52 protein-coding genes, 1 pseudogene and 1 riboswitch (1 of these 54 only partly in view) are annotated in these 56,550 nt (G+C 72.9%); of the genes and pseudogenes, 22 read left to right on the forward strand and 31 right to left on the reverse strand.

Translation table 11 applies throughout. The features are described from left to right. Positions 1–951 precede the first annotated feature (951 nt). The 7 genes from ACYVG5_RS06990 to thiE all read right to left on the reverse strand — a co-directional run bounded on the left by ACYVG5_RS06990 (position 952) and on the right by thiE (position 6,783). A complete protein-coding gene (locus ACYVG5_RS06990; RefSeq protein WP_222044369.1) occupies positions 952–2,325 on the reverse strand; it encodes an IS1380 family transposase in 1,374 nt (457 codons plus the stop codon). Between the two features lie 228 nt (positions 2,326–2,553). Beyond that, positions 2,554–3,372: a bifunctional hydroxymethylpyrimidine kinase/phosphomethylpyrimidine kinase gene (gene thiD, locus ACYVG5_RS06995; protein WP_222044372.1), complete on the reverse strand. Its 819-nt coding sequence runs from the start codon at positions 3,370–3,372 to the stop codon at positions 2,554–2,556. Beyond that, positions 3,369–3,956 (reverse strand): thiamine phosphate synthase, encoded by a 588-nt coding sequence (locus tag ACYVG5_RS07000; RefSeq protein ID WP_222044374.1) that lies wholly within the window; start codon positions 3,954–3,956, stop codon positions 3,369–3,371. The genes thiD and ACYVG5_RS07000 overlap by 4 nt, the downstream gene beginning before the upstream one ends. After that, positions 3,953–4,708, reverse strand: a complete 756-nt coding sequence (locus ACYVG5_RS07005; protein ID WP_222045325.1) for a thiazole synthase — start codon at positions 4,706–4,708, stop codon at positions 3,953–3,955. The genes ACYVG5_RS07000 and ACYVG5_RS07005 overlap by 4 nt, the downstream gene beginning before the upstream one ends. A 91-nt stretch (positions 4,709–4,799) precedes the next feature. Beyond that, entirely contained in the window at positions 4,800–5,000 is a 201-nt protein-coding gene (gene thiS / locus ACYVG5_RS07010) for a sulfur carrier protein ThiS (protein ID WP_222044375.1), read from the reverse strand. Then, on the reverse strand, positions 4,991–6,127 hold the full coding sequence (gene thiO, locus ACYVG5_RS07015; RefSeq protein WP_222044377.1) for a glycine oxidase ThiO: 1,137 nt from the start codon (positions 6,125–6,127) through the stop codon (positions 4,991–4,993). Before thiO ends, thiS begins: the two co-directional genes overlap by 10 nt. Beyond that, positions 6,124–6,783, reverse strand: a complete 660-nt coding sequence (thiE, locus tag ACYVG5_RS07020; RefSeq protein ID WP_222044379.1) for a thiamine phosphate synthase — start codon at positions 6,781–6,783, stop codon at positions 6,124–6,126. The genes thiO and thiE overlap by 4 nt, the downstream gene beginning before the upstream one ends. Further along, a riboswitch (TPP riboswitch) is annotated at positions 6,773–6,885 on the reverse strand. It overlaps the preceding gene by 11 nt. Positions 6,886–6,962: 77 nt before the next feature. Here thiE and ACYVG5_RS07025 point away from each other — a divergent pair. Next, a pseudogene (locus tag ACYVG5_RS07025) lies at positions 6,963–7,171 on the forward strand (cobaltochelatase subunit CobN); the annotation flags it as partial. A gap of 82 nt (positions 7,172–7,253) precedes the next feature. After that, positions 7,254–8,663 (forward strand): cobaltochelatase subunit CobN, encoded by a 1,410-nt coding sequence (locus tag ACYVG5_RS07030; RefSeq protein WP_460683057.1) that lies wholly within the window; start codon positions 7,254–7,256, stop codon positions 8,661–8,663. Positions 8,664–8,766: 103 nt separating this feature from the next. On the opposite strand, the gene ACYVG5_RS07035 is transcribed toward ACYVG5_RS07030, so the two are convergent. The 3 genes from ACYVG5_RS07035 to ACYVG5_RS07045 form a co-directional block, all read right to left on the reverse strand. Next, entirely contained in the window at positions 8,767–9,831 is a 1,065-nt protein-coding gene (locus ACYVG5_RS07035) for a response regulator transcription factor (RefSeq protein ID WP_222044380.1), read from the reverse strand. Continuing rightward, positions 9,828–10,139 (reverse strand): hypothetical protein, encoded by a 312-nt coding sequence (locus tag ACYVG5_RS07040; protein WP_222044382.1) that lies wholly within the window; start codon positions 10,137–10,139, stop codon positions 9,828–9,830. Before ACYVG5_RS07040 ends, ACYVG5_RS07035 begins: the two co-directional genes overlap by 4 nt. Before the next feature lie 699 nt (positions 10,140–10,838). Further along, on the reverse strand, positions 10,839–11,831 hold the full coding sequence (locus ACYVG5_RS07045) for a hypothetical protein (protein ID WP_222044383.1): 993 nt from the start codon (positions 11,829–11,831) through the stop codon (positions 10,839–10,841). Positions 11,832–12,112: 281 nt separating this feature from the next. On the opposite strand from ACYVG5_RS07045, the gene ACYVG5_RS07050 reads away from it, so the two are divergent. The 3 genes from ACYVG5_RS07050 (at position 12,113) to ACYVG5_RS07060 (ending at position 17,450) form a co-directional block, all read left to right on the forward strand. Next, a complete protein-coding gene (locus tag ACYVG5_RS07050; RefSeq protein ID WP_222044385.1) occupies positions 12,113–12,742 on the forward strand; it encodes a hypothetical protein in 630 nt (209 codons plus the stop codon). Further along, complete coding sequence (locus ACYVG5_RS07055) at positions 12,739–14,877, forward strand: hypothetical protein (protein ID WP_222044388.1); 2,139 nt, start codon at positions 12,739–12,741, stop codon at positions 14,875–14,877. Before ACYVG5_RS07050 ends, ACYVG5_RS07055 begins: the two co-directional genes overlap by 4 nt. 539 nt (positions 14,878–15,416) lie before the next feature. Next, positions 15,417–17,450: a hypothetical protein gene (locus ACYVG5_RS07060; protein WP_460683058.1), complete on the forward strand. Its 2,034-nt coding sequence runs from the start codon at positions 15,417–15,419 to the stop codon at positions 17,448–17,450. Between the two features lie 449 nt (positions 17,451–17,899). Here ACYVG5_RS07060 and ACYVG5_RS07065 read toward each other — a convergent pair whose 3' ends face one another. After that, entirely contained in the window at positions 17,900–18,529 is a 630-nt protein-coding gene (locus ACYVG5_RS07065) for a response regulator (RefSeq protein ID WP_222044392.1), read from the reverse strand. Then, positions 18,526–19,743, reverse strand: coding sequence for a sensor histidine kinase (locus tag ACYVG5_RS07070; RefSeq protein ID WP_222044395.1), 1,218 nt, complete (start codon positions 19,741–19,743; stop codon positions 18,526–18,528). Before ACYVG5_RS07070 ends, ACYVG5_RS07065 begins: the two co-directional genes overlap by 4 nt. Positions 19,744–19,924: 181 nt before the next feature. Here ACYVG5_RS07070 and ACYVG5_RS07075 point away from each other — a divergent pair, with 181 nt between their 5' ends. After that, positions 19,925–21,007 (forward strand): ABC transporter permease, encoded by a 1,083-nt coding sequence (locus tag ACYVG5_RS07075; RefSeq protein WP_222044397.1) that lies wholly within the window; start codon positions 19,925–19,927, stop codon positions 21,005–21,007. After that, on the forward strand, positions 21,004–21,693 hold the full coding sequence (locus ACYVG5_RS07080) for an ABC transporter ATP-binding protein (protein WP_222044398.1): 690 nt from the start codon (positions 21,004–21,006) through the stop codon (positions 21,691–21,693). The genes ACYVG5_RS07075 and ACYVG5_RS07080 overlap by 4 nt, the downstream gene beginning before the upstream one ends. 112 nt (positions 21,694–21,805) lie before the next feature. Here ACYVG5_RS07080 and ACYVG5_RS07085 read toward each other — a convergent pair whose 3' ends face one another. The 7 genes from ACYVG5_RS07085 to ACYVG5_RS07115 all read right to left on the reverse strand — a co-directional run bounded on the left by ACYVG5_RS07085 (position 21,806) and on the right by ACYVG5_RS07115 (position 27,065). Next, on the reverse strand, positions 21,806–23,083 hold the full coding sequence (locus tag ACYVG5_RS07085) for an NAD(P)/FAD-dependent oxidoreductase (protein WP_222044400.1): 1,278 nt from the start codon (positions 23,081–23,083) through the stop codon (positions 21,806–21,808). Positions 23,084–23,240: 157 nt separating this feature from the next. Continuing rightward, positions 23,241–23,597, reverse strand: a complete 357-nt coding sequence (locus tag ACYVG5_RS07090; RefSeq protein WP_222044402.1) for a TraR/DksA C4-type zinc finger protein — start codon at positions 23,595–23,597, stop codon at positions 23,241–23,243. A 491-nt stretch (positions 23,598–24,088) separates the two neighbouring features. Next, a complete protein-coding gene (locus ACYVG5_RS07095) occupies positions 24,089–24,358 on the reverse strand; it encodes a hypothetical protein (protein ID WP_222044403.1) in 270 nt (89 codons plus the stop codon). Between the two features lie 46 nt (positions 24,359–24,404). Further along, positions 24,405–24,821 (reverse strand): hypothetical protein, encoded by a 417-nt coding sequence (locus tag ACYVG5_RS07100; protein WP_222044405.1) that lies wholly within the window; start codon positions 24,819–24,821, stop codon positions 24,405–24,407. Between the two features lie 566 nt (positions 24,822–25,387). Further along, on the reverse strand, positions 25,388–26,512 hold the full coding sequence (locus ACYVG5_RS07105; protein ID WP_222044409.1) for a baeRF3 domain-containing protein: 1,125 nt from the start codon (positions 26,510–26,512) through the stop codon (positions 25,388–25,390). A gap of 113 nt (positions 26,513–26,625) precedes the next feature. Then, positions 26,626–26,811, reverse strand: coding sequence for an RGCVC family protein (locus ACYVG5_RS07110; protein WP_222044411.1), 186 nt, complete (start codon positions 26,809–26,811; stop codon positions 26,626–26,628). A 35-nt stretch (positions 26,812–26,846) separates the two neighbouring features. After that, complete coding sequence (locus ACYVG5_RS07115; RefSeq protein ID WP_222044412.1) at positions 26,847–27,065, reverse strand: hypothetical protein; 219 nt, start codon at positions 27,063–27,065, stop codon at positions 26,847–26,849. A gap of 325 nt (positions 27,066–27,390) precedes the next feature. Here ACYVG5_RS07115 and ACYVG5_RS07120 point away from each other — a divergent pair, with 325 nt between their 5' ends. Beyond that, entirely contained in the window at positions 27,391–27,921 is a 531-nt protein-coding gene (locus ACYVG5_RS07120; protein WP_222044413.1) for a CBS domain-containing protein, read from the forward strand. 150 nt (positions 27,922–28,071) lie between these two features. On the opposite strand, the gene ACYVG5_RS07125 is transcribed toward ACYVG5_RS07120, so the two are convergent. Next, positions 28,072–29,295: a PucR family transcriptional regulator gene (locus ACYVG5_RS07125; RefSeq protein ID WP_460683059.1), complete on the reverse strand. Its 1,224-nt coding sequence runs from the start codon at positions 29,293–29,295 to the stop codon at positions 28,072–28,074. A 278-nt stretch (positions 29,296–29,573) separates the two neighbouring features. On the opposite strand from ACYVG5_RS07125, the gene ACYVG5_RS07130 reads away from it, so the two are divergent. The 3 genes from ACYVG5_RS07130 (at position 29,574) to ACYVG5_RS07140 (ending at position 30,871) form a co-directional block, all read left to right on the forward strand. Further along, positions 29,574–29,903 carry a DUF2510 domain-containing protein gene (locus ACYVG5_RS07130; protein ID WP_460683060.1) on the forward strand — a complete coding sequence of 110 codons (330 nt, stop codon included), beginning with the start codon at positions 29,574–29,576 and terminating at the stop codon, positions 29,901–29,903. Between the two features lie 60 nt (positions 29,904–29,963). After that, positions 29,964–30,188 (forward strand): hypothetical protein, encoded by a 225-nt coding sequence (locus tag ACYVG5_RS07135; RefSeq protein WP_222044415.1) that lies wholly within the window; start codon positions 29,964–29,966, stop codon positions 30,186–30,188. A gap of 167 nt (positions 30,189–30,355) precedes the next feature. Then, positions 30,356–30,871, forward strand: coding sequence for a DUF1440 domain-containing protein (locus ACYVG5_RS07140; RefSeq protein WP_222044416.1), 516 nt, complete (start codon positions 30,356–30,358; stop codon positions 30,869–30,871). 39 nt (positions 30,872–30,910) lie between these two features. Here the strand turns inward: ACYVG5_RS07140 and ACYVG5_RS07145 are convergent, their stop codons facing one another. Further along, positions 30,911–32,611, reverse strand: coding sequence for a PP2C family protein-serine/threonine phosphatase (locus ACYVG5_RS07145; RefSeq protein ID WP_460683061.1), 1,701 nt, complete (start codon positions 32,609–32,611; stop codon positions 30,911–30,913). Between the two features lie 297 nt (positions 32,612–32,908). On the opposite strand from ACYVG5_RS07145, the gene ACYVG5_RS07150 reads away from it, so the two are divergent. From ACYVG5_RS07150 to ACYVG5_RS07160, 3 genes are read left to right on the forward strand one after another with little or no spacing between them, the layout of a single operon-like run. Continuing rightward, positions 32,909–34,462: a PP2C family protein-serine/threonine phosphatase gene (locus ACYVG5_RS07150; protein WP_222044417.1), complete on the forward strand. Its 1,554-nt coding sequence runs from the start codon at positions 32,909–32,911 to the stop codon at positions 34,460–34,462. Beyond that, positions 34,453–34,776 carry an STAS domain-containing protein gene (locus ACYVG5_RS07155; protein WP_222044418.1) on the forward strand — a complete coding sequence of 108 codons (324 nt, stop codon included), beginning with the start codon at positions 34,453–34,455 and terminating at the stop codon, positions 34,774–34,776. Before ACYVG5_RS07150 ends, ACYVG5_RS07155 begins: the two co-directional genes overlap by 10 nt. Position 34,777: 1 nt before the next feature. After that, complete coding sequence (locus ACYVG5_RS07160; RefSeq protein WP_222044419.1) at positions 34,778–35,173, forward strand: ATP-binding protein; 396 nt, start codon at positions 34,778–34,780, stop codon at positions 35,171–35,173. 16 nt (positions 35,174–35,189) lie between these two features. On the opposite strand, the gene ACYVG5_RS07165 is transcribed toward ACYVG5_RS07160, so the two are convergent. Continuing rightward, complete coding sequence (locus tag ACYVG5_RS07165) at positions 35,190–35,996, reverse strand: PaaX family transcriptional regulator (protein WP_222044421.1); 807 nt, start codon at positions 35,994–35,996, stop codon at positions 35,190–35,192. A 96-nt stretch (positions 35,997–36,092) separates the two neighbouring features. On the opposite strand from ACYVG5_RS07165, the gene ACYVG5_RS07170 reads away from it, so the two are divergent. From ACYVG5_RS07170 to ACYVG5_RS07180, 3 genes are read left to right on the forward strand one after another with little or no spacing between them, the layout of a single operon-like run. Next, complete coding sequence (locus ACYVG5_RS07170) at positions 36,093–37,670, forward strand: FAD-dependent monooxygenase (protein WP_222044422.1); 1,578 nt, start codon at positions 36,093–36,095, stop codon at positions 37,668–37,670. Next, positions 37,667–39,754, forward strand: coding sequence for an acetate--CoA ligase family protein (locus ACYVG5_RS07175; RefSeq protein WP_222044423.1), 2,088 nt, complete (start codon positions 37,667–37,669; stop codon positions 39,752–39,754). Before ACYVG5_RS07170 ends, ACYVG5_RS07175 begins: the two co-directional genes overlap by 4 nt. Before the next feature lies 1 nt (position 39,755). After that, positions 39,756–41,456, forward strand: a complete 1,701-nt coding sequence (locus ACYVG5_RS07180) for a (2,3-dihydroxybenzoyl)adenylate synthase (protein ID WP_222044424.1) — start codon at positions 39,756–39,758, stop codon at positions 41,454–41,456. Positions 41,457–41,474: 18 nt separating this feature from the next. Here the strand turns inward: ACYVG5_RS07180 and ACYVG5_RS07185 are convergent, their stop codons facing one another. Beyond that, on the reverse strand, positions 41,475–42,008 hold the full coding sequence (locus ACYVG5_RS07185; protein ID WP_222044425.1) for an Lrp/AsnC family transcriptional regulator: 534 nt from the start codon (positions 42,006–42,008) through the stop codon (positions 41,475–41,477). Between the two features lie 185 nt (positions 42,009–42,193). Here ACYVG5_RS07185 and hppD point away from each other — a divergent pair, with 185 nt between their 5' ends. From hppD to ACYVG5_RS07210, 5 genes are all read left to right on the forward strand, one after another. Further along, positions 42,194–43,399, forward strand: a complete 1,206-nt coding sequence (gene hppD, locus ACYVG5_RS07190; protein ID WP_222044426.1) for a 4-hydroxyphenylpyruvate dioxygenase — start codon at positions 42,194–42,196, stop codon at positions 43,397–43,399. 97 nt (positions 43,400–43,496) lie between these two features. Next, positions 43,497–44,693 carry an ABC transporter substrate-binding protein gene (locus ACYVG5_RS07195; RefSeq protein ID WP_222044427.1) on the forward strand — a complete coding sequence of 399 codons (1,197 nt, stop codon included), beginning with the start codon at positions 43,497–43,499 and terminating at the stop codon, positions 44,691–44,693. Between the two features lie 7 nt (positions 44,694–44,700). Then, positions 44,701–45,570 (forward strand): branched-chain amino acid ABC transporter permease, encoded by an 870-nt coding sequence (locus tag ACYVG5_RS07200; protein WP_222044428.1) that lies wholly within the window; start codon positions 44,701–44,703, stop codon positions 45,568–45,570. Between the two features lie 3 nt (positions 45,571–45,573). Beyond that, entirely contained in the window at positions 45,574–47,499 is a 1,926-nt protein-coding gene (locus ACYVG5_RS07205) for a branched-chain amino acid ABC transporter ATP-binding protein/permease (RefSeq protein ID WP_222044429.1), read from the forward strand. Next, on the forward strand, positions 47,496–48,278 hold the full coding sequence (locus ACYVG5_RS07210; protein WP_222044430.1) for an ABC transporter ATP-binding protein: 783 nt from the start codon (positions 47,496–47,498) through the stop codon (positions 48,276–48,278). The genes ACYVG5_RS07205 and ACYVG5_RS07210 overlap by 4 nt, the downstream gene beginning before the upstream one ends. A gap of 5 nt (positions 48,279–48,283) precedes the next feature. Here the strand turns inward: ACYVG5_RS07210 and ACYVG5_RS07215 are convergent, their stop codons facing one another. From ACYVG5_RS07215 to paaC, 8 genes are all read right to left on the reverse strand, one after another. Further along, on the reverse strand, positions 48,284–49,006 hold the full coding sequence (locus ACYVG5_RS07215) for an IclR family transcriptional regulator (RefSeq protein WP_460683062.1): 723 nt from the start codon (positions 49,004–49,006) through the stop codon (positions 48,284–48,286). Continuing rightward, positions 49,003–50,229 carry a homogentisate 1,2-dioxygenase gene (locus ACYVG5_RS07220; protein ID WP_222044431.1) on the reverse strand — a complete coding sequence of 409 codons (1,227 nt, stop codon included), beginning with the start codon at positions 50,227–50,229 and terminating at the stop codon, positions 49,003–49,005. The genes ACYVG5_RS07215 and ACYVG5_RS07220 overlap by 4 nt, the downstream gene beginning before the upstream one ends. 73 nt (positions 50,230–50,302) lie before the next feature. Further along, positions 50,303–51,907, reverse strand: a complete 1,605-nt coding sequence (locus ACYVG5_RS07225) for an FAD-dependent monooxygenase (RefSeq protein ID WP_222044432.1) — start codon at positions 51,905–51,907, stop codon at positions 50,303–50,305. Between the two features lie 7 nt (positions 51,908–51,914). After that, a complete protein-coding gene (locus ACYVG5_RS07230; RefSeq protein ID WP_222044434.1) occupies positions 51,915–52,877 on the reverse strand; it encodes an MBL fold metallo-hydrolase in 963 nt (320 codons plus the stop codon). A gap of 144 nt (positions 52,878–53,021) precedes the next feature. Then, on the reverse strand, positions 53,022–54,245 hold the full coding sequence (locus tag ACYVG5_RS07235; protein ID WP_460683063.1) for a thioesterase, FlK family: 1,224 nt from the start codon (positions 54,243–54,245) through the stop codon (positions 53,022–53,024). Between the two features lie 16 nt (positions 54,246–54,261). Continuing rightward, entirely contained in the window at positions 54,262–55,356 is a 1,095-nt protein-coding gene (paaE, locus tag ACYVG5_RS07240) for a 1,2-phenylacetyl-CoA epoxidase subunit PaaE (RefSeq protein ID WP_460683064.1), read from the reverse strand. 4 nt (positions 55,357–55,360) lie between these two features. After that, a complete protein-coding gene (gene paaD / locus ACYVG5_RS07245; protein ID WP_222044436.1) occupies positions 55,361–55,837 on the reverse strand; it encodes a 1,2-phenylacetyl-CoA epoxidase subunit PaaD in 477 nt (158 codons plus the stop codon). A gap of 50 nt (positions 55,838–55,887) precedes the next feature. Continuing rightward, on the reverse strand, positions 55,888–56,550 hold the 3' portion of the coding sequence (gene paaC / locus ACYVG5_RS07250; RefSeq protein ID WP_222044438.1) for a 1,2-phenylacetyl-CoA epoxidase subunit PaaC. 249 nt of this gene lie beyond the right edge of the window; the window shows 663 of its 912 coding nt (coding positions 250–912); its start codon lies off the right edge, out of view; its stop codon occupies positions 55,888–55,890.

Below are 56,550 nucleotides of genomic sequence, written 5' to 3' on the forward strand. Positions count from 1 at the left end.
ACGATCGTGACCCCGAGAGCCCGCGCCTACATCCGGAACACCCGCGACGACCAGCGACGACGTCCTTCAGGCCGCCGAACCTGGTGAGAAAACCTCAGTATGAGCGTCGTCTTATTGGTCAACGCACCAAGGATGCCCTAGCCGCGAAGAAGGCTGCCGGTGCGAGACTGGGCGTCCGCGCCAGCTCTCGGAGGAAGTTCTAGACCGGATCGTGGCCGCGAAAGTGGCCGGGGGCAGCTTGGCCGGTATCGCCAGGGAGTTGATTCAAGATCGGGATCATGATGCGTGTCGAGTTGCCATGACATTTCGCACCGAGGACCGGCATGCCTCCTGCGTCTCTGTAGGCGCAATTCGGGTCGCCACCCGGCTTACGTCAGTGGAGTCACGTTCCAATCGCTTCTGCGTCGCTCATTCGCTGGGGCGGTAGCTCAGCTGGTCAGGGGTGCGTCAGCGACCGGGCGAAGCCCACATGGGACTTCGCTAGACTCGCTACCCTCAGTCGCTTCTAGGTGGGGCGGGTGGGGCTCGAACCCACGACCCAGGGATTATGAGATCTCAGGGCCCCTCGCTGATCTGCATGATCATCGGCGATTTGCCTTCTGACCTGCGCCTTCATGGTTGAGGGTCGATGGCCGTCGATGATCCGAAACGGCCCTTTTGTGGGCACCGTGTGGGCACCGTGTGGGCACGGCGGGTACGCATACCAGGCAGGGGTACCCTGGCTCACGGATCCCGGGAGGAGCGGTCGGGTCGCTCCGGCGGTGTGCTGCCTGCGGGGCTTGGCGCCCGTGTGGGGGACGCCTACACTGAGCCTCGATCCGCCATGTCGATATTTCGGTGCCGCCGATCCGGTTAATGATCTTGCTGGCCGGTGATGGGCGTGCGGAGATTGCCGGTCTGCCCGGCTCTTCCACTGTTGGTCTCCGGTCGGGCCCTGTGGGGCGGTGGTCGTCAGGCCGCGGTCGGGGGTCCGCAGGTCGCGTCGAACAGCCGAGTCCAAGCGACCTCCCAGGGCCAGTCGCGGGGCATGTGCATGCGAAGCCGCCGGGCTGAGCGGGCCAGCCGGGTGGGGACGTTGATCAGTTGGGCGCGGATGGTGGCGGTTCTGGCCTTGGCGTGGAACGTCGAGGCCAGGAGGCCGGCGGCGCGGGTGAGGTTGAAGGCGATCGCGGCCAGCACGGTCCAGGCGCCGTTGGCCGAGAAGAATCCCGAGGGCATGTGCGCCAACGGGCCGCTCTTCACGTCGGCGATGACCTGCTCGACGATCGCGTGGTCGCGGTGGCCGGCCTCGGCGGCGAGCATCGGCAGCGGCGAGTCGGTGAAGATCGCGTGGTGGCGGTAGGCGGCGAACAGCTCACTCTGCCCGGCTGGCACCGACTTCGGGTTCAGCCGCTTGACCCGTCGCACGATCAGGCGGGCGCTGATGTGCTCGGCCTTGCGGCGGGAGGTGAACGCCGTGAACGGGACCTCGGCGACCTCGGCGTCGGAGATCCAGCGCTGCTCGTCGTCATCCCAGATGGCGTTCGGGTACTTGATCGCCACCCAGTCGGCTTCGCCGATCGAGGCGATCGCCTTGCGCACCGCCGGGTCCATCCGGGCGGTGACGGAGAAGTGCGCCCCGCCCCGGCGGGCCGCCGCGACGACGTCGTGGTTGTAGAAGGCGCTGTCGCAGCGCACGGTCACCTGCCCGGATACCCCGGCCTTGGCGGCGGTGGCCAGCGCGTCGGTGATCAGCCGGGATGCGCCCCGGGCGGAGTTGGTCGCTCCCTTGCGCAGCCGGGTGCCGGCGATCACCGGCGCGGCGATCGGGGTGGAGATGATCGCCAGCAGCGCGTTGAGGCCCTTGACCTTGGAGTAGCCGTAGCCCACGCCCTGCTTGGCGTAGCCGTGGGTCTCCCGCATGGTGTCGTCGATGTCGAGATAGGCGACCTGGTCGGCGCCGGCCAACAGCGGCCTCTGCTTGCTCAGCGCGATCAGCAGCCGGGAGGCGATCGCGTCCAGCTGGCGGACGTGGCCGAAGGTGAACCCGCGCAGGCACGTGCCCAACGTCGTCGGTGCCCGGACCTCGGTGAACAACCGGCCCATGCCGCCGTGGCGCAGCAGGTCCATGTCGGTGACGCTGTCCGCGCCGGCGACCATCCCGGCCACCAGCGACGGAATTTTCACCGTGCTGTTCGCTCCTGCCGATCCCGGCACCGTCAGGTGCTCGGCGACCAGATCGTGCAGCCCGGCCCGCTCGGCCAACGCCAGCACCGGCGCCAGACCCGCCGCGGACACGAGATTGGGATCATCGAAAACCGCCGAGACGCTGTGCGAGACTCGCATTTACCGGATGCCCCTGCCGATCAGTGATGTGGAACCTTCGCAAGTCCCATCATCGCTGGTCACAGGGGCATTCGTCTGTCACCGCCCACCGGCGATCCCCACCCCGACGGCGGATCGAGGCTCAGCAGATCGCCGATTCAAGCTGCGCGCGCTGGCATTCCACGCTGTTGGACTCAGCTCAGGCAGGTGCTCGGCTCGGCTGCGCCTTGTGAAGCACTTCGCTGCTGGTCAGACGGATCTGTCAGTCATCGAGGCGAAGTGGTCGAGTGGTCCGTGTCCGTGGCCGAGTCGCCAGGCGGCGCCGGCGGTGATCGCGCCGGCAACGAACCTCTTGGCGGTCGTGAGCGCGTCACGGACGGTGCTGCCTGTTGCCAGTGCCGCTGCTGCGGCGGAGGCGAAGGTGCAGCCGGTGCCGTGGTTGTTGCGGGTGTCGATTCTCGGGCCGCGGAGCTCGTGCACGGTGCTGCCGTCCCAGACGAGGTCGATCGCCTCCCCAGCGGCGTCGTTCACCGCGTGGCCGCCCTTGACCACGACGGTGGAGGGGCCCAGGGCGCCGAGGGCGCGAGCGGCCTCCCGTTGCTCGGCGAGGGTGCGGATCGAGGCGTCGAGCAGGACCTCGGCCTCCCGCAGGTTGGGGGTGAGCACGGCCGCGTGGGGCAGCAGTGCCTCGACGTAGAGCCGCTCGGCCTGCGGTTCGAGCAGCCGGTCCCCGCTGGAGGCGACCATGACCGGGTCAACGACGAGTCGGGGGAGCCGGCCGGCTGCGGCCAGGTCGACGACGGCGCGCACGACGTCGGCCGTGCCGAGCATGCCCGTCTTCACCGCCGCCACCCGGAAGTCGTCGAGCACGGCCTCGACCTGGGCGACGACGAACTCAGCGGGCACCGGATGGATGCCGCGCACGCCTTCGGTGTTCTGCGCGGTGAGTGCGGTGATCGCCGAGGTGCCGAAGACGCCGAGCGCGGCGAAGGTCTTGAGATCGGCCTGGATGCCGGCCCCGCCGCCGGAATCCGAGCCGGCAATGGTGAGGGCCACGGGTGGAGTCATGCCGCCGTCTCCGCCAGGGCGCCGAGGTAGGCGAAAACCGTCGTCGGGTCGCGCATGATCGTTCCCATCACGGCAACACCTCCGGCGCCGGCGCCGAGGCACGCACCGACGTCGGCCGGGCCGACGCCGCCGAGCGCGTAGACCGGTGGCGCATCGGCGACCAGCGAGGCGAGCCCGGTCGGCCCCAGGGCAGGTCCGTATCCGGGCTTGGAGGCGGTGGGGAAGACGGGGGAGACCGTCACGTAGTCACAGCCCTCGGCCCGCGCCGCCGCCACCTCCTCCCGCGAGTGACAGGACCGCCCGACCAGTGCCGGGCGCGGCTCCGGGAACGGGTCGTCCGCCGCCAGATGAACGGCGGCGGCGCCGGCGCTGCCCGCCGCGCCGGCCCATACGAGCACGCCGCCCACGGGGGCGAGGACGGCGTCGAGCTCGGCGGCCAGAGCCGCGCGGTCCCGCAGCCGAAGGTCCTTCTCCCGGAGCACGACCGCCCGGGCGCCGGCCTCCACGGCGGCGGCCACCGTCGCGGGAAGGGGGCCGGCGCACTGGGTCCGGTCGGTGAGCACCAGCAGCCGGGGCAGGGTCACAGTTCGGGCAACCCGTGCATGGGGGTGGAGGCCTCGGCGTGCCAGCGGCGGGGGATGCGGCCGGCACCGCGGGCGAGCCTGCCGCCCTCTACGGCCTGACGCATGGCCAGCGCCATCCGTTCGGGATCCCGCGCCCGGGTCACCGCCGAGGCGAGCAGGACCGCGTCACAGCCCAGTTCCATGGCCAGCGCCGCGTCTGAGGCGGTGCCGATCCCGGCGTCCAGCACGACGGGCACCTCCACTGCCTCCCGCAGCAGGGCGATGTTGTGCGGATTGCGGATGCCCAGTCCGCTGCCGATGGGCGAGCCCAGCGGCATCACGGCCGCGCAGCCGGCGTCCGCGAGGCGCCGGCCCAGGACCGGGTCGTCGGTGGTGTAGGCGAGCACGGTGAAGTCCTCGGCGACCAGCTGCTCGGCAGCATCGAGCAGTTCCACCACGTCGGGGAGCAGGGTGCGCTCGTCCCCGATCACCTCCAGCTTGACCCAGCTGGTGCCGAACGCCTCGCGGGCCAGCCGCGAGGTGAGCACGGCCTCACGGGCGGTGCGGCAACCGGCGGTGTTGGGCAGTAACCGCACGCCGTTGCGGTCGAGCACCTCCAGCATGGAGCCGCTGGCGGAGGCCTCGACCCGGCGCAGCGCGACGGTGACCAGCTGGGTGCCCGAGGCACGGACGGCCCGCTCGAGCACCTCCAGGCTGGGAACGCCACCGGTGCCCAGCAGCAGCCGGGAGGTGAACGTCTCCCCACCGAGCACGAACGGGTCGGCGGCCTCCTCCTGGCGAGGGCGGGTGCGAGCGCGGGCATCGCCGCGCCCGCGCCGGTGGGGGTGCCGTTGATGGCCATGGTCATCCTCCTGCCGTGGGGGCGAGCACCTCGACGCTGTCACCGGCCGTCAGTGGGGTCTGCGCCCAGCCGGTACGCGGTACGACGTCGCCGTTGAGTGCCACCGCGACGCGGTCGTGCCCGGTGCTGTGGGCGGCGACCAGCTCGGCCACGGTGGCGTCGTCGGCCACTTCGGCCGCCGCGCCGTTGACGGTCACCTGCATGGCATCTCCTGCTCGAATCGGTCGGACGTGAAGGGCGCGGCGAGCTCGGGCAGTCGACCCGTGGCCAGGAGCTCGGCGAGGACCTCGCTGGTCACGGGGGTGAGCAGGACGCCGTTGCGGTGGTGGCCGGTGGCCAGCACCAGACCGGGCAGTCGCGAGGGGCCCAACAGCGGGGCGTTGTCCGCCGTGCCCGGGCGCCACCGGGCCAGGGCCTCGACCAGTTCCAGCTCGGTTACGCCGGGGACGACGTCGATTGCATCGTGCAGCAGGTCGTGCACGCCTCCGGCCGTGACCGTGGCGTCGAAGCCGCGGTCCTCGGTGGTGGCGCCGACGATCAAGCGGTTCCCGGCGTAGGGCACGAGGTAGACCCGCCGGCCGCGGACCAGGGCGCGCACCGTGCCATCGAGCAGCCCGGCCGCGCCGGCGAGCCGGAGGATCTGGCCCTTCACCGGCCGGACCGGCAGCGGCGGGACACCGGGCAGGGCCGCACTGTGTGCGCCGAGCGCGAGGACGACGGTGCCGGCGGGGACCGTGCCGCCGCCGGCCAGCTGCAATCCGGTCGCCCGGCCGCCGTCGACCAGGACGGCGTCGACCCGGCCGCTCACCAGCTGCACGCCTGCGGACGCCGCGGCGGCCAAAAGCGCCGTGTGCACCGCCCGTCCGTCCACCGAGTGGTCGCCGGTCACCAGCAGCCCGCCGCGCACCCGGGGGGTCAGCGACGGTTCGTGGCGGCGCGCGGCCCGTGGTGTCAGCCGCTCGGCGTTGAGCCCGAGTTCCTGCTGGAAGGCGTGCAGCGCGTCGAGCTCGCGCATGTCGTCGTCGTCGAAGCCCACTACGAGCGTGCCTGCGGTTCGTAGCCCCACCGGCAGGCCGCTGGCCTGCTCCAGTTCGGCGGCGAACGTCGGCCAGCGCGCGAGCGACGCCAGCCCCAGACGCAGCAGGGCGTCCTCGCCGTATCCGGCTTCGGTCACCGGTGCGAGCATGCCTGCGGCGGCCGCCGAGGCGCCGTTCCCGGGTGCGTCGTCGACCACGGTCACCGACAGGCCCCGCTGGGCGGCCCGCCAGGCCAGCGATAGCCCGATCAGCCCACCGCCGGCGACCACCACATCGGGAGTCGGGCCGGTCACCGGTTGCCTCCGGATGCGCCGGCCAGGGCCCGGAGGAGCTTCCGCGTGGCAGCTCCGGGGTCGGCCGCCGCGGCGATCGCCCCGACCACCGCCACCCCCGCGGCGCCGGCGGCGAGCAGCTCCGGCACCCGTTCGGCGGTGACCCCGCCGATGGCGACGACCGGCACGTCCACCGCCTCGGCCACCGCCCGGAGCCCGGCCGGGCCGAGTGCGGCCGGCAGGCCGGTCTTGGTGGTCGTCGGCCAGGCCGGTCCGACACCGAGGTAGTCCGCGCCCTCGGCCACGAGCTGCCGCGCACGCTCCGGCTCGCGTGCCGTGCCGCCGATGAGGTGGTCCGGCCCGGCGACCCGGCGGGCCGCCGCGACGGGCAGGTCGGTGGCGCCCAGGTGCGTGCCGGCGGCACCGACCGCAAGGGCGACGTCGACCCGGTCGTTCACCAGGCAGGTCACGCGTGCGGGCAGGCAGATCGCGACCACCGCCGCGGCGAAGTCGTAGAGCTCGCGGTCGGTGCACTCCTTCGCCCGCACCTGGACCACCGGCGCGCCGGCGGCCACGGCGGCGGCGACTGCCTCGAGCGCGCGCTGCCCGCCGCGGGCGTCGGTGAGCACGTGCAGTCCACCCAGTCGTCGGGCGGGGACGGTGCCGAACGTCGTCATGATCGCTCCCTACGCCGGCATTACCCGGTCAGGTTCCAGCGGTCGGCGGCACGTCAGCAGCCCTCTCAGCCCGGTGAGTCCCGAGCTCCCGCACATGGCCTCGGCCATGTGCCGCCACCATAACCACTCGCCGGGGGAATCAGGTTGCGATCCCCGAGTTCGACGGCCGTCTGATCAGCGTGCCGTTCTCCTTCAAGGAGACCGACGACGACGGGCTGACGCACTACGTCGCTGATCCCGAACGGGCCGCCCGCGTGGCCGGCACCGCGGTGGCGCACGCCCGGCTGCGGCACACGCCGCCCCCGAGCGGCGAATCGTCGTGATGCTGTCGGCCTATCCCACCAAGCACGCCCGCATCGGCAACGCCGTCGGTCTCGACACCCCCGCATCGGTCGTCCGGCTGCTCGCCGCGATGGCCGGCCAGGGCTACGACATCGGTCCTTTCGACGGCCCCGACGCCCTGCCCGGGTGTGGCCGACCTCGACGGCGACGCGCTGGTGCACGCCCTCATCGCCGCCGGCGGGCAGGACGCCGACTGGCTCACCCAGGAGCAGCTATCCGGCAACCCGGTGCGCATCCCGGCTGCCGCGTACCGCGCCTTTTTCGACACACTGCCCGCCGACCTGCGGGAGGCGATGGAGGAGCACTGGGGCCCCGCACCCGGCTCGCTGTTCGTGGACGGTGACGACATCGTCTTCGCCGCACTCCGGGCAGGCAACGTGGTGGTCATGGTGCAGCCGCCGCGCGGCTTCGGGGAGAACCCGATCGCGATCTACCACGACCCGGATCTGCCGCCGTCGCACCACTACCTGGCCGCGTACCGGTGGCTGCGGTCAGAGTTCGGGGCGCACGCCCTGGTGCACGTGGGCAAGCACGGCAACCTCGAGTGGCTGCCCGGGAAGAACGTGGGCATGTCCGCCTCCTGCGGGCCGGACGCCGCGCTGGGCGACCTGCCGTTGATCTACCCCTTCCTGGTCAACGACCCCGGCGAGGGGTCGCAGGCCAAACGCCGGGCGCACGCCACGCTGATTGACCACATGGTGCCGCCGATGGCCCGCGCCGAGACCTACGGCGACATCGCCCGGCTGGAGCAGCTGCTCGACGAGCACGCCAACGTCGCAGCCATGGATCCGGCCAAGCTGCCCGCCGTCCGAGCGCAGATCTGGACGCTGCTGCAGGCCGCGAAGCTCGATCACGACCTCGGCCTGAACGAGCGGCCCGAGGACGATCACTTCGACGAGATGATCCTGCACGTCGACGGCTGGCTCTGCGAGATCAAGGACTCGCAGATCCGCGACGGTCTGCACGTGCTCGGGTCCCCGCCGGCCGGGCAGAACCGCGTCGACCTGGTGCTCGCGATGCTCTGTGCCCGCCAGATCTGGGGCGGCGCGGTCGCGCTGCCCGGCCTGCGCGAGGCACTGGGACTGACCGAGGACGGCGCCGCCGGCCTGCACGCCACGGACGCCGTCGAGGCGCAGGCGGAGGCTCTCGTCGGGGCCATGGAGGCGCGCGGCTGGACGGCCGAGGCGGTCTATGAGGTCGTGCGCGAGGTGCTCGACCGGGACGACGACCAGGTTGCCGCCGTCCTCCGCTTCGCCGCCGACGAGGTGGTGCCGCGGCTGGCGCGCACCACCGACGAGCTCGACGCGACCCTGCATGCCCTCGAGGGCGGCTACGTGCCCGCCGGGCCGTCGGGCTCGCCGCTGCGCGGACTGATCAACGTGCTGCCGACGAGCGGTACTGGGACGCCGCCGTTGAGATGGTCACCACCCTGGCCGGCCGGCCTGTTACGGGCATCCGCCCGTAGCACCGGACGGCGTCGTCGAGCTGCCGGCAGCCGCTCGCTGAGATGGCCCCCAGGGGCGGGACGGATGGGTTGAGGGCAGGGCCGCTGCAAGGTCGTCGGACGGGACAGGGCGCGGACAGCCGTCGGCCCGGCGCCGATGAATCCATAGCCCGGCCCCCTCCCCGGACCGTGCTTGGTCACGCGGCGCTGATGGACGCACGCCGTCGGGAAATCGTGCGTTTGGTCGTGGCGAGCTGTTGGGCGATGTCGCGGATGGACTTGCCGCGTTCGGTGAGGCGCCGGACGACTTCGTCCTGCTCAGCGGGGGTCAGGTGCTCGAGGCGGACGCCGTCGCCGGCGAGGGCACGCTCGATGGCGATCTCGTCGAGGTCGTCGTCCGTCTCTGCGCGATCATCGTGGTGTCGAGGGTCTGGGTCGGTGTCGACGTCGTCCCAGGCCAGAGGTGGCAGCCAGCCGTATTCCGCGGCGAGGGCCCGGGCGGCGTCAGCCGCGGCGCGCTGGTCGTTGGTGGACTGCGGTGGGCTCAAGTTCCACAGCTGCTCGTAGAGGTCGCGGACGTCCTGCGCGGTCTGCGCGGTGACGGAGTCGCTGAGCATGCTGCGTCGGAGGCCGGCGGAGCTTCGGCCGAGCCGGGCGGCCAGCTCGTCGTGGGGCCATCCGACGGCGATCAGGGCCTGCAGGCGGCGACGAGTGCCCGTGGCGCCGACGTGACTGCGCGGCGCCCGGTTGGCCTGGTCGATCCGAATGCGCAAAACCTGGTGGGCGGTCTCTGGCCGGACCCGCCGGATGCTTGGGTTGCCGTCCCGTCCGGGGTCGGCCAGGTCGCGGACGTGGCTGGTGGAAATGCCGGCGAGCATGGCGATCTGCTCGACGCCGATGCCGGCGGCGCGTAGGGCTCGGATGTGCTCGTGCACCGGGGCCGAGTCCACGAACGGTCGCCATCGGCCGAAGGCCTGCGCGCGGTGCACGGCACGGCCGGCCGCGGTGTTGGCGGCAGTGCAGTCGGTGCATCGGCAGCGGTCCTTCACATAGGCGACGCGGGTTCCGTGCACGTGCCGAGCACGCGGATGAGTGCAGTCCCGCCTCACCCGACCCTGAGCGCGCTGGACACGGCGACGTGCTCGCTCGATGGCCTGCCGGTGCTTCGCGCAGGAATGGCGCGCGTGGTGGACGTCAGCGAGGGCGTCGCTGGCGTACGTGCCGCTGTAGCCGCAGGCCGGGCAGGTCCGGGTGGCGCTCATGCCCCGCCCAGTGGAGATGCGGCGACCGGCTGACCGGTGTGGCCACGACCGGGTACGCCGGCCCTGGCAAGGACGTCTTCGATCCAGTCGGTGCGGAGGCTGCCGGCGTCTCCGACGTGGTCGTCGAAGGCCATGGCCGTGAACTGCTGGGTGGTGGCGGCCCACTCCCGGTCGGACAGGGGCCGCTCGAGGTGGGCTTCGACGGTGGGCCGGTCGACGTAGGCGATACTGGCGCCGATGACGTCGGCCAGGTCGGTGAGCAGCTGGTGGGTTGTGCCGCCGTAGCTGTCGACGAAGGCTTGCAGCACGGCGCGGCCAGCAGCGGATGCGTGGGACGGTGCCGGCGCAGGCGCTGCCGTTCTCCGTCGTCCCGGCTGACCGCACATCCCTGCTCCGCTGGTGAGTAGTCGCTCTCACCGGGAGAAGGCGCTTTTCGGAGCCGTTTGGTGACACCTCGCCGAAAATTGGGATGCTCCGGCGCTCGACCAGATGTGTCGCGAAGCGGCGGCCGAGGTGAGTTGTGGTGTCAGCCCCCTGTTGTCCGTGGGTGGAGCACCAACGAGGGCTCCGGTCTGTCTCGATCGCGACGACGGGACATGAGTCGCTGATGTCACGTTGCGGGCGGCGGAAGCCCGTCGAGAACACACCTTCGCTGCCCCGGCGTACCCGCCGGATACCGCCTGTACGGCGACGCAGCACTCGAGCGCGGCCTTCACTCACAGGGGCCGACGCATCGCTGATCCTGCGATCGTCTACGGCGACGCGTGGGTCGCCATCGAGATGACGACGAGCATGCTGACTCGCGAGTCAGGCGCTGTCTCTCCACGTATAGCAACGCGTCTGTAGCTACCTGAGACGCAACTGGGGCGGCATCGCCGTCCGTCGCGGCCCACGCTCTTCGTGCGCCGCAGGTCAGCTACGGCAGGCGGGGTGGCACGCCGCCACGGCGAACAATAGCGCTGCGGGCCGGCCATGATGCCGGCCGTCACTGCTGAACGGCATCGGCCTCAGCGATCACCGTCGATGACCCAACGCGGTGGCCGCGCCGCCATCTGGAAGTTCATCGACTCCACGAGCTCCACCCAGTCGGGGTTGATCGCGGCCAGCTCGTGCAGTTCGACGCCGCACTCCCACCGCACCAGCCCCATCTGGTGTCGGGCGTAGATCGGGTCGAGGCACAGGGCGACGGCCATGCACATGGCGATCCTGCGCAGGCGCGGGTCCTGTGGCAGGTGCTGCGCCGCCTCCAGCCGCTGGACGTCGCGAGGTGAACAACGCTCGACACGCGAGATCAGCTGGGCCAGATGTTCCCTGCTCATGCGCCCGCGGGTTCCCGCGCCGGCGCGCTGGCGCAGGCTCAGCAGCCGATCCCCCCAGGTCCACTGCGGGATGAATCCGGGGCTGATTCGCGCCTGGGTGGCGAACCGCTCCTCGATCTCGCGGTGCATCGCCAGGATGTCGCGCTCGGCGAGGAGGCTGTCTTCCACCGCGGCCCGGTACTCCTCGAAGGAGAGCACCGGAACGTCGAAGTGGTGGTACGCCAGGCGCAGTTCGTCGTGGTGGGTGACCGTCCCGAACTGACCGACGAGCTCGGCCAGCGCGGCGGCGAACCCGTCGCCATGCGAGGCGCGCTCGGTGTGGTTGGTCAGCTCACCGTCCCTGCGGCGGCCCCCGGAGTACTGCCAGCGTGGAGCGATGCAGTGCGCCAGCTCGTGGAACACGATCAGGTCGTTGAGCATCATTGGGTGCAGGCTGATGGTCCACGACGTGGACTGGCCCAGACCGGCCGACTGCGCATACGAGCTGATCCACCCAGCTGCTTCGCGTCCCCGGATGTGCGTCCTCACCCGGACGTCGTAGGCGATGTTGTCGCGCCACCACGCCGACCGCTTCACCCGTCGCACGAGAGCCCGTGCGGCGTCGACGTCTGTCAGCGGTTGCCCGAGCGGAATGCTCTGCTCGGCGGAGTAGAGCCGCCAGGTCGTGACGCTGTCGTACACCGCGCCAATCTACGCAGCGCACGCGGTGCCGACGGCACGGCGAACGTCGCGGTGGCCGTGTCTCGCGACCACCATGACCGACGCCGGTGGCGCGCACCGCACGACAGACGCCGGGTGTCAGGGCGCCGAGCGGAACGCGAGACCGGTTTTGTTCACCACCCCAGCGTCCGCCCGTTACCTGCGGCGCGACGGTCGGCGAGGACAGCATCGCGGTGGCGCGGTACGCGAAGGCGAACTCTGCGGTGCCGGTACGGTGCAGGTCGAGCCGCCAAGGGGGTCGGGTGCCGTCTGCCAGCCGCGTACAGCACGCGATCCGTCTGCTGGCGTTGCTCCGACAGGCCGGGACGCCCGCCGATGCGCCCGGTGACCCGGACGGTGCCGTCCTCGCCGTCCGCAGTGAGCGGAGGTTGCAGGCGCTGGACTTCTGGCTGCGCAACCCCGACTACTTGGCCGACGAGCTGGTCAGCGAGGTCGAGTCCGGCTCACTGGGCGGTGACTACCTCGATGTCGCGGCAGCGCTGCTGGAGGACCCCGAGCCCTCGCTGCGGCACTACCCGATGCCCCGGTGGCTGTTCGGCGCCTACGAGCGCCTCGATGACGCCTTCGCCCACCTGGAGGCATACGGCCTGGCGATCATGCGGCGAACGCCAGGCGGACACCGCAACCAGTTCTTCCTGCTGCCCGACGGCGTCGCCGCCGGTGACAGCCTGGCCACCACGGACGGCCCACTGTCCTGGTACCCGCGCCAGGTGCGGCTGGTGCTGCAGGTCGCCGGGACGGCCAACGGCAGCCAGCTGAAGCAGCGCCAGTACCAGCAGGCGTCCTACGCCGACACCGAGCTGGGCAGCCACATCGGACCCATCGCCGACCGCGTCCGTGAGCGGTTGGCCGAGGCAAGGAGCGCGACATGAGCAAGCTGGCTGCCGCAGTGACCGCGCGCCTACGCGACGCCGTCGATGAGGAGACCGTCGAGGCGATCCTCACCGAGGCGCGGATCCCCACATCCGCGGCCATCCCCACCCCGGTCGGGCTCCAGGTGCTGCGGGTCGAGTTCTCCGGCATCAAGCTCCTCACCGGGCCCACCGGCGACGCCACCGACGACGACGCCACTGCCGTCGACGACGCCACCGACGACGACCGGACAGGCGCCGGCGGCAGCGGCGCGGCGGTCACCACTGAGCCCTTCACCTTCAGCTGGACGCTCGGACCGGGCCTGCACGTGGTGGGCAGCCACGAGAACCTTCGCGGCAAGAGCACCGTGCTGGAGGTGATCCGCTGGGGGCTGCGTGGTCGGTGCCGGCTGCAAGCCGACGTTCGATCGTGGCTACGGCACGTCCAGGTCGTCTTCGCCGTCGGTGCGGAGCGGCTGCGCATCTCCTTCGACGTGACCGACGGGCGACCCGACGGCGCGGTGCACCGCGAGTCCGACGCCGGCACCGCGGTGGAGCTGGTCCGCTTCGCCGACGAGGATGCCTTCATCGCGGCGATGGACGCGGTGATGATGCCCCGGCTGCACCTGCAGCGGATCGCCGCCTGGCAGGAGGGACAGGCCATCGAGCACGCGTGGGTCGCCTATGCCGGGGCGCTGTCGATCTCCTCCGGCGGGCTGGACGTGCTGCTCGGCGACACCAAGTTCTCCGGGATGCCCAGCCGGCTGCTGTCGATGTTCCTGGGTGCCGCATGGGCCGCGCCCCGAGCAGAGGCGGCGACCGCGGTCAAGGCGGCCGACGCCGCGGTGGCCGCGCTGCAGTCGCGCTCCGATGAACGCGAAGCCGCCTCAGCCGGCCGGCGCGAGCGGGCAGTCGCCGACGTACAGGCCGCGAAGGCACTGCTGGCGGAGTTGCCCGACGGGGAAGCGCGGCTGGCCGAGATCGATGCGGCGGTGCGCCGGGTGGGCAGCCTCGGGGCCGAGATCGCCGCGCTCAGCGTGCAGCTGGAGGACCTGCGCGCGACCGAGAGGGAGGTGGGGCGGCAGCTGCAGGACGAGCGGGCCCGCAAGCACGCCCAGCTGGAGGACGCGCTGGGACGCCGGTTCTTCAACGCGTTGCGACCCACCGCGTGCCCGCGCTGCGCGGCACCGGTCACCGAGGCCCGGCTGGCGCAGGAGCAGCGGGGGCACGAGTGCTCGGTGTGCACCACGGACCTGGACATCGATGCCTTCACCCACGAGGTGCTGGTCTCGACCGCAGCGCCGACGGAGGAACGCGAAGCCGCACTCCGCAGCGCGTCGCTGAAGACCAGCTTCCCGGCCGGCGCCGACGCCGATGTCGGCGAGGACGTCGCCGAGGACGATGACGACGCCGCCGAGGCCGCGTTGCAGGCGGCACTGAACGTGGCCGCGTTGCGCGCCGGCCGGGTGGCCGAGGACCTGCGGGAGGCGACCCGCGAGCGCGGCCGGGTCGCTGCGCTGGCCCGGTCGGGCCAGGAGATCGCCGGGCTGCTGCAGCGCCGGCGCGACGCCGAGCTCGCCCTGGCCCGCGCCCAAGGCGCCCGGGACGCCCTGGCGGTCGACCCGACTCCCGGCGAGCTCGCCGAACGGGAGGCGCTCGAGCGCCGTCGCACCGTGCTCGCGGCGGCGGAGAAGGTGACGGCGGACTGGGTACGCGAGGCCCAGCGCGAGGCGCTCATCGGACTGTCGAACCACATCACCGCGCTGGCGCGAGCCTTCGGCGTTGCGCAGCTGACCTCGGTGGAGCTCGCCGGCAACGCCAGCATGAAGGTGCGCAAGGGCGGCGCGGACACCAGCTACACCGGGTGCTCACCCGGGGAGAAGCTGCGGCTGAAAGTGGCCACCGCCGTGGCACTGGTGCACGCCGGATTCGACACCCAGATCGGGCGGCACCCCGGTCTGCTGACCGTCGACTCCCCGGGCTCCGAGGAGGCGACGACCGAGAGTCTGGACACCATGCTGCACGCCCTGGATGCCGCCGCCGCGGCCTCCCCGGACATGCAGATCATCATCGCGACGACCCGCACCGACCTGCTGGAGGAACTCGTGCCGGCCGAGCGCCGCCGCATCGCCCCGCCCGGCGGCTACCTGTGGTGAATCCACTCCTGGCTGCACTGGTCGGCGGCACACACCCGGCCACCGGGTTGCCGCCGGCGCAGCGCCACGAACCGTAGGGCTTGCGACGAAGGAGGCCGCATATGACCGGCGATGCCACCCCCGGCGACTTCGCGCGCGGGCCACTGCCCACCCCCGAACCCGACGGCTCCGTCCCGGTCCGCTCCGGGCCGGGAGACGCGGCGACGGCACCTGTGAGCCCTGACCGCGACCGCGGCCTTGACGGAGATGCCTCGCCCGACAACGGTATCGACTGGGCGGCCATCTCGGCCCGCGCCGGTGAGCTGGCCGACGACCCCGAGCTGCTGACCCTCACCCAGACCATCGTCGAGAACGGTCCGCCGGCTTCGGTGGCGGCCGCCGTGCACACCGCTCTGGTGGAGGCACTGGGCTGCTCGACCAGCCCCGGCCTGGTCGGTGAGTGCCTGAGCCTGCTGCTGGACAGCCGACCGGCTCTGGACAACGTCGGCAGCCAGCTCTACGACCTGTGCGTCAGGCGCGCCCGCCCACACGCCGAACCGGTGACGCCGAAGGACTGGTTGCTGGCTGCCGATGCCCTGGAGGCCGCCACCCGGCTGGCACTCGGTGACTGGGCTCCCCGCTACGGAGTGCTCGCCGAACTGGTACGAGTACCCATCCCGGCCCCACCCAGCTACGCCCGCGCCGCGCTGCGCTGCCTAGCGGCCAGCTACGAGCAGTGGCGCGACCCCGACCTGCTCTCGGCTCTCGAGCGGTTCGCCGGACTCGCCCCCGGCCCTTCGGTGGCAGGTCCGGCGCAGGAGTGGGCCCACGAGGTAGCCCCCGACGCGGCCTACGAGCTGGGCTGCGCCTCGCTGCTGCAGGCGCTGGCCGGGGAGACGGTCAGTGCGGCCGAAGAGCACCTGACGACCGCGGCGATCCGCCTGCAGGTCGCGGCCACCGATCGGGAAGACGCCGCGATCCTCGGCACGGTGGTCGCCTTACTGGCCGCGCACCTGCCCAGCGACGCCGGTCGTGCGGCGTACGCCGACACGGACCTGAGCGTGCTGGCCGACACCCTCGAGCGCGGTGTCCGCGAACACATCTTGGGGTCCGCCGGACTCGAGCACTGGCGAGCGCCGCGCCTGGACGCCGAGGTTGCGTGGGCGCGCCTGGCGCGCGATGTCGCCCGAACCCAGTCGGCGCTGGCCGAGGCCAGCTGGTACCAGGCCGAATCCACGCTCGCCGACGTCCTCGCCGTGTGGACCGCCTCGCGGTGCAGCCGGGTCCTGCGCCGCAGCGACCAGGCCGGCGTCCGGGCGATCCTCGGACCGAACATCTCCTCCGGCATCGCCGTGCAGGCCGGCCTCATGAAACACCTGGAAGACCACATCGAGGCGCTGGAGGCCACCGGCCCCACGGCGGACACGGCTGCTGACGGTCAGACCGGTCACACCGGCGTCGGCACGGCCCTCGCCGCGAGCAGCGAGGGAGGCCGGACCGGGCAACTGGAGGCCGCCCGATCGCTGCTCGCCGAGGCCCGCGCCCAGCTGGCCAGCGGAGACTCCCGCCCAAAACGGTCAGGCAGCGCCGGCGTCGATTCGCCTGACGGCGGACTGCCGGTGCTGCCCCGGCTCACCCAACTTCTCGGCGGTGACGGCGACGCCCTCGGTGCAGTGCCGACGGAGGTGGCGCGCCAGATCGAGGACGCCCTCACCATCCGCGCCCAGAGGCCCGGCCTTCTCACCGTCGACCCCGTGACCGTGACCGCGACGGGCGCGTTCACCCCACAGGACAACCTCGTCGTCGCCGAGACCTTCCACACGCTGCGGCGCCAGCTGGCCGGCAGCCGCTGGTACACCGGCGAGGTCGCCGAGGTGGTCGACCAGCTGCTGCTGCATCTGCTCAGGTTCTGGCGTTCCCGGGACGGCATGGGGCCGGCGCAGATGCCGTACCTGTTCAAGGTCGACGCTGTCGAGGAGGACCTCGCCCGAGACCTGAAGGCGTACTTCGACGCCAGCGCGATGGCATCCCTGTTGTCCACCGAGGTCCGCCACATCGGCGGTGGCCGGGTCGACGTGGCGTGCAGCTTCCCGCGGTACCGGTTGGTTATCGAGCTGAAGAAGGACCACCGCCAGATCGACATGAGCGCCCGGCAGCGGTTCCTCGCCCAGGCCGCTGGCTACCAGTCAGCGGACGTGCCGCTGGGCTTCCTGGCCGTGCTGGACCTGCGCCCCTGGGCGGGCGCGACGCCGTTCCTGACCTCGTGCTTCGGGGTCGAAGTCCTCGACGACGCAGACCTCGGCGAGCCCCGCTATGTGGTCACGATGGCGCTGCCGGGCAACCGCACCACGCCTTCCGCGATGCGCTTAGCACCCTTTGCTTGCGGACGACGTGTCTCCGCCGCGCTGCGGGAGGGTAGGTGCCCGGGGCGGTACACGAGAGGAGGACCGATGCCGCTGCTGAGCCCAACGCGATTCGGCGACCAGGGGACGATTGTGGGCACTCTTTACGCACCCAATACTCCCGTTCTCAGCCGTCTCGAACCATCGCAGCCAACGCCCCATACCATGTCTGACCAGTATGTTCCGCGTTAGCCAGCCCGAGCCAACGGCCCAAGATCAAATCGCAGGGTTATAGGTTCAAGTCCTATCGGGGGAGCATCGCCGCAGGTCAGCGGTTTGTGATTCGGTAGCCGACGTAACGGCCCCCATGAAACACCCAGAGTTTCACACGTCTGGTGTTTCAGGGTCGGCGGTCCGCCGACTGCGGTCATGCTCCACGGCGCGCGGGTGCTCAAGGCTCGAAGCCGCGCTGGGGGTGGGCCGGTCAGCGCCTGAACCGCTGTGCGGCTGACTCGCTCCAGCCGGTCGGGCAAGACCCGTGGTGGTCCACGATCTCGAGGCAGCCCAGGCGCCTCCAGTGGTCCCGGCCGCAGCCGTAGAAGCTCGAAAGTTTCCACGCGAAGGCATGGAGCAACCAGTCGGGGCGTCAGCGAGGCCGAGGAACTCGGCGCTCTCGCGCCTGGTCCGCGCCGTGCGTCGTCTCAGCGGCGGATGAGCCCCCGAGCGGTGGCGGTGGCCACGGCAGCGGTCCGTGAGTCGACGCCGAGCTTGGCGTAGACGTGCACCAGGTGAGACTTCACGGTCGCCTGGCTGAGGAACAGCCGCTCGCTGATCTGCTGGTTCGACAGCCCCTCGGCCACCAGCTGCAGAACCTCGATCTCGCGAAGGCTGAGCGCCTCTGTCGGCCTGCGCACGCGGTCCATCAGCCGCTGCGCGATCTCCGGGCCGAGAGCTGACCTCCCGGCGGCTGCCGTCCGCACCGCGTCGGCGAGCTCGTCGGGGGGAGTGTCCTTGAGCAGGTAGCCGGTGGCGCCGGCCTCGATAGCGGCGAGGATGTCCACGTCGGTGTCATAGGTGGTCAAGACCAGCACCCGGGGCGCACCGGAGCGGGCGGTGATGGTGGCGGTGGCCTGCGTGCCGCCCATGCCGCTGCCGAACTGCAGGTCCATGAGCACGACGTCGACGTCGAGCTCGCCGGCGAGTGCGACGGCCCGCTCGGCGGTGGGTGCCTCGGCCACGACCTCGAAGTCGGGTTCGCCCTCCAGGACCGCTCGCAGGCCGGCACGGACGATGGGGTGGTCATCGGCGAGCAGCAGCCGGACGGTGCTCATGCCGGCACGTCCGTCTCGCTGCCCGCGTGGACCGGGAGGGTGGCCGCGACCGCGGTGCCTCTGCCGGGGGCGGACTCGACGACCAGCGTGCCCTGCAGGGCGTGGGCGCGGGTCCGCATGGCCGCCAGGCCATACCCGGTCCCGTCCGGTCCCTGGCCAGGCGGCGCGACCAGACCTGGGTCGAACCCGGCGCCGTCATCGACGACGTCAAGGGCCACGTCGCTGCCCATGTAGCTCAGCGTCAGCGCGATGCGCGAGGGCCGCCCGTGCTGGACGGCGTTGGCACACGCCGCCTGGGCGATGCGCAGCAGCGCGGTCTCCTGGGTGGTCGGCAACTGGATCGGCGTGCCCGAGATGGTGGCGTGTACCGCCAGCCCGGAGGCTTCGGCGGTGCTCGCGCACAGAGCCTCGAGAGCGGCGGGCAGCGAGCCGGCCACCTCCAGGCCCGGTGGAGTCCAGTTCCGGACGAACCGCCGCGCCTCGGCGAGGTTGTCTGCAGCGGCCTGACCGGCCTGCTGCACATGAGCGAGGGCGCTGTCCGGCCGCCCGGGGAGCGCACGTTCGGCGGCGCGGAGCAGCAGCTGGATGCTGGACAGACCCTGGGCCAGGGTGTCGTGGATCTCCCGGGCGACCCGCTCCCGCTCGGCCAGCACCCCGCCGGCGTGCTCGGCGGCGGCCAGGTCGGCGCGGGCGGCGGTCAGCTCACCGATAAGCGCACGGCGCGCCTCGCTCTCCCGGTACAGCGTCTGGTAACCGAGCACGGTGGCCACCGCAACGGCCGCACCCAGGACCGGGCCGACGACCATCGGCGCGGTGAGACCGTCCTGGTGCCAGGCGAACCCGGCGATCGCCGCGACCGTGGTGGTCACGACGGCGGTCAGCCCCCAGCGAGTGGGCAGCAGGTGGAGCTGGAGGAAGAACAGCGGGAAGGCCAGCCAGATGCCATCCGGCGTCCAGTACAAGAGCACCAGCCACCCGGCACCCAGGACTGTCAGCCAGCCGGCCGCTGCCGCCGACGAGCGCCGCACCGGTGGCAGCGCCGTCCCCGTCACGTAGATCAGGGCGACGGCGACCGCGGTGGTGACGGCTGCACCGGCATGCGCGGGGCTCCCGCTGATGGCCCGTACCGCGGTCAGTGCGAGCAGCGCGAGCACCAGCAGATGCAGACAGGCGCGCAGCACCGGCTGCACCGGCACGGGGGAGGCGGGAGGCATGACACCTCCAGGCTAGGTCGCCGCGCCGAGGCCGCATCCATCGAAAGGTTGAGGTGGCCGTGCACCTACGGGCCTGTGCGGAGCAGCCTCCCGCGCGATGCCTGAGCGGCCCCCTTCGAGCGACGCTGAATCCAGTCGCCGGGCACGTTGCCCGGCACATTCAGCAAGGAGGCTCCAACACGTGTTCGTCGCCTGGAGAGACCTCCGGTTCGCCAAGGGACGCTTCGTCCTCATGGGGGCCGTGGTCGTGCTCATCACGGTGCTGGTCGGGCTGGTGTCCGGCCTGACCGCCGGCCTGGCGCGGGCCAACACCTCCGCCATCACCGACCTGCCCGCCGACCACCTCGCCTTCGCCCGTCCTGTCGACGGAGAGGACGTCTCGTTCACCGTCTCCAGCGTGGACGCGGACACGTGGGCCGCGTGGGAGCGGGTGCCCGGGGTCACCACCGCCGAGCCGCTGGGCATCGTCACCACCCGCGCGCAGGCCGACGGGCGGACGGCCAGCGTGTCTGCTTTCGGGGTGCAGCCCGGGTCGGGGCTGGCACCGTCGCCTGCGCAGGTCCGGGACGGCGCGGTCGTGTTGTCCACCGCCGCCGCGGACGAGCTCGACGCCCGGACCGGGGACACCGTCACGGTCGCCGGCCGCGACCTGCGGGTGACCGACGTCGCCAGAGATGCCTCCTACAGCCACACCCCGGTGGTGTGGACAAGCCTGGACGACTTCCAGCAGCTCAGCCGCGGCGACGGCGACGGCGGGCCCCGAGCCACCGTCGTCGCGCTGACCACCACCCCGGCCGCCGATCTCGTCGCCGCCGACACCGAGCTGGGCACGACGACGGTCAGCCGTGACGACGCCCTGTCCGCGATCGGCTCGTTCACCTCTGAGAACGGCTCCCTGCAGCTGATGCGCGGATTCCTGTTCGCGATCTCCGCGCTGGTGATCGGGGCGTTCTTCACCGTCTGGACGATCCAGCGCAGCGGCGACATCGCCGTCCTCAAGGCACTGGGCGCGTCCACCGGCTACCTGCTGCGCGACGCGCTCGGCCAGGCCGTGGTGCTGCTCGGGCTCGGCACCGTCGCCGGGACCGCGGTCGCGGTCGCCGCCGGTGCGGCCCTCGGTTCCGCGGTGCCGTTCGTTCTCGACTTCGCCACCGTCGCCGGCCCGGCGCTGATCATGATCGCGCTCGGCGTCGCCGGCGCAGCCCTGTCCATCCGCCGGATCACCTCCGTCGACCCGCTGACTGCCCTGGGAAGTGCCCGATGAGCCTGCACCTGACCGATGTGACCCTCACCTACCCCGACGGTGGAGCCCGTCTGATCGCCCTGGACGACGTCACCCTGCACGTGCCGGCCGGCACCATCACCGCCCTCGTCGGCCCGTCCGGCTCCGGCAAGTCCAGCCTGTTGGCCGTCGCGGCCACGCTCATCAGCCCGGACAGCGGGCAGGTGGTCATCGCGGGCACCGACACCACCGGGATGAGCCGCAACCGGCTGACCGAGCTGCGCCGCACCCGGATCGGCATGGTCTTCCAGCAGCCCAACCTGCTGCCGTCGCTGACCGCCATCGAACAACTCCAGGTCATGGCACATCTCGACGGCCGCGCCCCGCGGGGTGCACGAGGCCGCGCGCTGGAACTCCTGGAGGCGGTGGGTCTCACCGGGCAGGCCGACCGTCGGCCGCATGAGCTCTCCGGCGGGCAGCGGCAGCGCATCAACATCGCCCGGGCGCTGATGAACGAGCCGGCCGTCCTGCTGGTCGATGAGCCCACCAGCGCGCTGGACCAGGAGCGTGGAGCTGCGATTCTGGACCTCATCACCACCCTCACCCATCGGCAGGGGGCTGCCACCGTCCTCGTCACCCACGACCGTTCACACCTGACCGCTGTCGACCAGGTCGTCGAGATCCACGATGGGCGGCTACGCACCCCCGTCGCGAGCGGCGCACCCTGACGCCGTTCCTCGCGTGACGCGACGACGGACAGGGCGGCGGTCTGGCCCCATGGAGAGCCGGCCACCGTGGTGTCAGGTGTGTCCCGCCCTGCCCTCCGCGTGTACCGCGTGGCTAGCGCAGCGGGTCGAACGGCGCGAGCTCGGCCGGTGCTTCACCCTTGAGCACGGTGTGGGCGAGCAGCTGGCCGGTGATCGGGCCCAGCGCGATGCCCCACATGCCGTGCCCGCCGCCGACGAAGACGCGCGGTGAGGCGGTAGCACCGATCAAGGGCAGCCCGTCGGCGGTGCACGGCCGGGAGCCGACCCACTCGTTGCGCCGGTCCTCCAGGTCCACGCCGTTGAGGAACGGGCGGACGGCGTCGACGATCGCCGCGATGCGGCGGGGGTCCAGCGGGTCGCCGTGACGGCGGAACTCCATCATTCCGGCTACCCGCAGCCGCCCGCCCAGCGGCGTGCACGCCACCCGCTGCTGCGGGAAATACAGCGGTCCGCCGGGGAGCTGCTCGGCCGGCACGCTGAAGGAGTAGCCGCGGCCGGCCTGCACCGGCTGTCGCACGCCGTAGCGACCGGCCAGCTGGGGCAGCTCCGCTCCGTTGGCGAGGACGACGGCGTCGTGCCGCCGACTTTCGCCGGTCGTGCACACCACGTTCACTCCGCCGGACTGGTGCTGCAGGTCGGCCACGCCGGCCCCTTCGACGATCTGGCCTCCGCGGGCGCGTACCGCCTGGGCCAGCGACCGCACGTACTCCGGCGGGTGCAGGTAGCGCTGCCCGTAGATGGCGACCGCAGCCCCCACCTGGTCGGTGAGCGCCGGCTCCATCGCCCGCGCCTTCCAGCCGGTCATCGGGGCGAAGGTGGCGTTCTGCCCGGCGTCGCGGATGGCGTCCAGTTCGGTGAGCAGGCCCTGCGCGTCGCGCTCGCGGCGGAAGCAGGCCAGGAAGGTGCCCGCCGAGTGCGTCTGTCCGCTCACCCCACCGGCGGCCAGGACGTCGAAGGCCTCCAGGGCGCGGTCGTTGAGTGGCACGTAGGCGGCCATGCCGCGCCGCCAGCGCCGCGGGGTGCTGTGCGCGACGAAGCCAGTGAGGAACCGCAGCAGCTGCCGGTCGGCGCGCAGCGGCAGGTACACCGGGGAGCGGGGGCTGAGGACTGCGCGCAGCCCGTACCGCAGCACCGCCGGTTCGGGCAGCGGGGCGGTCAGGTCCGGCGTCAGCCAGCCCGCGTTCCCCCAGGAAGCGCCGGCGGCGACGTGGTCCCGCTCGTACACGGTGACCTGCACGCCGGCTTCCTGCAGGAACCAGGCGGTGGACAGGCCGACCATGCCGGCGCCGACGACGGCCACGCTGCGGGGGGAGCCGGCGCCCAGCGCCGGAAGGGGCTTCGAGACAGACATGGTTGCTCCTTGTCGCGGACGGTGCCGCGAGGTCAGAGGGGCTGCGGCACCCACCCGTGGTGGCGTGCTGGTCACTGGTCGCGGCGCGCACCCGCCATTGAGGCCGGCCGCCGCCGGCGGGAATTGGGCCGGGCGGGGGTGGCCCGCCGTGGCGGGATCAGCGGACCGGTCGAGGGCAGGCGACGCAGTTGTCCGCGTACGGGCGCAGCTGCAGCCGTTCGATCGGGATGGCCCGCCCGCACTGCCCGCAGCTGCCGTAGGTGCCCTCGGAGATGCGGTCCAGCGCCGCGTCGATCTCCTCCAGGCGGCTCAGCAGAACGCCGGCGCGGGTGACCGCCACCAGGTCGGGCTGGGAGCTGACGGTCTCGGCCAGAGCCACCTCACGCTGGTGGAGGCAGTCGTCACGCTGGGTCAGGAGCAGCACGCGGAACGGCTCCCACGTCGTCTGCGCGGCCGTGGGTGTGGTGGTCGTGGGCGTGGGGGGCGGGGGGATGGTGGTCGTGGGGGTGGACATGGTGGAACTCCTCCGGAATGTGACGAGAACGCGTCCCGCAGCGGCGGGACGCGTGATGACGTGGGGCTGGACCGGCCTGGGTCAGGGCGACGCCGGCGGCGCCCGGTCCCGGTCGCGTCGCAGCAGGTTCAGGCCGTGGACGGCGCGCGCCCGCAAGCTCAGTGTCAGGACTGGCGGCACTGCGCTGGCCAGCGGAGGCGCGGTGCGGCCAGCGCTCGTTGGCTTCGACGGCAGGAGGCCCGGGGCGGTGTCGGCTGCGGTCACCGGGTCACCTCCTGTTCGCGGAGCGAAGTGGTCGCGTCCGGCAGTGCGATCCTGAAGCCAGCATGCCCGCGGGCCGGGGACCGGGTAAGGGTCGTCGTCGGCCAGCTCCAAGGCCGTCTACTTGCCGGTCGCCGGAAGATCCTGGCTAGGGGCACTCGAGGCGACCCGGCCGTGAGGCTCTCGCCGCCGCTGGACTACCCGACAGCCGGGCTTCGGGACAGGCGAGGTCAGCGCGTCATGTACGTGATGAAGTCGCCGTAGGAGGAGACGACGTCCTCGAGCTCGACGATGTCCGGAAAGTCCGCCACGCCCTGTCGCACGACGAGATACTCGGCGGTGCGCTGGACGACCCGTTCCTCCTCCTCGTCACCCACACGTACCTGGTTCAGGACGGACGGGGTGAGGTGGAACCAGCTTTCGCAGCTCTCCTCACCATCTCGCAGGCGGACCACGAACTGATGTTCGCCCTGCGTCTCGATGTCGATGGTGGTGCTCATGGCGCCGTTCCTTTCCGAGAGGGCGTGCGGGCTGATGGAGTGCGTGTCACCGGAGAGCCCGACCCCAGGCGTGTTGTGGCCGACGACGGTGACGCCGGCCGCCATGACGGCCGAGACGGCCCGGCGCAGCCGATGGCGGCACCACCGTGCGGCGCGGTTGGGTGCGGCCACCGTGCACGCCGGCGGACCACCTGATGAGCAGGTGACCATCGAGGCCGGTGAGCCACTCGGCGACCTCGATGAGGACCTCGTTGGCGAAGGCGTCGATGGTGTCGGGGTGCTCGAAGGTCACCGTGATGTTCTGGTGACCGCGGCGGCGAAGTTCTTCGATCGTGCCGCGGAGGAGGTCTACTCCCAGCCGGTCCACCCGGCCGCTGACCGTTATGGCGGAGTGGTCCTCATCGATCGTCTCGCTGTAGGTCCAGTCGCCGTGTGCGCCGAGACCGGCGCTCGTGCCACGCATCGGATGCTCCTCACTGTTCAGCGTTCAGCGCCCAGGAAGGACGCCAGGTGCGCTGCCGACCGGTGTCTGCTCACCGGGCCCCGTCTGCGGGCGGTGACTCGTCTGCGGCGTAGTCGTGCCGTTGTTCCCCGGCCGTCGAGGTGGAAAGGCCGTGCCAGGCCTGGGCGTGCCACCGGGGGAGAGTGAGCACGTCGTCCATCCGACGCAGCTCGTCCCGGTGCAGGGCGCTGAGTCGGGCGAGCAGCAGCTCACCGTGGTCGGGTTCGCCGACGTGCCGGTAGGCACCCTGCTGGTGGCCGGTGACCCGGCGGCGGTGCTGGTCCGCGAGTCGCAGGGAGCCTCCCTCGTCGTAATCGGTTTCCGTGCAGTGCCCGGTCGTGGTCGTCCGCGCTGCGCACGTGGGGAACCGTGCCTCTGCCGCACCTGCCGGGCGCACTGCTGAGGCCGGCGCGGAACCCACCGGGATGGAGCAGGCACGGCGGTGGGACACGCCATGGCGGTAATCCATCCGGATTCGCTGTACGGCTGATCCGCTCCACGCCGGACGGCGCGCACCCGGGGCGTTGCTACCTCCGGATCGCCAGCACGGGCGCGCTGTCGCAGATCTCGCCGGGGGACACGACGAACACGTCCCCGCCGCCGTCGAGGGTGCCGGCGACGCCGGCCTCCAACAGTGCTGAGAAGTCCGTCGGGGAGCCGACGCGGACCACCGGGGGATCCTCACCGGCTGGCCACGTGCACGCCGTCTCGTGGACGAGCAGTGCTGTCACCTTGCCCTCCGCTGCGGCGTGCACGGCTGCGCCGGGGGCGTCGATGACGCGGTCTGTGCCACGCAGGCGGTGGTAGGCCCCGACCGCGGCTGCCCGGTCGCTGCTGAGCTGCGGTGCGGCCAGTGCCCACGCCTGCCGGTGCAGGTCATCGACGTCGACCTGCCCACCGGACGCACCAAGGCCGGGCTCGAGCAGGTGGGGGTAGGTGTTCGCGGTGCGGTACAGCGCTTGCAAATCCTGCTCGCCGGAGAGGATCAGCGGCGCCGTAGCTGTGGTGAGGATCTGACGCAGCGCTAGGTCGACGCCGCGGTAGTGGCGCTGTACCCGGGCCTCGCGTTCGACGGCTGCGCGGCGGAGCCCCCCGCGCTGGCCCGATGGAGCCGGCCCGCTCAGGTCGACGAGGGTGGTGGCTCGCGGAGCCGGGCGCAGCGGCGGCATGGTCGACCACGCCGCCAGCTCGAACCCGTCCAGGCCCAACCGCCGAACCGCCACCGCCGTACCCACGAACAGCTCGATGCGGTGCTGGGTCAACGCGAGCACATAGAAGGTTCCTCGCGCGTTGAGCGCCGGGAGCAGCGGCGTGAGCGCGAATCGGTTACCGACCACGGCGAGCGTGGGCAGCGTGAAGTCCACGTTGTGCCGCTGCACGGCGGAGGAGTCGGCGAACAGCGCGCAGCCACGATGCCGCTCACCGAGGGGACGCACCTGGTCCAGGGCGTGCTGCACGCGGTCCATGAGGCCTGCCACCTCGGCGGAGGGAACGTCCGAGGCGCACAACTCCTGCTCGGCTCGGGTGAGCAGCGTCTGGATGCCGCGGCCCGTCCGCGCCGAAGGCCACGGCCGGGAGGTCATCGGAAGGAACAGCGACAGCCGGAGACCCCCGACCGCCTGCTGCAACCGAATCAGGTCCTCGCCCAGCATTCTGCACACCTTCTGTCGGAGACTCTCCCGCCGGCTGGAACGCACGGACCCGGGCTCCTGCTCGCCACCCGGCACGACGGCAGCAACCCAGGTCGTGGCCTGCTGCGGACCGGTCAGCCGGCGCGGCAGACGCAGCCGCGCGTCAGGGCCGAGGTGACGGTGGCCTGGCAGTACCGCAGGCCGATGGCGTCGTGGTCGGCCCTCAGATGAGGGCAGGCAACGCAGCTGGGCGCAGGGGCGGCGGCGGCCGAGGCGGGCACGGTTGCGGGGCGGTCGGCGGTCATTGGTGAGGTCGGCATAGGGGCTCCTTCAAGCTGGTCTACGGCGAAACCGGTCACCAGTTCGACGGCGGGTCGCTGGCCGGGAACGACCCCAGCCCCCACTCCTCGACGACGTCGACCACCGCGGCCCGGGAACGGCGGGGCGCGGACTCCGCGGGCGCAGGCGTGGCCGAATCGTTGGCGAGTGCGGCCACAGAGCTGGTCAGCAGCACCTCGGTCGTGGTGTCGCAGGCGGCCAGTCCGATCGCGGGGGGCGAGAGGGTCAGGGACATCGGGGCTCTCCTTCGGCTCGGCGGGTTCGTTGCCATCAGCCTGGGCCGTGGCGCCGACCGTCTCCAGGGCCGCCGTCGGCCATCCCGACCCCCGATGCGTTGCCGCCGCCCGGCAAAGGCTGCCCACCGGTCGAACGGACCGGTCGACCGTCGTCAGGACGGCCCGGCGTCTGTGCGGCACGGGCACACGAGCCCGGTTGCTGATGCCCGGCAAGGCAGCGGTGGCCGAGGTGTCCGGCGACGGCAGGCGACCCGGCCGCCCCTCCCGCCCAGACTGAGACCGACAGGCGCCAGCTGAACAGCCGGCGCGGACTGGGAGGGCACCGTGAGCGTCACCATCGATCGGGAACGCACCACCGTTGCTGGAACCGACCTCGCCCTGCGGCCGCGGCACGCCACCGTGCGCCCCGTCGCCGTCCCGGCCGGGCCGCAGCGCCGTCGGGTGCCGCGCACGGCCGCCGACGTCATGATCCGCTACCCGCTGACCATCGGCCAGAGCGACACGCTGTGGACGGCGTGGGGACGGCTGCGCGGCACGCGCCACCAGCACCTGGTGGTTGTCGACGACCACCGCCGCCCCGTCGGGGTCCTCGACGAGCGAGCGATCGCGGTGGAGTGGCCGCCGGGGCCGGCGGGTCCTGATCGGGTGCCGGTACACACCCTGCTCCGCGGACATGCCCGACCCCGAGTCCGCGCCAGTGAGGATCTGGCGAAGGTCGCGCAGGTCATGCTCGGCGCCGGGGCCGACGCGGTGCCCGTCGTCGACCGGCAGGGGCGCCTGTTCGGGCTGGTGACCCTGTGGCACTACGCCCAGCTCGCCGCCGGCGATCCGAACGTACCTACCGTCGAAACCTGACCGTGCCGCACCAGAACGCTGCCCGCGGCTGCCGGTTTCGTCGGCCGCCGCACTCGACGAAACCCTGGCGCCAGGGCCTGCATGGCTTCACTCCGCTGGCCGTCCTCCACGACCGGTGCGCCGACGGCTGAACCAGCTCCTCGCGGCGTGTCAGGTGTCGTTCGGCAGCGGGTCGGCCGGCCAGCCGAACAGGCGCGCGCCGAGTACGGCGGTGTGCAGCGTGAACCGCTGCTCGGGCTGCGCCACGCTGTACCCGGTCAGCTCGGCCACTCTGGTCAGCCGGTAGGTGACGGTGCGAACCGACACGTGCAACCGTCGAGCTGCCTCGGTGGCCACGTCGCCGGCGGTGAAGTACTCGAACAACGTCTCGAGCAGAACCGCCGGCCCACCGCGCACCTGCTCCAGGGGGCCGAGGACGTCGCGGATCAGGTCCACGATCGCCGCCTGGTCACGGCCCAGCACGCGGTACAGCAGCAGGTCGCTGGCCTGTACCACGTCAGCATCGAGGTCGAGCCGGTCGGCGAAGACCAACGCTTCACGGGCCTCCTCATACGACCGCGCCACCCCGTACGCGCCGGGGAACGCGCGGCCGGCGGTGACCCGCCAGCGTTTGCTGCTGGAGAGCTGCCGGAGTGCCCGCTCGATGAACGGGCCGATGTCTGCCGCGCCACCGGACCCCGAAGACGTCGCCGGCTGGGCGGGGAGGACGGCGACCAGCCGACCGTCCTTGATGGCCACCAGCACGTCGCGGTCGCCGAAGTGGGCGACGACGGCCCGCTCCAGGTCGATGGCCGCGCGGTCCATGCCGTGGGTGTCCTCGCGGAGCGCGGCCAGCGCGACATGGTGTGACTTCCCCAGGTCGATGCCGAACGGTTCGGCCCGCTCGACCAGGCGCGCGACGTCGGCATCGCCGCGCAGCAGATCATCGACGAACTCCGCTCGCAGGGCCTCCTCGTGCCGGATCATGTCGCGCCGCTCGGAGGTGTGGCCGTCGACGAGCGCCCCGATCGCGTCGTCCAGGACCCGCAGCACCGCCTCCGCCGCCGACCGGACCGCTTCCGGGTCCTGGGAGCGGGCGATGACAGGCAACTGTCGCCACATCCGCCAGGCCGCGGACAGGTACAGGTCCACCGCGGCTGATGCGCCGACGCCGCGTCGGGCCGCCTGACGCCCGGACTCCTGCACGGCCTCCAGCTCCCAGGACTGCGGGCGTCGCCCGTTCCGGGCGGCGTGCGCGAGCATCGGCAGGTATCCCCCGAGCAGCTCCGCGGGAGCCCCCGAGGCCGACGCCGCGGACGCCGCGACGGTGTCCAGCCACGCGTCGCTGTCTGGCGAGGGCTGCCCACCGCCGCCACGTCCGCCTACAGCAGCCACCGTGACCTCCTCCTACCCGGACAGGCCAGTGTCGACCGCGCCGTCAACGGGCACCGTACGAGCATCACGGGCTGGCCGTGCCGGGCTGCCGGGCCAACCGGCGATGTTCTGCGCGACGCCCACGGGTCCGGTTCCGCGGAGCGGGTCGAACGGCGCCAGGTCCTCGGGGCTTCGCCTTCGGCCGGGAGCGCCCCCCTCGATCGGGTCGTCACTCCTGGGCGGGCAGGACACAGGCAACTAGCCTCCCGAGCCAACAGCCACGACCACGGGGGAATACCATGGGACTGACCCGCAAGCTGCTGTCCGTGTCCACGTTGGGCGCCGTCGACATGCGCTCCGACAAGGAGAGAACGGCCAGGTACACCCAGGCCACGAAGAAGGAAGCCAAGAAGCAGACCGAACTCCTGCGCCAGCAGACGCGGGCGGCCCAGCAGGCGGCAGCGGCGGCTCAGCGACAGCCTGTGGCGCAGCCCGTGCCGCCGCAGTCGGCACCGCCGCCTGGCTTCTTCCACGACCCGCAGGGCGGCCAGTTCCTGCGGTGGTGGGACGGCATCCAGTGGACTGACATGACCCAGCCGCTCGCCCCCCGGCCAGGCGACGGCAGCTGAGTTCAGACCCGAATGAGCGCCCCACTCCTCCGAACGCGACGGGGATGGGGCGCTCTTCCGTTGAGGGCCTACGACAGTTGGATCGCCCACGGCCTGCCCGTCGGCAGCCCGCAACGCGTCATCGACGCCATCATGCGCCGCGTCGAACTCCTCGGTATCGACCGCTTCACCGGCCAGATCGACGTCGGCAACCCACCGTGGACGATGACCCTCGACTCGCTCGAGCTCTACATGAGTGAGGTCGCCCCCGTGCTCGGGCGCGGGACCGCAGCGGTGCCCTCATGACCACGGTCGGCATGTTCGTGCGGCGGGTCCGGTGACTCCTCGGATCGGCTGCGGGTCGTTCGATCGGGCCGACTGCGTTACGGCACGGGTCGCCGGCGGGTAGTGGCCGCGGAGGTGGACACGGACAGCGGCTGCTCGAGCGCTGCGGGCGGAGGGCGGAACGGACGATGCGGACGACAGCGGCGCGGGGAGCGGCGGCCGGCGCGGTGGGTGTGCTCGCGATGGACGTGGTCACCTGGGCGATGTACCGGCGCGAGAGCAGGCTGGACCTGCTCCGGGAGAAACGCGCCCGCCGGTACGGCAAGGACACCGCGCACGCGATGGTCCGGCGCCTCACCAGGGCGGCCGGCAGCCGAGCGGGAGCCACCGAACCCAACGCTGCCGGCATCGCCGTCCACTACGGGCTCGGGATGGGCCCGGGGCTGCTGTACGCCCACCAGCGACACCAGCACCCCTGGCTGCGCGCGGGGAGCGGCGCGCTGTACGGGCTGCTGCTGTCCATCGTCAACGACGAGATCGCCGCACCGCTGCTGCGTGTCGCCGGCCCGCCGGGCGCCTACCCCGTGAAGGCCCACGTTCGTGGCCTGGTCGGGCACCTCGTGCTGGGCATGGCGACCGAGGCCGCCCTGAACGCGATCGACGACCGGAAGGCTGCGCAACCAGCTGGTGACACCGCGGAGTGACGTGCTGCTCGGCGATCAGCTCCCTGGCGCAGCCGCGGGTCAGCGGGTCGAGGCGTCGGCGGGAACGGTCGGTGGCACGCGCTGCGGACCGGCTTCGGCCGGCCGGGGACGGTCCTGACGGTGCAGCCGGATGGCGACGAGAGCGACGTCGTCATCGGGCGTTCCTTCGACCAGCCGATCGATGAGCTGGTCGCACAGGTCGTCGAGGGGAAGGCCGGCGAGCTCGTGGGCGGCAGCGCGCAGCCGGCTCATGCCCTCGTCCAGGTCGCGGTCCCGGCGTTCGAAGAGGCCGTCGGTGTAGAGCAGCACGGTGGTGCCCCGGTCGAGACTGACGACGGACTCACTGCGCTCGGTGTGGTGATCCACCCCCAGCATCAGTTCCCCGCGCCAGCTGGCCAGCTCGGCGAGGGTGCCATCGGGCTGGATGACCAGCGGTGGAGGGTGGCCGGCGTTCGCCCACCGCATGCGGGTGATGCCACGGTCCAGTTCTGAGTCGCACTGCTCGAACCGGGCGATCGCGACCGTGGCGTAGGTGTGCAGCTCGAGCTGGGTCATCGCGGCGTCGAGCTGGGTGAGCAGCTCGGCGGGCCCGGCGTCGCCGGTGACGGCGATGCCGCGCAGCATGCTGCGCAGCTGGCCCATGGCGGCGGCGGCCGCGGTGTCGTGACCGACGACGTCGCCGATGACCAGATTGGTGGCCCCACCGGGCTGGAGGAACGCGTCATACCAGTCGCCGCCTACCCGGGCGGCCTCGGCGGCCGGCAGGTACCGGACGGCGACCTGGGCGTGGTCGGGCTCGGGCGGAGCCGTGAGCATGCTGCGCTGCAGCTCCTGGGCGAGTCGGCGCTGCTGGTGGTACAGCCGGGCGCTGTCCAGCGCCAGGCCGGCCCGGGCGGCGATCTCGGTCGCAGTGGCCAGGTCCGCGGCGTCGACCGCGCGGTGCCGGTCCCGAACCAGGGTGAGGGCCCCCAGCACGTTCCCGCGGCCACGCAGCGGCAGCACGGTGATGCTTCCGGGGCCCAGCAGCTCCAGCAGCTCGCGGGCGGCCCCGGTCGCGACGGCGTCCAGCCGTGCACCGGTGAGCTCGTCGGCCGAGAGGGTGACCGGGGCGGCGGTGCTCACCGCCCGCAGCAGGGGGGCCGTCGCCGGGAAGGCCTCCAGGGCCGCTTCCGCGTAGTGCCGCACCAGCGGGCTCCGAGCCGGGTCGGCGTGCCAACCGCCGGCATGGCGCCAGCTGCCGTCCTCGGCCACCAGGGTGATCGTGCACCAACTGGCCAGCGTGGGAACCAGCAAGCGGGGGATGCGCCCGACCGTCATCGGCGCATCCAGCGTGGCGGCCAGCTCGTCACCGACGCGAGCCAGCAGCGCCAGCCGCTCCTGGGCCTGCCGCCGGGTGGTGGTCTCGGTGAAGTAGAGCCAGAGGCCCTGGGGCGTGGGGACGGCGTGCACCTCGAACCACTGGTTGAGCGGCTCCGGCGAGAACGCTTCCACCGTCTGCGGCTGCCTGGTGGCGACCACCTCCTGGTAGGCGCGGCCGAACTCGTTGTCGACGTTCCCGGGGAACGCCTCCCAGTACGACCGCCCGACGAGCTCGTCCCGGGAGTGGCCGACCATCGCCTCACCCGCGGCGTTGATGTACCGCACCACCCAGTCGGTGTCGAGCTCGATGAGCCCGACCGGCATCGACTCGAGGGTCTGCTCGCCCTCGTCGGTGTCACCGGTTCGCCACCAGCGCGCCACAGCACCTCTTCGCGGTCAAGGTCCGCCGCTGTAGGGACGGTCCGTCGTCGGTGGGGATCATGCCAGCGTCGGCGCCGGCGACGCCGCCGAGCAGGATCCCTCGGATGCCGGACGAGCAGCGCGGCGCAGGTCATGCCTGCGCCCGAGCAGTCCGGTGCTCGAGCTCGCGCCCCGGGGGCGGCTCGCGGGCGATCTCGGGCGATCTCGGGCGGGCGCCGGCGGCGTCGTGTCGACGCGCACCTGACCGACGGCGAGGTCCCCGGGCTGCCTGCGCGCGGGGGATAGGGTCGCCCCGACATGCTCAAGCCCGCGCCTCGCCCGCTCAGCGTCGTCGTCGCGCTGCTGCTGCTGGTGACCACGGTGGCACTGAGCTTCCTCACCTGGCAGGCCAACGCCAACAGCGAGCAGAGCCTGCTCCGCCGTCAGCTCGCCCAGGTCGGCACGCTGCTCGGCAACGAGGCGACGGTCCTCCAGGTCCAGCTGGCCGACATGGGGCTGGTGGCCACCGCCACCGAGGCGGACCCAGGAGCGTTCGCCCGGTTCGCCGACCGGCAGCTGGACGAGACCGGCCAGTCGCTCTCGTTGTGGCGGGTCGCCGACGGGCAGGCCGAACAACTGGCTCAGCAGGGGGTCCCGCCGCTGCTACCGGAGGACGGAGCGGACTCCCTCGCCGGGCTGCAGCCGACCGGGGAGCTGGTGATGCTGGGCATCCTTCCGGGACAGCCGGACCGGCTGGCGTACGCGCTGATGCCGGCCGAGCCCAACACCGACCTGGTGGTCTACGCCGAGGCACCGCTGCCGCCGGACCGCCGGCTGACCGTGCCGGAGGGCTCGCCGCTGTCCGCGCTCGACCTCGCGATCTACCTCGGTGAGGATGGCGAGCCCGAGAATCTGCTGCAGTCGACCGTGCCCATCCCCATCCGCGGGACCACCGAGACGACGACGGTGCCGTTCGGGAACACCTCGCTCACCGTCGTCGGCGCCTCCCGGACCCACCTGACCGGTGCCCTGTCCGCCGCCCTGCCCTGGATCGTGCTCGGCGTCGGCGGCGTGCTCGCCGTCGGCGGGGGGATGACGCTCGAGTACGTGTCCCGGCGCCGGGCCGTCGCCGAGCGGCTGGCCGCCGAGAACGAGCGGCTGTACCGCCAGCAGCGCGGCATCGCCGGAACGCTCCAGCACGCGCTGCTGCCGGTCGTCCCGGAGATCCGCGGCGTCGAGGTCGCTGCCCGCTACGTCGCGGGCGTGGACGAGCTCGAGGTCGGCGGCGACTGGTACGACGTCATCGCCCGTGGCCCCGGCTGCTGCGTGTTCGTCGTCGGCGACGTCTCCGGTCGGGGGCTGCCCGCGGCGACGACGATGGCCGCGTTGCGCTTCGCCGTCCGCGCCTACGTCGCCGAGGGGCATGACATCGAGGAGGTGCTGTCCCGGCTGCGCGGCCTGCTCGACATCGGGACCGACCACCAGTTCGCCACCGTGCTCCTCGGCGAGCTCGATGCGACCGTCGGTCGGTTGCGCCTGGTCTCTGCCGGGCACTTCGCTCCGGTGCTGGTCACCGACGGTCGGGCGACGATGCTGGACTGCCCGGTCGCTCCGCCGGTCGGCGTGTCGGCTGCCAGACCGGCGCCGGCCACGGTGGTGCCCGTGACCACGGCGGCCACGCTCGTGGCCTTCACCGACGGTGCGGTGGAGCGCCGGGGAGAGACCATCGACACCGGCCTGGAGAGGTTGCGGGCCGCCGCGGCCGATGCCGGGTCGAGGCCCCTGGAGGGGATGCTGGACGATCTGCTCGGCGAGCTCGTCACCGAGGGGAACAAGGACGACACCGTGCTGCTGGGGTTGCGATGGAGTTGACCGGTGGGTCGCGGGCGCGGCTCGACGTCTCCACGGGCACCGGGGGCAGCCTGATGGTCGAGCTGGCCGGCGAGCTCGACCTCGCCAGCCTGCCGGACGTGGCCGCGCCGCTGGACGGGCTGCTGGCCCGCCGGCCGCAGCCAGTGGTGCTGGAGCTCACCGACCTGACCTTCCTCGATTCCTCCGGGGTCGCGGTGCTCGTCCGGATCGCCAACCACTTCCAGCAGGTGCGGACCCGTTCGGCCACCGAGCCGGTGCGCCGGGTCATCGAGGTCCTGGGCCTGGCCGGCCGCTTCGGCCTGGACGGGGCCTGAGATGCCCGCCCAGACGTTCCCCGCGTGGCCGGGCTCGGTACCGGCCGCACGCCGCTACGTCACCGAGGCGCTGGACCAGGTACCCGTGGCCCTGTGCCAGACCGCGGCGCTGCTGGTCTCCGAGCTCGCGACCAATGCCGTGCGTCATGCCGGCGGGGGCGGGTTCGTCGTGGAGTTCCAGCTGTTCCCGGACGAGGGGCGGCTGTGGATCGGCGTCACGGACACCGACCCCGGGCTCCCCGTGCTGCGGACGCCCGCGGTCACCTCCGAGCACGGGCGCGGGCTGCAGCTGGTCAGCGCGCTGACCGAACGCTGGGGCACCCGCCGGCGTCGGTCCACCACCGAGAAGACCGTCTGGTTCGAACTGCGCTACGCGCCCCTCGCCCCGCCGGAGTGACCGCGGGCGCCCGGCGTCAGCCCGAGTGCCGCTCCAGCACCGTGCGGACGTAGCCGTCCGCCGGTGCGGCGAGCGCGTCGTGCGCCCGGACGAACAGGTCGTGCGCGGTGCGCCCCGGCCAACCCTCGGGCAGCAGCTCCGCGGGGAGGTCGGGGTCGCGGAAGGGGAAGGTGCGGTAGGAGGAGACCAGCTGCACCCGCAGCCGCAACGCGTCCCGGCCCGCCATGCCGGCCAGGGCGTCGACCGGCGGGAGCGCCCGGAGCGACTCCACCAGTTCTGCGTAGTCCCGGCCCAGCCCGTCGAGGTCCCAGCAGCGGGCGGCCATCTCGCGGTCGCCGTCCCGCCCCCGGGTGCGGCAGGTGAGCAGGTCCAGGCGGAGGGCCGAGGTCTCGCCGAGTGCCCGGTCGACGTCGTCCAGCCGGGGGTGGGGGCTGACCCAGGTGGCGGCCGCCAGCGGACCGAACCCGAGCCAGGTGAGGGTGCGGCGTAGGCGTTCCCGTTCGGGGCGATCGGGCTCCGCGACGCCGTAGATCACCATGCGCCACTCGCCGTCCCAGGGTTCGCGCCGCCGGTCGAAGATGCGGGTGCGCCCCTCGTCGAGCAGCCGCCAGCTCTGCTGCGTCAGGGAGTAGATGGTGGGCCGGCCGTCCCGGCGGGTGTCGAACCAGCCCTCCCGGCGCATCCGGGCCAGCACCACGCGGGTGGTGCTCTCGCCGACGCCGAAGACCTCGAGCAGTTCGCTCAGCGCCTGCAGCCGGGCTTCACCACCGGTGTAGCGCAGGTGGTCGCCGAAGAGGTCGAAGACGATGGTGCGGGGCTTCACGCTGGCCGGCCTCTCGGGGGGCGGGTGTGCTGGGATGGGCTTTGTGCCAGTATGACGTCACACGTCAATCGAATGACACACATCCCAGGGGGAACGATGCGGATCGCGGTGCTCGGTGCCGGGCCCGGTGGCCTGTTCGCCGCCACGCTGGCCAAGACCTCGGACCCGTCCCGGGACGTCACCGTCTACGAGCGGAACCGGGCGGAGGACACCTTCGGCTTCGGCGTCGTCTTCTCCGACGCCACGCTGGCCGGCATCCACGCCGCCGACCCCGTGCTCCGCACGGCCCTCACCGAGCACGGCGTGCACTGGGACCCGATCGAGGTACGGCTGCGCGGCGAGCGGCTGAGCTGCGCCGGCAACGGGATGGCGGCGGTGGAACGCAAGACGCTGCTGTCCCTCATGCAGCAGCGGGCCATCGACGCCGGGGTCGACGTGCGGTTCTCCACCGAGGTGCGCGCCGACGACCTGCTCGCCGAGGGCCACGACCTCGTCGTCGCGGCCGACGGCGCCAACTCCCGGTTCCGCGAGCGCTTCGCCGACGTCTTCGGGCCCTCGTCCGAGACGGCGACCGCCAAGTTCATCTGGTTCGGCACCACCTACCCGTTCGAGGGGCTCACGTTCGTGCACGAGCGCGGCCCGCACGGGGTGTTCGCCGTCCACGGCTACCCGATCGGCAACGGAATCTCGACGTTCATCGTGGAGACCGACGAGGAGTCCTGGCGCGCCGCCGGGCTGGACGAGTTCGACACCAGCCGGCCGCCGGGTCCCAGCGACGAGAAGACCAGGGCCTACCTCGAGCAGCTCTTCGCCGGGCAGATCGACGGGCATCCGCTGCTGGTGAACAACTCCCGGTGGGGCAACTTCCGCACCCTGCGGGCCGCACGCTGGCGGCACCGCGTCGGCGGGACCGCGGTGGCGCTGCTCGGCGACGCCGCCCACACCGCCCACTTCTCGGTCGGCTCCGGAACCAAGATGGCGATGGAGGACGGCGTGGCGCTGGTGGCCGCCCTCGACGCGCACCCCGGCGACCTCGACGCGGCCCTCGCGGAGTACGAGGCCGCCCGGCAGCCGCAGGTGGCCAAGATCCAGGACTCCGCCCGCCCGAGCCTGTCGTGGTGGGAGCACTTCGGCCGCTCCTACGACACGCTCCCGCCGTGGCAGTTCGCCTACCACTTCTTCACCCGTGCGCTGACCGACGGCAGGCTGCGCCGGCGTGACGCGTCGTTCGTCGCCGACGTGCACCGGCGCTGGCGTGCCGAGCACGGCGGCGAGCCGCTGACCAGCGAGCTCACCGTGGGCGCCCACCGGCTGCCCGGCCGGGTCGTGCCGGTCGGGGACGGGGTGATCCGGACGCCCACCGGAACCCTGCCCCTCCGTGCCGAGCCTGCCGGGGACGGGGAGTGGGCGCTCGCCGTGGACGCGCCCGATGCCGAGGCCGGCCTTCCGGCCGCGCTGGACGCCGTCGCCGCGGGTATCGCGGCCGGCGCCGCGCTGGTGGCCGTCCGCGGCGGGACGGCGCTGACCCGCCGCCTGCTGTGCGAGGAGGCCCGACTGGGCCTCGGCGCGGTCACCCTCGCCATCGAGGACGGGCCCCTGGACGACGACGGAGCGACCACCGCCGTCCTCTCCGGCCGCACCGACCTGGTCGGCACCGCGGCGGTGCCGTCATGACGGCCGGCAGCGGGCGGCTGCAGCCGCTCTTCGCGCCCCGGGGCATCGCGGTGATCGGGGCCTCCCGCGACGCCACGAAGCTGGGCGCGGTGATGGCGCGCTCGCTCGCCGGTTTCCCCGGCCCGGTGGTCGGGGTCAACCAGCGGGACGTCGACCCGGCCGCCGCCCGCTACGCCGGCGTGGCCGACGCGGTAGCGGCCACGGGGCAGGCGATCGACCTCGCCGTGCTGTGCGTTCCGGCGGCCGTCTCGGCCGCGGCGCTGACCGACGCCGCCGCGGCCGGTGTCCGCGCGGCGCTGGTCTGCTCCGGCGGGTACGCCGAGGCCGGGGGGCCGGGGATCGGCCACCAGCAGGACCTGGTGACGGCGGCGGCGGAGGCCGGCGTGGCGCTGCTCGGCCCGAACACATCCGGGTTCCTCGCCCCGGCCCGCGGGCTGATCGCCTCCTTCGTCCCCGGGGCGGCCGCCGTCCCGGCCGGGCAGGTGGCCGTGGTGGCCGCCAGCGGCGGGGTGAACCACGCGCTGGCCTTCCACCTCGCGGCGGCCGGCGCCGGGGTGTCCCTGGCCGTGGGCCTGGGGAATGCGGTCGACGTCACCGCCGCCGACGTCCTGACCCACCTCGCGGACGACCCCGGCACGCGGGCGGTCGCGCTGCACGTCGAGTCCGTCTCCGACGGGCCGGCCCTGATGGCCGCGGTCCGCGCGGTGAGCGCCCGCATACCGGTCGTCGCGCTGGTGGTCGGCCGCAACGACGTCGCCGACTTCGCGCGGTCGCACACCGGTGCGCTGGCGACGTCCTGGCGGACGACGCGCTCCGCGCTCCGCCAGGCCGGCGCCGTGCTCGTCGACGACGAACGGCAGCTGGTCGACGCCGTCACCGCGCTCTCGGTGCTCCGGCTGCCGCCCGCCGCGGCACCGGGCGTCGGGGTGGTGACGGCGCAGGCGGGCCCGGGCCTGCTGCACGTCGACGGACTGCACGGCCGCGGTGTCGCGATCCCCGAGCTCGCCCCGCCGACCCGGGACCGGCTCGCCGAGCTGCTGCCGCCACTGACCTACCAGGCCAACCCGGTCGACACCGGACGCCCCGGCAAGGAGTTCGGCGAGGTGCTCGCCGCCGTGGCCGCGGACCCGGCCGTCGACCTGGTGAGCGTCTACGCCCTCGCCGAGCCCGACGCGCTGGACCTGCCGGCCGCGGTCGCCGCCGCCGGGTCCGGCCCGCTGGTCGTCGGCATCGGCGGGCCCCCGCACCAGGTGGAGCCGCAGCGGGCGGCGCTGCGCCGGCTCGGCATCCCCTCGCTGACCAGCCCGGCCGGCCTGACGGCCGCCGTGGCCGCGCTGGTCGAGGACGCCCGCGCGCAGGACCGGGCCGGTCGCCGCGCGCAGGTGGGGCCGACCGGGCCGGGGCTCACCGTGGACCTGACCGGGAACCTGGACGAGGACCTGGACGAGGACCAGGCCAAGGAGCTGATCGGCCGGCTCGGTGTCCCGACGCCGCCGCGGCGGGCGTGCGCCGACCGGGCCGCCGCGCACCGTGCCCTGGCCGAGCTGCCACGGCCGCTGGCGGTGAAGCTGCTCGACGCCGCGGTCACCCACAAGTCGGACGTGGGGGGAGTCCATCTGGGCATCCGCGACGCCACCGACCTGGACACCGCGCTGGACGCACTGGAGGCGGGAGGTGCCCGCCGCTTCCTGGTCGAGTCGATGGCGCCGGCCGGCGTCGACCTCCTGGTCGGCGCCTCCCGTGATCCGGTGTTCGGCCCGATCGTGCTGCTGGGGCTGGGCGGGGTCGTGGCCGAGGCGCTCGCCGACGTCGCCGTGGCCCCCGCGCCGCTGTCCGCGGCCGACGCCGCCGGCCTGGCCGACGAGCTGGCCGGCCGCGCGCTGCTCGACGGCTTCCGCGGCGGCCCGGTCGCCGATCGCGCGGCGCTCGGGGCGGTGCTGGCCGCGCTCGGCGACCTGCTCGTGCAGCACGACCGCATCGAGGCGGTCGAGATCAACCCGCTGCGGGTCACCGCGGACGGGCTGCTCGCGCTGGACGCCGTCCTGACGCTGGATGATCCCACCTCACGCACGGAGGGGCACTGACATGGCCGAGCACCGCACGCCCGCACCGATCGCCGCCGGCGTCGTCCCGTGGCCCGAGGACCTGGCCCGGGAGTACGTCGAGGCGGGCTGGTGGCGCGGGCTGTCCCTCGGCGCCGAGCTGTGGGCCGCGGCCGACGCCCGGGCCGACGCCGTCGCCCTGGTCGACGGGGACGTCCGGCTGAGCCACCGTTCGCTGACCGCCCGCGCCGATGCCCTGGCCGGTCGGCTGGTCGACGAGCTCGGCCTCGTCCGGGGCGACCGGGTGGTCGTCCAGCTCCCGAACTGCTGGGAGTTCGTCGTCCTGACGCTGGCCTGCCTGCGCGCCGGGATCGTCCCGGTGATGGCGTTGCCGGCGCACCGCCGGCACGAGCTGGCCTACCTGGTCGACCACAGCGAGGCGGCGGCACTCGCGGTGCCCGGCGTGCTCCGCGGCTTCGACCACCAGCAGCTGGGCACCGAGCTGGCCGCGGGCGCCGCGACGCTGCGGCACGTGCTCGTGGTGGGCGACGACGTGCTCCCCGGGTCCACCGGCCTGACGGAGCTGTGCGGGGAGCCGGCCGACCCGGCCGCCGCGCGCGCCCGGTGGGACGACGACCCGCCCGGCAGCCGCGACGTCGCGGTCTTCCTCCTCTCCGGCGGCACCACCGGCCTGCCCAAGCTGATCGCCCGCACGCACGACGACTACGCCTACAACGCACGCGCCAGCGCGCAGCTGTGCGGGCTCGACGCGGACACCGTCTACCTGACGTCCCTGCCGGCGTCGCACAACTTCCCGCTGGCCTGCCCCGGCATCCTCGGCGCGCTGCTGGCCGGCGGCCGGGTGGTCATGCTCGCCTCGCCGGAGCCCGAACGGGCGTTCGCCACGATCGAGGCCGAGGGCGTCACCGTCACCGCGGCCGTGCCGGCCGTGGCGCAGCGGTGGCTGCTGCACGCGGCCGAGCAGGGCGCGGAGCAGCTGCGCAGCCTGCGGCTGCTCCAGGTCGGCGGGGCGCGGCTGGCCGACGAGATCGCCCGGCAGGTGCGCCCGGTCCTGGGCGCGCGGCTGCAGCAGGTGTTCGGGATGGCCGAGGGCCTGCTCAACTACACCCGCCTGGACGATCCCGAGGACGTTGTCTGCACCACCCAGGGCCGGCCGCTGAGCCCCGGTGACGAGGTGCGGGTGGTCGACGATCTGGACCGCGACGTGCCCGGGGGCGCGCCCGGGTCGCTGCTGACCCGCGGCCCGTACACGCCGCGCGGGTACTACCGGGCGGCCGAGCAGAACGCCCGCGCCTTCACTCCGGACGGCTGGTACCGCAGCGGCGACATCGTCCGCCGCCGTCCCGACGGGAACCTCGTCGTCGAGGGCCGGGACAAGGACATGATCAACCGCGGTGGCGAGAAGATCAGCGCCGAGGAGGTCGAGAACCTCGTCTACCAGCTCCCGCAGGTCGCCCAGGTCGCCGCGGTGGCGATGCCCGACGACGAGCTGGGGGAGCGGGTCTGCGTCTACGCCGTCCTCAAGCCCGGCACGTCGCTGACCCTGGAGGACGTGCGCGGCTCGATGGCCGGCGCCGGCGTCGCCCGCTACAAGTGGCCCGAGCGCCTGGAGATCGTGGCCGAGCTGTTCACCACGAAGGTCGGCAAGATCGACAAGAAGGCCCTCCGGGCGGACGTCGCCACCCGCATCGCCGACCACGGGGCCGTCGACGGCCCGCGCTGACCGCCCACGCTCCCGGGCTCACCTGTCCGGCGTGACCGGAGCGCCGGCCCGGCGCATGGCCGACCGGCCGGCGCTGGGCGCGGCCGCCGTCTCCAGGAGGGGCAGGGTCCGCCAGGGCACGATCTCCGACAGCGCGACGACGCTGGTCGAACGGACCACCGCCGAGGAGCGGTTGAGGTCGACGAGCGTCTGCTGGAGCGCCTCGTGCGAGCGGGCGGCCACCCGGCACAGCACGTCGCCCACGCCGGTGGTGGCATGGGCCTCGAGCACCCCGGGGATCGCCTCCAGGTCGCGGGTGACCGCGTCGATCGCCCCCTGGGCGATCTCCAGCGTGACGAACGCCTGGACCCCGAAGCCCGCCGCCGACACGTCGACGTCGGGCCCGTAGCCGGTCACGACGCCGGCGGCCTCCAGCCGCTCCAGCCGCGCGGTGACCGTCGCCCGGGCGACGCCGGTGATCCGCGACAACTCCAGGTCCCCGGCTCGCCGGTGCTCGCGCAGCGCGGTCAGCAGGGCGACGTCGAGGGCGTCCAACGCCCGCCGGTCGGCCATTCGGGGCTCCTCACGCTCGCGGGTGTCCGGCCGGCCGACTGTGCATCCTGCGCAGCTTCTGGGCCGGGTCGCTGTTCGCGATGGTCAGGTTGACCATGGCCGGCAGCGCTGCTTGCGCAGTGTCGCAGGTCGGAGTGCAGTGGCGACAGCATTGCCGGACGGAGCTGCGCGAAAGGGATGCGGACATGACCCTGGAACAGACACTGAACGACGAGGAACGCCTCGCCGAGCTCGGCGTCGACCAGCTCAAGCAGCTGGTCGGCCTGGTCGAGTACGACGCCTCGACCGACCCCTTCCCGGTCTCGGGCTGGGATGCGCTGGTCTGGGTCGCGGGCAACGCCACCCAGACCGCCCACTTCTTCCAGTCCGCCTTCGGCATGGAGCTGGTCGCCTACTCCGGGCCGGAGACGGGTAACCGCGACCACCACGCGTTCGTGCTGAGGTCCGGCGCCGCGCGCTTCGTGGTCACCGGCGCCTACGACCCGGCCAGCCCGCTCGCCGACCACCACCGCGCGCACGGCGACGGGATCGTCGACATCGCGCTCTCGGTGCCCGACGTCGACCGGTGCATCGCCCACGCTGCCGCGCAGGGCGCCACGGTCCTCGAGCAGCCGCACGACGTCAGCGACGAGCACGGCACCGTCCGGCTCGCCGCCATCGCCGCCTACGGCGACACCCGGCACACGCTGGTCGACCGGTCGGGCTACACCGGGCCCTACCTCCCCGGGTACGTCGCCCGGGTGTCGTCGCACGTCAAGCGGGAGGGTGCGCCGAAGCGCCTCTTCCAGGCGGTGGACCACGTCGTGGGCAACGTCGAACTGGGCGCCATGGACCGGTGGGTCGACTTCTACAACCGGGTCATGGGCTTCACGAACATGGCCGAGTTCGTCGGCGAGGACATCGCCACCGACTACTCGGCGCTGATGAGCAAGGTCGTCTCCAACGGCAACCACCGGGTGAAGTTCCCGCTCAACGAGCCCGCCGCGGGCAGGAAGAAGTCGCAGATCGACGAGTACCTCGAGTTCTACGGCGGCCCGGGAGCGCAGCACGTCGCGCTGGCCACCAACGACATCGTCACCACGGTCGACGCGCTCCGGGCCGAGGGCGTCGAGTTCCTGGCCACGCCGGACTCCTACTACGAGGACCCGGCGCTGCGGGCCCGCATCGGCGACGTCCGGGTGCCGATCGAGCAGCTGCAGCAACGCGGCATCCTGGTCGACCGGGACGAGGACGGTTACCTGCTGCAGATCTTCACCAAGCCGGTCGGCGACCGCCCCACGGTCTTCTTCGAGCTCATCGAGCGGCACGGCTCGCTGGGCTTCGGCATCGGCAACTTCAAGGCGCTGTTCCAGGCGATCGAGCGGGAACAGGAGAAGCGGGGCAACTTCTAGAGGGCCGGGTGAGATCTGTGCCACACTCCGCTGCCAGTGTGGAGCGCCCATCGAACGGCGTGTCCGATCATCGAATCGTCGCTCGCAGGAGGTCCTCGTGAGGTGCAAGACCGCGACAGCGCGTGTGGCAGTCGTCGCCGCGGCGGTGACCCTCGTCCTCGCCGGTTGCTCCGAGTCGGCCGACAGCGGCGGCGACGCCGGCCCGGCGGATGAGTCGGGCCCCATCAAGATCGGCGCGGTGCTCGACATCACCGGCGCCGGCGCCTCGCTCGGCGTGCCCGAACGCCAGACCCTGGAGCTGCTCGCCGAGCAGCTCCAGGCCGAGGGCGGGATCGACGGCCGCGAGGTCGAGCTGATCATCGAGGACAACCAGTCCACCGAGGACGGCGCCGCCCAGGTGATGAACAAGCTGGTCAACCAGGACCAGGTCGACATCGTGCTCGGTGCCAGCCGCACCGGCCCGAGCCTGGCCATGCGCCCGATCGCCGAGTCCAGCCAGACCCCGATGATCTCCCTGGCGGCGAACCAGGCGATCGTCGACGGGTCGGAATGGGTCTTCAAGAGCGCGCAGAACGACCGGGTGGTCATCGAGCGGATGATCGAGTACATGGCCGACCAGGGCTGGTCCACCATCGGGCTGGCCCGGGATGCCTCCGGCTTCGGTGAGGGCGTCCAGGAGATGTTCGACGAGGTCGGCGCGGAGGCGGGCATCTCCGTGGTGGCCGTCGAGCGGTTCGCGCCCGACGCCACGGACTTCACCGCCCAGATGGTCAACCTGCGCGATGCCGGAGCGGACGTGAACGTCATCTGGGGCATCCCGCCGGCGGCCGGGCTCGCCCAGCGCGCCTACGCCCAGCTGGGTCTCACCACCCCGGTCATGCAGAGCCACGGCATCGGCAACCAGGTGTTCCTCGACACCGCCGGTGAGTCCGCGAACGGGCTGGTCGCCCCCCTGGGCCGCCTCGTGGTCGCCGAGCAACTCCCCGAGGACGACCCGCAGCAGGAGGTCATCACCGCGTTCGTCGAGGACTACACCGCCGAGTACGGCGAGGAGCCGTCCACGTTCGCCGGCCACGCCTACGACGGGTGGCACCTGGCCGTCGATGCGCTGCGCGAGGCGGGCACCGACCCGCAGGCGCTGCGCGACGAGCTCGAGGGCGTGGAGGACTTCGTCGGGATCAGCGGAATCTTCACCATGACGCCGGAGGACCACTCGGGCCTGGCCAAGGACGCGCTCGTCCTCGTCACCGTCGAGAACGGCGACTGGACGCTGCTGCCCGACCAGGGCAACTGACCGACCCGTGACGGACCTCCTGCAACTGGTCTTCGCGGGGTTGAGCCAGGGCGCTGTCTACGCGCTGATCGCGATCGGCTTCGTCTCGGTCTTCACCGTCAGCGGGGTCATCAACCTGGCGCAGGGCGAGTTCGCGGCCCTCGCCGGGCTGGTGGCCATCTCCGCCGTGGGCAGCGGGCTCCCGCTGCCCGCGGCGGCGGCCGTCGCGCTGGCCACCGTCGCCATCGTCGCCGTCCTGATGGAGCGGCTGACGATCCGCCCGGTCAAGCGGATGACGACGCTGGTGTCGCTCATCCTGACGCTGGGCGTCTCCACCGCCCTGAAGGCGCTCATGCTGCTGGTCTTCGGTCCGAACGCCGAGGGGTTGACGCCCTTCACGCCCGGTGGGTTCACCGTCGCCGGGGTGAGCATCCGCTACCAGGAGCTGTGGATCCTCGCGATCGCCGCAGTGGTCGCGTCCGCCGTCTACTGGTTCTACGACCACACCCTGGCCGGCAAGTCGCTGCGCGCGTGCGCCGAGCAGCCGGTGGCCGCCCGGCTGGTGGGTATCTCGCTGGGCCGGGCCTCGCTGATGGCCTTCCTCATCGCCGGCTGCGTCGGCGCCGTGGCCGGCGTCCTGGCGAGCCCGATCTACTTCACCTCGTGGGAATCCGGCCTCACGCTCGGCCTCAAGGGCTTCGTCGCCGCGACGCTCGGTGGCCTGGTCTCCGTCCGCGGCGCGGTGCTGGGCGGGCTGCTGCTCGGGGTGCTCGAGAACCTCACCGCCGGGTACATCAGCACCGGCCTGCGGGACGCGGTGGCGTTCCTGCTGCTGATCGTGGTGCTCGTGGCCCGTCCCTCCGGGGTGTTCGGGCGGCACGCGGAAGCGAGGGTCTGACCCGTGGCACGTCCCGCGCTGCGCCTGCCCGGGCCGCACCGTCGCCGCTCCCGCCGTGGCGACGTCATCGGCATCACGGTCATCGCCGTCCTGCTGGTGGCCCTGGCCCTGTTCGCCCCGCCCGGCCTCACCAACGTCGGGGTGTACGCGCTGATCTACTCCCTGGCGGCCCTGGGCCTGTCTCTGCTGATGGGGCTGGCCGGCCAGGTCAGCCTCGGGCAGGCCGGGTTCTTCGCCATCGGTGCCTACACCCAGGCCGTGCTGGTGACCCGGTACGAGGTCGGCGCGCTGCTCGCCTCCGTGGCCGCGGTGGCGGTGACCATGACGGTGGCGCTGCTGGTGGGGCTGCCCCTGCTGCGGCTCCGCGGGCACTACCTCGCGCTGGCCACGCTGGGGTTCGGGATCATCGTCACCGTCCTGGCCACCGAATCGGACTTCCTGGGCGCGACCTCGGGCATCTTCGGCATCGCCAAGCCCGAGTTCAACGGCCGGACCTACGACTCCACCACCGAGTACTTCCTGCTGCTGGTCCCCGTGGTGCTGCTCGGCCTGCTGCTCGCCCGCAACGTGGTGGAGAGCCGGATCGGCCGGGCCCTCGGCGCCGTCAACGACTCCGAGGTCGCCGCCGAGTCCCTCGGGGTCGACACCTTCCGGCTGCGGGTGCAGGTCTTCGTGCTCTCGGCGGCCTACGCCAGCGTCGCCGGCACGGCCTTCGCCCACTGGCTCGGGGTGGTCAACCCCAACACGGCCAACTTCCCGCTCTCGGTCTCCTTCCTGCTGATGGCGGTGCTCGGCGGGGTCGGCACCGTCTACGGCGCGGTCATCGGGGCCTTCGCCGTCGAGGGGCTGGACGACGGACTCCGCCGGCTGATCCCCGAACTGGTGCCCGGTGCGGTGGGGGAGGTGCAGCTGATCGGCTTCGGCATCCTGCTGACCACCATCATGATCTTCCTGCCCGGTGGGCTGCACCAGCTCTGGACCACGGCTCGTCGCCGGCTGTCCGGATCCGACCTCGAGGGTGGTGGGCCCCCGGCGGACGCGGACGCGACCGCGGACGCCGTCGCGCCGCCACCGGACGAGAGCCCGCTCCTGGCCCGCGAGGGCCGTCCGGTCGCCGGCACACCGCTGCTGGAGGTCTCCGGGCTGACCAAGCGCTTCGGCGGCGTCACGGCGGTCGACGACTTCGACCTCACCGTGCACGCCGGCGAGATCGTCGCGCTGATCGGGCCCAACGGTGCCGGCAAGACGACCGCCTTCAACATGATCAGCGGAGCGGTCGACCCCACCGCGGGCACGGTGACGATGGCCGGCATGCGGGTGGAGGGCCGCAAGCCGCACGTCTTCGCCCGGGCCGGCGCCACCCGCACGTTCCAGAACCTGCAGATCTTCACCTCGGCCACGGTGCTCGGGAACGTCATGGTCGGCCGCCACCTGCGCAGCCGCACGGGCCTGCTAGGCGCCGCCCTCGTGCTGCCCGCCCGGCGCGAGGAGCGGGCGCTGGAGGCATCGGCGCGCGAGCTGCTCGACCTCCTCGGGCTCGGGCCGGATGCCGACCGGCTCGCCGTCGACCTGCCCTTCGGCCGCCAGCGGCTGGTCGAGGTGGCCCGCGCCCTGGCACTCGAGCCCGACCTGCTGCTGCTCGACGAGCCGATGGCCGGCCTGTCCGGCGCCGAGCGCCGCGACCTGGCCCGGCTGCTGCGGCGGCTGCGTGCCGGCGGGATGGCCATCGTGCTCGTGGAGCACGACGTGGAGGCCGTGCTCGCCCTCGCCGACCGGGTCGCCGTGCTGGAGGACGGCGTGCGCATCGCCCTGGGCGCGCCCGAGGAGGTGCGGCACGATCCGGCCGTCGTCGCGGCCTACCTCGGCGTCGAGCCGGAGGACAGCAGTGCCGTCGCGGTGGCCGAGACGGGGCCGGGGGAGCTCCGATGAGCCTGACGGTCCGGGGCCTGGTGGCCGGGTACGGCCGGCTGTCGGTGCTGCACGGCGTCGACCTCGACGCAGCGGAAGGCCGGCTGGTCGCCGTCATCGGGGCCAACGGGGCCGGCAAGACGACGTTGCTGCGTGCGCTCTCCGGGCTGATCCCGGTCAGCGGGGGCACCGTCACGCTGGCCGGCGCCGACGTCACCGGGTACGGCCCCGAACGGCTGGCCCGGGCCGGGCTGGCCCACGTGCCGGAGAACCGGCTGGTGTTCCCGTCGCTCAGCGTCGAGGACAACCTGGTGCTCGGCGCGTACACCCGCCGGCGGAGACCGGCGGCCGAACGCGCCCACGCGCGCGACCGGGCGCTGGAGCTGTTCCCCCGGCTGCAGCCGCGCCTGCAGCAGGCCGCCGGAACGATGTCCGGCGGCGAGCAGCAGATGCTGGCCATCGCGCGGGGCCTGATGGCCCAGCCGCGGGTGCTGGTCCTCGACGAGCCCAGTGTCGGGCTCGCGCCGCGGCTGGTCGGCGAGATCTTCGCCGCGCTCGGCCGGCTCCGGGACGACGGGCTCACCCTCGTCGCCGTGGAGCAGAACGCCCGTGCCGCCTTCGCCGTGGCCGACCACGTGTACGTGATGGACCGGGGGCGGGTGGTCCTCGACGGGGCTGCCGCGACGCTGGCAGCGGATCCGCGGGTCACCGCGGCCTTCCTCGGTGGCGGCGTCAGCGCCGACGGTGGGGGGAAACCGCCGCCGGCCACGGACACCGCGGCGGACGCCGGCCTCCGCTGACGTCGTCAGCGGAGGCTCACGGCCACCTGGTCCGCCGCTGAGGACACCGCGGTACCGACGCGGACGGCGTCCACGCCCTCGTCCACGAACACCACCGCGAGGGCGGCGCGGGCCCCCCCGTCGGGGCCGCGCACCGGGGCAGCGATCGACCGGATCCCCGGGATCACCTCACCGTGGGACGTCGCCCAGCCGGTCCGGCGGGCCTGCTGGAGGGAAGCCCGGTCGTCGGCGGCGGAGGGCTCGGGCATCAGCAGGGCGAGCCCGGGCGCTCCCCGCCCGACCGGGTGCCGGGTGCCGGGCCGGTAGACCACGTGCGCCGCCGTGTCGTGCGGCTCCACGCTGACCACGGTCACCGCCTCGTTCCCGGCACGGACCACGAGGAAGGCGGTCATGCCCAGCTCCGCGACGAGCGCGTCCAGCCGGGGGAGTGCGGCCGTCTGCAAGTTGCCCCGCACGCCGCGCGCCAGTCCGGCCATGCCGAGGCCGAGCCGGTAGTGCCCCGCCACATCCCGGTCGACGAGCTGGTGGTCCTCCAGCGTGCGCAGCAGCCGGTAGGCGATCGAGCGGTGCAACCCCACCGCCTGGGCAACCGCCATGATCGGCTGGGCCGCGCCCACGGTGGCCAGGTGCTCCAGGATGCGGAGCCCGCGGTCCAGCGTCTGCGACTGCGGTGCGCCCGCGCCATCCGCTGCCGGCATCGCCGTCCTCTCCAGATCGTTGCCGGTCACCCTAGAGGGGGTGGCGGTGCCGCCGTGGGGCCCCGGCCGGACCAGGACCAGGCGTACGTGCCGTCGTCGGAGGCGGTGCCGGCCTCGCCCAGGCCCAGCGGGTGGAAGGTGTCGACCATGACGGCGGTCTCGTCGAAGTACTCCGCGCCCAGGGAGCGCTCGACCGCGCCGGGCTGCGGGCCGTGGGAGTGCCCGCCCGGGTGCAGGGAGATCGAGCCCCGCCCGATGCCCGACCCCTTGCGGGCCTCGTAGTCGCCGTCGACGTAGAACATCACCTCGTCGGAGTCGACGTTGGAGTGGTAGTAGGGCACCGGCACCGCCAGCGGGTGGTAGTCGACCTTGCGCGGCACGAAGTTGCAGATCACGAAGTTCTGCCCCTCGAACACCTGGTGCACCGGCGGAGGCTGGTGCACCCGGCCGGTGATCGGCTCGAAGTCGGCGATGTTGAACGCGTAGGGGTACAGGCAGCCGTCCCAGCCCACGACGTCGAAGGGGTGCTCGGGTACGACGTGCACGGTGCCGGCCAGCCCACCGGGCCCGTCGCCGCGGTGCTTGACGTAGACCTCGACGTCGCTGCCCTCGACGGTCAGCGGCTCGACCGGCCCCCGCAGGTCCCGCTCGCAGTACGGGGCGTGCTCGAGGAACTGGCCGTACCTGGACAGGTATCGCTTGGGTGGCGCGATGTGGGAGCCGGCCTCGATCACGTAGGTGCGCAGCGGCTCGCCGCCGGTGGGCACCCAGCGGTGGGTGGTGGCCCGCGGGATGACCACGTAGTCACCCTGCCCGACCTCGAGCACGCCGAACACGGTCTCCACCGTCGCCGTCCCGCGCTCGACGTAGACGCACTCGTCGCCGGTGGCGTTGCGGTAGTACGGGCTGGTCAGGGCCGAGACGGCGTAGGAGATCCGCACGTCGGCGTTGCCCAGCACCAGCCGCCGGCCGCACACCGGGTCGACGGCCTTGGGCTCCTCGCCGGGGAACAGGTCGTGCAGCTTCAGGTGCCGGGGCACCAGCGGGGTGTTCGCCCGGACGGTCTGGTCGGGCAGGTCCCAGGGGCGGGCGTCGACCAGCGACGAGGGGATGCCGGCGTGGTAGAGCAGCGAGGAGTCCGAGGAGAAGCCCTCCTCGCCCATCAACTCCTCCGAGTACAGGCCGCCGTCGGAACGGCGGTGCTGGGTGTGCCGCTTCGGCGGGATGCTGCCCACCTGTCGGTAGAACGCCATCGGAACTCCTCCTCGGGGCCTTTCGGGCTCAAGCACCGTGCTTCTTCGGGCTCAAGCACCGTGCTTTTTCGGGCTAAAGCGCGGGGACGGGGGCTGGGACGGGGCGGGCGAGCGCCCGGGCGACCGCGGGTGCCACGTCATCGGCCCGGGTGAGCACGGCGGCGATGTGGGCGTCGGGGCGGAGCACCCACAGCTCGTCGGGGCGGGCGCCCAGCGCCTCGCGCAGGGTGGGACCGTCGTCGAGGTCGCTGATCCGGTGGACGGCGACCGGAGCGCCGAGCGGCCCGGGCAGCGCCGGGAGCGCGGCGTCGTCCCCGACCAGCACGGTGATCCCCTCGCGGGCCAGCTGCCGGAGCCGGACGACGTCCGGCCGGCCGGGCACGGTGACCGGGCAGTCGGGCACGAGCACGCCCGGCGCGGGGGCCGGCACGTCGCCCCGGGGCGGTCGCCCGGGGAAGGGGCGGCGCCCGTCGGGCGTGGTCAGCGGGGAGTCCACGTACCAGAACGGCTCGGCCAGCCGCCCGGAGTCGACCTGCGCCCGGGCGTCGGGGTCGGTGGCGGCCCGCGCCAGGACGTCGCGGCGGTGGCGGGCCTCCTCGTCGGTGCCCGGGACGAGGAAACGCATGGTCGCCGCGGTCACCTCGAGGTTCTCGACCGCCGCGGCGTGCCGCTCGTCGGAGTAGCTGTCCAGCAGCGCTTCCGGTGCCCAGCCGTGCAGCACGAAGGCGATCTTCCAGGCAGCGTTCTCCGCGTCCAGGACACCGGAGTTCAGCCCCCGGGCGCCGAACGGGGAGACCAGGTGGGCGGCGTCGCCGGCGACGAGCACTCGACCCACGCGCATCCGGTCCACGATCCGGGAGGAGAACCGGTACACCGACCTCCAGGCGACCTCGTAGTGGCGGTCGCCGATCACCTGCCGGATCCGCCGGTCCAGCCCACCCGAGGACTCCTCGGCGGCGAGGTCGAAGTCCGGCGGGACCTGCCAGTCGATGCGGAAGGTGGAGTCGGGGCACGGATGGATGAGCACCTGCCGGCCCGGGTTCCACTCCGGGTCGAAGTAGAAGCGCCGCTCGGTCTCCCAGCCCGGGAGGTCGGTGCGGATGTCGCAGATCAGGAACTGGTCGCCGAAGGTCTGGCCCTCGAAGGTCAGCCCGAACGCGGTCCGCAGGGCGTCGGCGCGGGCGCCGGGCGCGGCCACCACGTACGACGCCTGGACGACGACGTCGCCGGTGGCGGTCGTGCAGCGCACGCGGACGCCGGCGTCGTCCTGCTCGATACCGGTCACCCGGTGGCCCCAGCGCACGTCGATGAGCGGCTGCCCGGCGATCCGCTGGTCCAGCAGTTCCTCGGTCACGCACTGGGAGATGTTCACGAACGGCGGGAAGGGTGACCGGCCGCGGTCGGCGAAGGAGAAGCTGAAGACCTCGGAGTCGCGGTGGAAGGTCCGGGCGGTGGTCCAGGTGACGCCCCGGCGGGCCACCTCGGCACCCACCCCGACGGAGTCCCAGACGTCGAGGACGTCACGTTGCTGGCAGATCGCCTTGCTGCCGACCGGATCCCGGACCGGCCGGCCGTCGAGGACGACGACCCGCAGCCCCCAGCGGGCCAGCAGCAGGGCCGCGGTCTGACCGACCGGGCCGCAGCCCAGCACGACCACCGGGCTGTCGGAGGTGGCCATCGCCGGCTCAGCCCTGCAGCTCGTCCCAGACCTGGCGATCCCGGGCAGCGGTCCAGATCACCGGGCGTTCGATGCCGCTGAACTCGTCCCACAGCCGCTGGACGTCGAAGGGCAGGCAGTGCTCGAAGATCGGCCAGGAGCCGAACTTCGGGGCGAGCGCCGCGTGGGTGGCCTCGAAGGCCTCCTTCAGCGTGCCGCCGGCGCGGTGCGCGGTGCCGACGGTGTCCTGCATGGTCGTCAGGAAGGCGCGGGTCTGCTCGATGGCGGCGTCCACCTCCGCGCGGCCGCGGGCGATCGCACCGCGGCCACCGATGAGCTGCTCCGCGCCGAGGGCCTTGATCCGGTCCAGGGTGCCGGTGGCCCAGTCGAAGTGGAAGGCGTCGCCGGTGTAGAGCGCGGCCTGGGACTCGACCAGGTCACCGGCGAACAGCACCTTCGGCTCGGGCAGCCAGGCCACGATGTCGCCCTCGGTGTGCCCGCGGCCGAGGAACTGCAGCACGAGCTCGCCCCGGTTCCCGCCGAGCGAGATGGTCAGCTCGTCCCGGAAGGTCACCGTCGGCCAGGTGAGACCGGGGATGGAGTCGGGCTCCTCGAACAGCCGCGGCATGCGGCCGTACTCGCTCTCCCAGTCCTGCTGGCCGCGTTCCTCGATGAGGTGCCTGGTCTGCGCCGAGCTGACGATCACCTCGGCGTCGAAGGCGCTCGCACCCAGCACCCGGACGGCGTGGTAGTGGCTGAGCACCAGGTAGCGGACCGGCTTGTCGGTGTGCTCGCGGAGCCGGGCGAGCCAGCGGCGGGCGGCGACCGGGGTGGCCAGGGCCTCGAAGCAGACCAGGAAGTCCTCGCCCTCGATCGCCCCGAGGTTCGGGTCGCCCTCCGCGGTCAGGGCGTACACGCCGTCGGCCAGGACCTCGAGGGTCTGCTCCTTGGGCCCCAGGTCGGCCGACGACGCGAAGGGCTTGGCTGCCATGCGAGATCTCCCGTCAGCTGCGCCCGACCAGCGCTGTTCGATAAGCGGAGTGGGCGCTCACCTACCGGATCGACCCTACGGTGGTGTGCCGGCCGTCACAAGGGCGCAGCGCGGGAACCGCCGCGGCTCCGACGTCCGCGGCCGTCAGAGCTCGTCGAGGAACCGCTCGACGGCGGTCAGCAGCGCCACCGGTGTCTCGAACATGGCGTAGTGCCCGGCGTTGGCCAGCACCTCCAGCGCGGCGTTCGGGTACTGCCGGAGGAACGTCTGCTCCATCACCGCCGCGCCCAGCGCCGGGTCGTGCTCGCCCACGAGCACCCGGACCGGGACGGGGTTGCCCTGCACCTGGTCGGAGAAGTCGGTCCTGGCCCACGCGTCCAGGTAGGCGCCGAACGCGACCGGATCGGACTGGTCGAAGGAGAACTGCACCATGCGGTCGAGCCACGTGCTGCTGAGCCGCCCACCGGTGGTCATGTCGATGATCGCGTAGCGGGCTTCCCGCTTCTCCGCGGCGCCGCTGAAGAGCTGGTCCGCCTGCTCGTCGAGGGGCACCCCGGTGGACGGGACCGGGCTGATCCCGATCAGTCCGCGCACCCGGTCGCCGGCGTCGAGCAGGACGCGCTGCATTGCCGTGCCACCCATCGAGTGGCCCAGCACGGCGAAGGAGGTCCAGCCCAGCGCGTCGACGGCGCCCAGGGCGTCCGCCGAGATCTCGGCGAGGGTGTGCTCGCCGGCCTCGCCGCGGCGCGCGCCGTACCCGCGGTAGTCCAGGAAGAGGTAGCTGTACCGGTCCTCGTCGACGAGGTCCGCGAACGGTCCCCAGCCGGTCGCGGACCCGAACCAGCCGGGCAACGCCAGGACCTTCCGCGGGCCGTTGCCGATGACGAGGGGTTCGTAGGCCATGGCGGCAGTGTCCTGGCCGGCGGGGCGGTCGGACAAGGGTGTCGCGGACCCGACCCGGGGGGTGCTCGCGCGCGCCGGCCCGCCGATCCGGGCCTGCAGCGCCTCCTCGGCCAGGACGGTCTGGACGGTCGTGCCGCGGCCGAGCTCCCGGCCCCCGGCATCGACGGCGCGGCACGCGCAGGTGAGCCGGTTCCCGCGCAGCTCCACGCACCGGGCCGTCACCCGGACGGCGTCGCCCACCCGGCTCGGCGCCAGGTGCTCGACCGACACCGACCGCCCGATACCGGCCTCACCCGGCTCGAGGTGCCGCAGCAGCAGCTTCCGCCCGGCCTCCTCGAAGTGCTTGGCCATCGAGTACGTCGCGTACACCGGGTGCACGGGCCCGAGCTCGTCGAACCGGACGGTCATCTCCGGCGTCACCACGACGTCCAGCGCCGCGGCCGCTCCGACCGGGACGGGGATCACGACGGCAGCCGCGCCGTCAGGCGTCGTAGTCGACGGTGAGGGCGTCGGACACCGGGAGGCTCTGGCAGGTGAGCACGTACCCCGCCTCGACCTCCGCGGCCTCGAGGGCGTAGTTGCGGCGCATCCGCACCTCGCCCTCGGTGACCCGGGCCCGGCAGGTGCCGCAGACCCCGCCCTTGCAGGCGAACGGCAGGTCGCCGCGGACCTGCTGCGCCGAGTCCAGGACCGGCACGTCCCGGGCCAGGGACAGGGTGGTCGAGCGCCCGTCGAGGACGACGGTCACCTGGCTGCTCGGGCCCGCGACGGTCTCCTCGTCGCCGCGGACCGGCTCCGGGGGGACGTCGTCGACGTAGAACAGCTCCTGGTGCACCCGCCCGGCGGGGACGTCGAGCTCGGCCAGCAGCGCGCGGGCGTCGTCGACCATGCCGTGCGGGCCGCACAGCCACCAGTGGTCGACCTGCTCGACGTCGACCAGGTTGCCGACCAGGGTGCGCAGCCGGGCGCCGTCCAGCCGGCCGGAGGTCAGCTCGGTGTCGCGGGGCTCACGGGAGAGCACGTGGACCAGTTGCAGACGGGGGCCGTGGCGGTCCTTCAGGTCGGCCAGCTCGTCGGCGAACATGACCGTGTTGGTGCGCCGGTTGCCGTAGAAGACGGTGACGGTGGACGTCCCGTCGCGCAGCACGGTGCCGGCCAGCGACAGCGCCGGCGTGATGCCCGAGCCGGCGACGACGAAGACGTGGTCGCCGGGGCTGCCCAGGTCGGCGGTGAAGGTGCCCGAGGGCGGCAGCACGTCGATGGTGTCGCCGGGCCGCACGTCGTGCACCAGGTAGGAGGAGAAGAACCCGCCGGGGACCTCCCGGACGCCGACGCGGGGCGGGTCCCCCATGGGTGCGCAGATGGAGTAGGAGCGGCGCTCGTCGCGGTCGCCGTCCACCCGCCGCAGGGTGAGTGCCTGGCCGGGCTGGAACCGGTAGTCCTCGGTGAGCTCCGCGGGGACGTCGAAGGTGACGGCGACGGCGTCGTCGGTCAGGTGCTCGACGCTGGCCACCCGCAGCGGGTGGAACTGCGGCCGGCGCCGGGGAGCGACGGGTGGGGCCTCGGCGCTGGTCACGGGGTCAGATCTCCTTGACGTGCTCGAACGGCTCGCCGCAGGCGCGGCACCGGCGCAGGGCCTTGCAGGCGGTGGCACCGAACTCGCTCTGCTCCACCGTGTCGGGCGAGCCGCACAGCGGGCAGGCGGCGGTGCGCCGGGAGGGGCCCAGCTGCAGCGGGACCGGGCCCGGCGTGCGCACCGGAGCCCGGCCGGGCGGGGCGATGCCGCTGGCCGCGAGCTTCCGGCGGCCCTCCTCGCTGATCCAGTCGGTGCTCCAGGCGGGGGCGAGGACGGTGCGGACGTCGACCTCGGGGAATCCCGCGCGGTGTAGCGCACGGACCAGGTCGGCGCGCATGACGCCCATCGCCGGGCAGCCGGAGTAGGTCGGGGTGATCTCGACGACGACGGTGCCGTCCTCGACCCGAACGTTCCGCAGCACCCCGAGGTCGGCGAGGGTGAGCGTCGGCAGCTCGGGGTCGGTGACCGTCTCGGCCACCACCCGCGCCCTCCCGGGGCCAAAGTCGCGACTTTGGCCCCGTGCGGGGGCCCTCACCAGGTCGCGGCCGGGTGCTGCCGGGCCAACCCCTGCAGCGTGCCCAGCAGTTCGGTGAGCTCGGGACCGTGCTCCCCGAGCCGGCCGCGGGGGACGGTCCCGGCGGGCCACTCCGGCACCTGCAGCGTGGCCTGCCCGAGCACGGCGGTGAGCACCTCGACCACCTCCCCGCGCACGGTCGAGGGGTCGACGGCGACACCGGCGGCGGTGAGCCGGTGCTCGACGTCCGTCGGGCTGAAGACGTCGGCCAGCAGCGGCCAGACCTCGACCGCGCCGGCCTGCACCCGGCGGTGCGACTCGGGGGTGCCGTCACCGAGTCGCAGCACCCAGCGGGCGGCGTGGTCACGGTGGTAGGCGACCTCGTTGACGCCCTTGGCGGCGATCGCGGCCAGGACCGGGTCGCGGGACCGGCGGAGCTCGGCGAGGACGGCCAGCCGGACCGTGGCGGCCACCAGGAGCCGGACCATCGTCCGACCGAAGTCACCGTTCGGCGCCGCGACCAGGCCGGTGTTGCGGAACTCGTCGGGGTCGCGGAAGTAGGCCAGCGCATCCTCGTCGGGAATGCTCGCCGTCGCCCGCGCACGGCTGCGGCCCAGCACGCCGACCGAGCCCGCCCGGGCCAGCAGCAGCCGGGCCTGGCCGAGCAGGTCCAGGGCGAT

It is taken from the genome of Modestobacter lapidis (genome assembly GCF_054780755.1).

Bases quoted from the DNA above. Each gene is read 5' to 3' on its own strand.
- ACYVG5_RS07170 (WP_222044422.1), top strand. From the start codon at position 36,093: ATGCGGATCGCGGTGCTCGGTGCCGGGCCCGGTGGCCTGTTCGCCGCC.
- ACYVG5_RS07055 (WP_222044388.1), top strand. From the start codon at position 12,739: ATGAGCAAGCTGGCTGCCGCAGTGACCGCGCGCCTACGCGACGCCGTC.
- ACYVG5_RS07220 (WP_222044431.1), bottom strand. From the start codon at position 50,229: ATGGCGTTCTACCGACAGGTGGGCAGCATCCCGCCGAAGCGGCACACC.
- ACYVG5_RS07105 (WP_222044409.1), bottom strand. From the start codon at position 26,512: ATGCTGGGCGAGGACCTGATTCGGTTGCAGCAGGCGGTCGGGGGTCTC.
- ACYVG5_RS07065 (WP_222044392.1), bottom strand. From the start codon at position 18,529: ATGAGCACCGTCCGGCTGCTGCTCGCCGATGACCACCCCATCGTCCGT.
- ACYVG5_RS07155 (WP_222044418.1), top strand. From the start codon at position 34,453: ATGGAGTTGACCGGTGGGTCGCGGGCGCGGCTCGACGTCTCCACGGGC.
- ACYVG5_RS07225 (WP_222044432.1), bottom strand. From the start codon at position 51,907: ATGGCCACCTCCGACAGCCCGGTGGTCGTGCTGGGCTGCGGCCCGGTC.
- ACYVG5_RS07080 (WP_222044398.1), top strand. From the start codon at position 21,004: ATGAGCCTGCACCTGACCGATGTGACCCTCACCTACCCCGACGGTGGA.
- ACYVG5_RS07095 (WP_222044403.1), bottom strand. From the start codon at position 24,358: ATGAGCACCACCATCGACATCGAGACGCAGGGCGAACATCAGTTCGTG.
- ACYVG5_RS07115 (WP_222044412.1), bottom strand. From the start codon at position 27,065: ATGTCCCTGACCCTCTCGCCCCCCGCGATCGGACTGGCCGCCTGCGAC.
- ACYVG5_RS07110 (WP_222044411.1), bottom strand. From the start codon at position 26,811: ATGCCGACCTCACCAATGACCGCCGACCGCCCCGCAACCGTGCCCGCC.
- ACYVG5_RS07035 (WP_222044380.1), bottom strand. From the start codon at position 9,831: ATGAGCGCCACCCGGACCTGCCCGGCCTGCGGCTACAGCGGCACGTAC.
- thiD (WP_222044372.1), bottom strand. From the start codon at position 3,372: ATGACTCCACCCGTGGCCCTCACCATTGCCGGCTCGGATTCCGGCGGC.
- ACYVG5_RS07090 (WP_222044402.1), bottom strand. From the start codon at position 23,597: ATGTCCACCCCCACGACCACCATCCCCCCGCCCCCCACGCCCACGACC.
- ACYVG5_RS07180 (WP_222044424.1), top strand. From the start codon at position 39,756: ATGGCCGAGCACCGCACGCCCGCACCGATCGCCGCCGGCGTCGTCCCG.
- ACYVG5_RS06990 (WP_222044369.1), bottom strand. From the start codon at position 2,325: ATGCGAGTCTCGCACAGCGTCTCGGCGGTTTTCGATGATCCCAATCTC.
- ACYVG5_RS07130 (WP_460683060.1), top strand. From the start codon at position 29,574: ATGGGACTGACCCGCAAGCTGCTGTCCGTGTCCACGTTGGGCGCCGTC.
- ACYVG5_RS07160 (WP_222044419.1), top strand. From the start codon at position 34,778: ATGCCCGCCCAGACGTTCCCCGCGTGGCCGGGCTCGGTACCGGCCGCA.
- ACYVG5_RS07140 (WP_222044416.1), top strand. From the start codon at position 30,356: ATGCGGACGACAGCGGCGCGGGGAGCGGCGGCCGGCGCGGTGGGTGTG.
- ACYVG5_RS07210 (WP_222044430.1), top strand. From the start codon at position 47,496: ATGAGCCTGACGGTCCGGGGCCTGGTGGCCGGGTACGGCCGGCTGTCG.
- ACYVG5_RS07175 (WP_222044423.1), top strand. From the start codon at position 37,667: ATGACGGCCGGCAGCGGGCGGCTGCAGCCGCTCTTCGCGCCCCGGGGC.
- ACYVG5_RS07100 (WP_222044405.1), bottom strand. From the start codon at position 24,821: ATGCGTGGCACGAGCGCCGGTCTCGGCGCACACGGCGACTGGACCTAC.
- ACYVG5_RS07150 (WP_222044417.1), top strand. From the start codon at position 32,909: ATGCTCAAGCCCGCGCCTCGCCCGCTCAGCGTCGTCGTCGCGCTGCTG.
- hppD (WP_222044426.1), top strand. From the start codon at position 42,194: ATGACCCTGGAACAGACACTGAACGACGAGGAACGCCTCGCCGAGCTC.
- ACYVG5_RS07185 (WP_222044425.1), bottom strand. From the start codon at position 42,008: ATGGCCGACCGGCGGGCGTTGGACGCCCTCGACGTCGCCCTGCTGACC.
- ACYVG5_RS07070 (WP_222044395.1), bottom strand. From the start codon at position 19,743: ATGCCTCCCGCCTCCCCCGTGCCGGTGCAGCCGGTGCTGCGCGCCTGT.
- thiE (WP_222044379.1), bottom strand. From the start codon at position 6,783: ATGACGACGTTCGGCACCGTCCCCGCCCGACGACTGGGTGGACTGCAC.
- ACYVG5_RS07085 (WP_222044400.1), bottom strand. From the start codon at position 23,083: ATGTCTGTCTCGAAGCCCCTTCCGGCGCTGGGCGCCGGCTCCCCCCGC.
- thiS (WP_222044375.1), bottom strand. From the start codon at position 5,000: ATGCAGGTGACCGTCAACGGCGCGGCGGCCGAAGTGGCCGACGACGCC.
- ACYVG5_RS07230 (WP_222044434.1), bottom strand. From the start codon at position 52,877: ATGGCAGCCAAGCCCTTCGCGTCGTCGGCCGACCTGGGGCCCAAGGAG.